Raw genomic sequence first — 57,671 nt, forward strand, 5'->3', positions numbered from 1 at the left:
ATAAGATAAACAAAGGCGTTTCACTTAGCAAAGAAAGACTAATGGAAAAATAAAGGATTCAAACGTGAAAAAATATTCTTTTATATATTATAAAAAAACACGTTCCTTAGGAGTGCAGGATTTTGCTTTTATATATTGTTCTGTCTGTGATTTGCTTTTTGGAGGATTTGTGTTTTAGGTGGCGCTCCGAAGGAGCTTTGATTCTAAATTCATATGCTTGACTACAAAGGTGGCGCTCCGATGGAGCGCTATCTTTATTAGTATTTAATGGAATAGCTCAGTTAATTCAAATGGGGATTAATATATGTTGTATAAATATGGTGTTATACTTGAAATTTAAACTCTAATCATTAAATAAATCAAAAGTTCTTATTGCAGACTTTCGTTTTAGCCCCGATCGCAGCATTTGTTTGAGCTCATTTTATTTTGAAAAAATAAAATAGCGAGTGCGGAGAGCGGGAAATAGCTCACAAAAAAAATACCTCCGAAAATATTCAGAGGTAAAAATATGTTTTTCAAGTTTTTTATAATAGAATCAGAGGAAACGTTTGGCGAGTACTTTATATATATAGTATCCGATTAGGCAGCCAATGGTGTCGGCAACGATATCGAGTGTTTCCATTGATCTGCCGAGTTTCATTTCTTCCTGCAGAATTTCTGTGAGGAATGCATAAATCAACATGATCTGAAAGAAATAAGAAAATCTGATTTTTGGAAAGGCAGCGATAAAGCAAAAACCCAAAGCTGCAAATATGCTTAAGTGCAAAACCTTGTCGATACCGTCGAACATAAAGAAGTATTCGTGGTTCTCGACACCGGGACGCAAAAGCATATAAGTAAGAAATGCCCAATAAATGGGCAGTATCTTAATAAATATGTTTGAAATTTTATCCAATGATTGCTTTATATTCTTCTGCTGAAAGCAATTCTGAATGATCTGCTCCTTCTGCAATTTCAAGCTTAATGATCCATCCGTTTCCATAAGGATCTGTATTTAACAATTCTGGCTGATCTTCCAAAGCAGAATTAAATTCTGTAACTTTTCCTGAAATAGGCAAGAATAAATCTGAAACCGTTTTTACAGCTTCTACACTTCCGAAAACATCTCCTCCATTCACATCATCATCTACTGTATCTACATCTACATAAACGATATCTCCCAACTCTCCTTGCGCAAAGTCTGTGATACCAATTGTAGCAACGTTACCTTCGATCTTTACCCACTCGTGGTCTTTAGTGTACTTTAATTCTGACGGTGTATTCATTTTATTTTTTTTATGTTGACAAATTTATTCAAAATAGAGATATACTCAAAGAAAATTTTAAACAAGTTACAGGCTTAAACAATTTATCCAGATTATTCTTCTTAGTTTCTATGAGATTTCAATCTAACTTTATTAAAGATTTTAAACTTTGATAAAGTAGTTAATGATTTTTCAAATTTAAAAAAACAAAAGACACACAATACTGCGCATCTTTTATTCTTATTTAAATTAATTATTATTACCTACCAAAGATAATGATTGAAAACTTATCATCCAATAGCTGTGATATAAAAAATCCCTTTCTTTTTACAGAAAAGGATTTTTTATTTGTTTTATTTATAAACCTCCGGAATCACCAAAAGTGAATGTCGCAGAAATCCCGGCTCTAATTGTTGACAACGGGAAAGCTGTTGAGATTTTATATTTTGAAGTCATCTGTTCGTAGAATAATCTCAGATTCAGATTTTCAGAAACATTGTAATCTGCGGAAAGCTTGATGTTCATTAATTTTTGTCCGCCCGTAATTTGAGAATCATTCAATAAGATATTCATAATACTTGTCTGACTGTCTCTCAAGGAAATATCGCCACGTATATTTAAATCTGATCCTTTTGCTCTTGCTCCTCTCTGATTATTGGTTCCCAAACGGAAGTTTCTTACAATATATCCTAATCTTATAACATATTCTGTGTACGCATCTTCGGTAAGAGAGTGATTAACCAAACCAAGAATCATACTTCTTGTTTTGTTGTACTGCACCCCAAACTGCATATTGTTTCTCATCGTAACATCTACTCCGATCAATGGTGAGAAAGATTCTGTATAACTTACCTGAGAGAATGTATAAGGATTGATGTAATTATCATTAACATCTCTCTGAGAACTTGTTTTGTCTATTCGGCTGTTGAAGTAATCAATATTTGATTGTACTCCAGTTGCTGTATACGTTGCAGTATAACTGTGAAGAATGTCAAATTTGGTAAACTGGCCGTTAATGATCGGAATATTTCTAAGACCTGAATAGATAATTCTCCAGTTCGGAATCGGCAGTCCTGCTTTTTTTGCATTTCCTAAACGCTCAGGATTTTTGCCTTCCATTGCAGCACGGAATGCAGGAATTAAAACATAAGCATTAGAAATACCGTGTCCTTCTGTATATCCATTCGGATTTAAAACTCCGCCCATTTGTTGTGAAATCAGCTGAGCATTGGCTCTGATCGCATCATAAATCACAGTACTTTCTTTAAATGATGAGTTTAAAAGAACCACCGTATTAGAATACGATACCATATCACTTGCAAACGTAAGGTTCGGATTTGCATTTCCAAAATCATCTACATAGTTGAATCCTGTGTGCGAGAAATTTCGGTTATAAGTTTGCAAAACATTAAAACTTATATTAAAATCATTCACCGGAGCAACCTGTAAATCGGCCCTAAATTCTCGGGTAGACATCTTCATATAAGGGTCAATCATAAATGGTGAATCACTTACCCAGCCTCTTTCCATTGATAATCGTCTGATGTCTGCCTGCGAACCAAAAAGGAAACCTAAAGAAGGACCACCTAAAGTCTGACCATAACCATATCCGTTTGGAGCAGACAATAAACCTGGAAGTACAGTTCCGTTATTTTCGGTATAAGTTACATTTAACTGCTTCATAGAAGTAAGTATAAATGCTGCGCTCTGTAAAATAGAAAGCTTGTTTTTAAACTTATATCTTTTGTACGCATATCTGTTTTTCTCCCAAGCCTGATTAACTGCATTATTTAATGAATCTTGTTCCTGCTTACGTTTTTGAAGTGTTGTCGACATCCTTTTAAAATAACTAAACTGCCCAAAGAACTTCGGAAGATCTGCCGTAGCATTCGCCGAAATAACATTGGTGTTCTGCCCTATCGACCCTAAACTTCCTTCAGGACTTGCAAGAAGTGCCGTAGATCTCGCATTCCAGTTATATGTAAATCCGTAACCTACTTCTGCATCAATAAAATCAAGATACGGAAGATATTGGAATGGCAATTTATAATTTAACTGAACTCTGTGATTATACAAAACAGGTCTCCCTGATCTGAACACATTTCCAAAGATTGAAGAATTGTCCATCGTATTTACATCAACCTGATCATTTAATGTTCTTGTTGCGGAATTGATTTCTAATTTCAACGATTTAGTAAAATTAAATCCTAAACCATATTGCCAACCGAAGTAGAAGTTTCTGTTCTTCAAAGCAGCAAAATCATCATTAAGATTTCCGCTAAGAATGGCATCAATATTTCTAAATTCTAGTTCGTTATAATTTCTGTCTAATTCAGTTCTGAAAGATAATCTTGTAGGAACCGGATTGAAATTAAATTCTTTTATCCATCTCAGGTATTTTGTAGATTTTGCCGTATCGCTAATCATTTTATTAAATGGCTTTACTACCCAAGGTTTGAATGTATAATTGTAATCTAAATATCCTCTGAAATACTGTCTGTAGTTTTTCTTGGTATAAATATCACGGTAATGATCGTCGTTATAAACAGCAGTTAATGAAAGGTTTTCTACATCATAAAATTTAGGCTTACTATTTGGTTTTACCCTTTCTTTATGCATGTTGACAACCCCAATACTTCTTTGCTGAGTATACGTTCTTGCTACTTTTTTAAGTTCTTCCTTGTTTGCAGCTTTACTAAACTCAACATCGGTATCTAAAGGATTGTACTTCGGATCTTCGATGGTTTGAGAATAAGAATAGTTCACCGGAATTTTCATCCCTGTATTTTCAGGCAAGAATTTATCTACGTTTACTGCGGTATTAATACTAAAAGCCGATTGTGTAGCCTGACTTCTTTCTGCCGGTTTAGAATCTATATTTCCGAAACCTACAGATGAATAAGAAGCACTCGTATTAACTGTTGCAAAATCTCCCAGGTTGAAATTTAAGCTTGCGTTTCCTGCATAACCGCCATCGTTTTCAATTTCAGAAAGACGAATTTCGTTTACCCAAAGAACTCTACTAATAGAATTTCCTCCTGATTGCTCGGCATTTCTTACTCCAATCATAATGGTTGTTACGTTTCCTAAGCTAGGGCGGCCTTTAATATAGATTTTTTTTGATGTATCTCCTCCACCAAATTGAGCATCTTCAATTCTTTCCACAAGCTTATTCGGAAAGTTTCTGTCACGTCTTATTTTGGCATCTACAAAATCCTGAATATTAAAATCAACATCATTCTCAAATGGCCAAATATCCATTGGTGCAGTTGCACTTTTCGGAGTAATCTTTAGAGAAGATTCATATTCGTAATAGTTATCTGTAGCATCACTACCAAAACGAATGAAAAACTTAGTTTCTTCGTCTATTCCGGTTGCACGATTTGTAGGATCTTGTGCATGTACAAAAAGTCTTAATTTTTTGTATCTTCTCATGTCAAGACTTGTATTTTTGAATACCCCTCTCGCTTCATTAGCTGCTAAATTAGTAGCTTTTAGATACAATGATGATTCATTTTGTCTTTGTGCTCCTGCATTTCCACTTAGAACTTGTCTGTCAATTCCCGGAGGAAGTACATAGGGTGGTTGGTTTAAAGCATTCTCTTCAATATTTACACTTCCAACTTCAAAATTGTCTATATTTTGTAACGTTGAGCCCTCATCAGTTGCAGGATCTGGAACCGTGCCTCCATCTGCATATTTAGCAATATTTTTGCTGTATCTTCTCCAATCCGATCTAATCAAATCCATTGTACCAAATCTCAAAGTTGAAGTTTGATCAAATCCTGTTAATAATAATCTGGCAAATCTTACATTGTTAAGTATAGCTACACTATTTGGATCATTACCTTTAGCAACCGGGATTCTAAATAAATACCATTTTACATCATCCGTTTGCCCATTTTGGAACGTAGCTGTTACCGTTTTCTGATCGATGATATAATTATTTGTTCCTAATCCTAAACTTGCCTGATCTAAATTAACAACATATTCATTATAGTTTTCAGTTTGATCCAAATTATAATCTTTATTGATATCTTCTGCATCCGGAGTCTGTGAAGAAACTTCTAACGAACCGCTTCTTGAATTTCCTTCAGGACCTCTGAAATATTTGTATCGCTGCACGATAGATGCTGCCTGACTTCCTGTAAATTTATCTGACAAATAAAATACAAAATCATCAACTGCAGGGTCGGAAAGATTGGTTACTGGATTTACAAAAGTATTACCAAACCTCATCGCCTCTTGGTCTGAGCTTAATCCATCATATCCTAAATCCTGTGCGGTTCTATCTGCACCTTCACTTGAAAATGCATATAAAATCGGAGGCTGTTTTGGCTGTATTCCCCAGTTGGAAGTGGTCGTAGTTGATGGACTTCCTCCGGTAGGCAAACCATTTTCGTACTGCATTAAACCATCTTTAAGAACATCTTCAGAGACATTACCTAATTGTAATAAAAGTTTAGGATTTGTACCTAAAGTATTTCCGTCTGCATAAGGATCCATCATCCAGAATTCTACAAATTCAATATTCGAATTCACAAAGTTAGTAACACTTATCGGACGCATAATTCCAGCCCATCTCTGCTGTGTCGTTTCAGTAGCCGGATTGGCATTGTAAGGTCCCTTTTCCTGAGGAAAATAAGAAATATCAAAAGTATTGGTAAAAGTCTGCTCTCCCGCTACAAAATCTCTGTTATTAAAAATTTCTGAGAATTGCACCCTTCTTGAAGCATGGTTGGAAACCGATGCAGGAGTAATTCCCTGTGGAGCTCTACCTCCCACTCCCCAAAATCTCGGGTCAATATTATACCATGTAAGTAAACCTCTTCCATATCCATTCGTCAAATTATCATTAGCGCCTGCTCCGGCAAAAAGTGGATTTCCTTGACTTTTCTCTGGTTTAGAAGCCAAGCTCCAAGCGGTAGGTTCTTTTAATGAAATTTTTGAAGTGGTTTGTTCAAAATCATCAATGTATGATTGATCATTTGTTCCTTTATTAATTCCCGGAATTAAATAGGCACCTTCCATTTTAAAGTTTAAGTTAGAAGGAGCTTCAGTGTTGATTCCAGGAATTTTATCTGTTAATCTTGTCAGGAATGGCAACTGATTGTTGTACATCATATTCACTCCCGCCATTGTGTTGTTTACAGCTTCCTGGCCGTAATTTACTTTTTGGGTAAGTGGAGATTCAGAATAATTAACAACAGTTCCACCAAAAATAAAGTTTTCACTGACTCTTCTTTCTAAATTTAAACCTAAAAATCTTTTTCTCTGAGTATTGAAAGTCAACTGATTTTCTAATGAAATATTAATCGCCTGACCTGATTGTTTTACCGTTTCATTAATGATGGTAACTGTTCCCAACATATAATCTACCGTATAATCAATACCTTCTGTAAGCTGTACTCCATTTGCAGAAACTTTTACAGAACCTTGAGGTACGTTTACGGCACCCAAAGAAATTCCTTGCCCTTGAGCTCCTTTATAACGACCTTCCATCGTATATCGTAATGCAAGATTACTTTGGCTTGCCTGCTGTTTCTGTTGCGTATAAAGATCTGAAAATACATATTGAGGATTACTACTGCCTAAAACCTGCGTCATATAACTTCCGAAAGGCTGTACCTTAGTAAACATAATCCGTCCTTGTTCTTTTTTGATCGTAATTCCTTCTACAAAATCAAAAACACCATCACCTAAAACTCCATTATTAGACTGTAAGTCGCCATTCACGTTAAGCCTATCCCAGTTGAAAAGTTTAAGCAAATTGGTACCTTCAACGGAAGTACCGGGTAAGTAATTTACCTTCCCTCCTGTTTTAGCGTCACGATAATATACATTTAAAATAAAACCGTCTCTGTCTACCTGTGCTGCATCTAAAGAATAAAAGTTCTTCATCATTAGATTCCACATTGGTGAATCAACTCTTGTATTACTGTTTGATCTTAATAATTTAGTGACCAAAACCGGACTTTCTTCTGAAAATTCCCCGACTTTGTAAACTTGGTTAGTCCCGTTTACGGTATATGAATATGAAACCGCCAAAAGCTGATTGTCATTCAGTTTTTGATTTAACGAGATATATCCTAATTGCGGATGAAAGGTATATTCATTCGCATCCATCCTTCTTGCTTTGGTACTCAAAACAAAATGTTCCCCATTTTCATAAGGTTGGGCACTTCCTGGAAACGTTTGTCCCTGAAAGTTTGTCAGATAGTTTTTCCCTTGTTCTCTAGGACTTCCAATGGCGTTATTAACCTGATTGTATAATCCGTTTTGAGAGTTATCCGGCGTTCCTGAAGCTCCTTCTCCTAAATCTCTGATCCCGATAATACTTTTCTGATAGGCTAAATTTGAATTCCCTTGATCTAAAACCCAAACTTCCATTCTGGAAATACTGATTCTGGAATTGATCTGAGGATAATTAAGCAAAGCATTATCATAACTATTTAAGAAATATTGTCCGATAAAATAATGCTGGTTATCTTCATAATCTATAGCATTTATTTTAAAGTTATTCATCGTTCCACCACCTTGTACTACGATATTCCTTGCTTCACCTTGTTGTTGTGAAAGTACCACCGTTCCGAAAGTTTTACCCAACTGAAATTCAGATTTCACCCCAAATAAAGATTCAGAACCACGAATCAGACTTGTTGAAAGCGGCATATTCACATTTCCAAACTCAATTCTTTTGATAATTTTGTCTTCACCTCCTGCATTGGGTTTATTTACATCATTCAAACCTTTTGTCTGAAGATCTTTCCAGGTACCTTTTGACTGCCAAACCAAATTCATTCTGTTCTCAAAAGCAAAACCACTTTGAGTATCATAATTGGCTTTAAGCTGTAAGTTTTCACCAACCTTTCCAATCAATCCTAACTGAATTCTTTGATCGATATCAAATGTAAAACTCGTTCTGTTTTGTGGTAAAATTAAAGGGTTATCGATTTTTTGATATAGGCCTCCAAAATCAAATGAAGCATATCCTGAAGGAATAATTTCAATTTTATTGCTTCCGAAAATAGATTCAAAAAGTCGGTTATTAATCGTTAAAGAAGGGATAAGACCTTTCCTTGCCGCATCAGATTTATCCTTTCTGAACATTAGGTTGTAGCTGTCAGATTTATCTCTATAAAAAGCTTTAGACTGCTCTGCAAGCATAAACTCTTTATAATCTTCCGGCGACATGGCAACAGGTGGTCCGGTAATTGTATTACCAATCTTAGGATACACGTAGTACATTCCGATTTTTACATCGTAATATGCTTCATAGTAAGTTGGGTCGGTAACTTCGTAATTCTTTTTTATAGAAACACCTTGCTGATTTTGCACCTGCCCAAAAACATTCATTGAGCAGAATAAAAACGACAAGAGTATATAGATGCTGAGAAACTTATTATTTTTCACCAAATGTTAAATGTTTTTTAAAATTTGTTTTACCAATTCTTCTACAGTAATTTCCGGAACTTGTTTCAAAATTCGATCTGCAATTTTCTCACTTGTTCTTTTAGGAATACCTAGAACTTCTAATGCAGATAACGATTCTTCCTTCACTTTATTATTCTCAAACGAAGAAATATTACCTTCAATATTCCCGAATTTTTGAACCTTATCTTTCAAATCGACAATAATTCTTTCGGCAGTTTTTGCCCCGATTCCCTTGGCTTTCTGAATCACAGCTCCGTTTCCGGAAAGTATTGCCGATGCAATTTCTTCAAGGCTTAAAGTTGATAATAAAATGAGTGCTGAAACTGCACCTACACCGTTTACGCTTATTAAGAGATTAAACATTTCTTTTTCCAAACGGGTATGAAACCCAAAAAGCAGATGCGCATCTTCACGGATGATCTGCTGAATGAATAAAAATGTTTCTTTATTTAAAGTCAGTCTTTGAGAAGTCATGAGGCTGATTCCGACATAATATCCTACACCATTTACGTTGATTACAGCGTAAGTTGGGGTAAGCTCCTGAACGATGCCTTGTAAAGAAAATATCATTATTAAATTTTATAACTTCCAAATATAGTAATTTAAACTAAGTAATGTTTTCATTTCAAACAAGAATGATTTTTAACTTAATTTTAAATAGCAAATACAATAAAAAGAGCTTTTAAACGAATAAATTCCAAAATAAGTTTTTTCATATTGTAAATTAAAATTATTTCAATTCTTGTTTTAAATTTTGACGTCCATTTTCTTTCTTAAAATCACTATTTTTTTTCATTAAAATGTTCAAAACTGAGCATTTAATTTTCCGAAAAGTTGAAATTATCTAATCTCTCTATCATTTTTGGGGATTTTTATTATTAAGAAATCGATGGTTTTTTAGACAAAGAAAAGTCCCACAATAAAAAAACACTTGAAATTCTATCGATTCACTCATTCTATAATCTCATTTTGAGACTGAGTCAAAATAATATTGAAAGGTGATTAATCGGTTTCACATATCAATAAAGATAGTGTTTGATTTGTAATGAAGCATTTACGTGACAAAAGTCAGGTTGATTTTTCCATAAATAATAATTTATATTTACCTCATTATTTTTAATTATTCTAAATAAATGAAAAAGCGATACGCACTTTCAATTCTTTTATTGGCAACTTTAGCCTCTAATACCTCAGCTCAAAACCTGCAAGACAGTTTAAAAACCAAAAATATCAACGAAGTAATTATGGTTTCTTCTCGTTCACCAAAACAAATCAGCGATATTCCGGGAACAGTTTGGGTAATCGGCCAAAAGGAACTTCAGACTCAAATTCGAGGTGGAGCCTTATTAAAAGAAGTATTAGGAAATATGATTCCGGGATTTGATTTTGGAAATCAGGGTCGAACAAACTATGCTCAAAACATGCGTGGAAGAAATGTTTTGGTAATGATTAACGGGATTTCTATAAGCAGCACAAGAGCAACCAGCCGACAATTTGATGCGATTGATCCTTTTAACATTGAAAGAATTGAAGTCCTTTCTGGGGCATCTTCTATTTACGGGGGAGATTCTACAGGGGGAATCATCAACATTATTACAAAGAAACCAACGTCCAACAAACTGGCTTTTGAAACTTCAGTAGGTTTAAAATCAGGTTTTCACAAAGATGATTTAGATAAAAGGATTGCTCAGTCTGTAGAAGGCGGAACCGATAAAGTGAAATTCAGATTGGGAGCAGCTTTTACACAAAACGAAGGTGCTTTTGATGCGAATGGTGACCAAATAATCACCGATGTAAAACAGGCAGATTTTCAATATAACAGATCGATCGATCTTTTGGGAGGAATTAGTGCTAAACTGGCTCCAAACCAAGACCTGAATGTAGATTTACAATATTACAATTCAAAAGTAAGAAACAAAAAGTGGCTTTCTTTCGGACAGAATTTTGTTGGGTTCACCACAAAAAACCCTGATTTGATTAACGTTTTAGACGGAGCCGATTCTGATCTTGTTCCAAGAACGGAACGTTTTATGGCCAACCTCAATTACAATGTGCGAAATATTTGGGGTGGACAAGATTTAATTTTACAAGCTTACGGAAGACGCGAAGAAGTAGATTTCGGAGCATCGTTTGCAGAAGTTCCGAAACCACCAGCTGGAGTTGTACTTCCGGTTTTTCTTTCATCCGCAAGAGGAAATACGAATGCTTACGGAGCAAAATTGGTTTTAAATAAAAAATGGAACGCTTTCAATTTCACTTACGGAGTTGATGTGGATCTCGAAAACTTTACAGGTGACCAGGCAATTTTTAATCCACAAAAAAGTGCAGAATCAGGAGGTTTGGTGAATCAGACCGATGCTTTTGTAGGAAGATATCCCGATACAAAAACATCTGCTCTTTCAGGTTTTATTCAGGCAGATTGGAATATTACAGAAAAATTAACTTTTTCAGGAGGTGTTCGTCAACAGTTGATCAATGTAAAACTGGATGATTTTGTAGGATTTAAAGAGCAGGTTTATATGCATTTCGGTTATGGAAATTCTGCAGATGCCGTGAAAGGAGGTAAAAATAATTACGACGTTACTTTATTGAACGCCAGTTTACTGTATAAATTCAATCCTTCCTGGCAAACCTGGTTAAATTTTTCTCAGGGATTTGCCGTTCCTGATGCTGCAAAATCTTATGGTTTCGGAAAATATCAATTGAACAATAATCATTGGAATCTACTCAACAGCATGAATATTGCCGAACAACCTTTAAGCGGAATTAAAACTGATCAGATGGAGCTTGGTTTCAGACACAACAGAACTTCCGAAGAAGGACTTTCTGCTCAAGGATCAGTTTTCTACGCACTTTCCAACAAAACTTTGAAGATCGACAATGCAGCTTTCACCATTTCTTTGCTTGATCAAAAATTACGAAACTATGGTTTTGAAGGGGCTTTAAGCTACAGATTTGCTCAAGGTTTAGAATTGGGAGGAAACGTTTTATTGATGCAGTCTGAAACAGAAATCGTTGATAAAGGTTGGCAAAACCAATCGGTTTACACTACAAACCCATCAAAATTTATGGTTTTTTCAGGCTGGAATGCAAAAAGTTTTTCATTAAGGCTACAAATGCAGAATTCTATGAATTACACCGATCTATCAGATATGAAAATCAATGGATACACCTTATTTGATTTAGTTGGAGATGTGAAATTAAACAAAGGAGTCATCAATTTTGGAGTACAAAATATTTTCAATAAACAGTACACTACCATTTGGGGGCAACGTTCTGTATTTTTCTACGGAGCACCTCAAAAAGCATTTGCTTATCAGGGACGAGGAACTACATTTTCTGTAGGATATACAATAAATTATTAATTATATCTGAAAGTTTTTAACCATTAAGATTTTATTAAGATGTTAAGTTTAATTAAGATTAAATCATACTGATTTTACATAAGCGAAGCTGCCTTAATATTCTTAACTCCTTAATAAATCTTAATGGTTCAATTAAAAAAAATCCTAGAAATATTAATTAAAAAGTAAAAGAAACACCAATTCAAAATTTTTATGAACACAGTTATTACCGAACAATTGGTTTCGGAAAAGGAAAGTCTTTTCCCAAATCTGGAGAACTTATTTTGTGATATCAACATTCACGAATATCAAAATGTAATGCAAAAAGCACAGGAAAGTGTCATTGCATTTCTAGAAGACAACTGCCAACCTTTCAGCGGAGTTTCTCCAAAAGACTTGAGAAAACAATTTGAAAAAATTGATCTCAACAGTTATCCACAAAGTTATGAAGAGGTTTTCGAAGAAGTCAGAACGCTTTATACACAACACGCCATTGCTTTTCATCATCCAAAATATGTTGCCCACCTCAATTGTCCGGTAGTTATTCCGGCGGTTGCTGCGGAAATGTTAATAAGTTCGATCAACTCTTCTCTTGATACTTGGGATCAAAGTGCAGGTGGAACTTTAATGGAGCAAAAACTAATCGAATGGACCTGCAACGAAATCGGTTACGGAAAAAACTCAGATGGAATTTTTACAAGTGGAGGTTCTCAAAGTAACTTGATGGGAATGCTTTTGGCGAGAGATCATTATTCGATCAAACATTTTAATCACAACATTAAAAAAGACGGATTACCCAAAAACGCTCATCGTTTCAGGATCTTTGTTTCGGAAGCAGCCCATTTCAGTATTCAGAAAAGTGCTTCTATTTTAGGATTGGGCGAACAAGCCGTTATTAAAATTAAAACCGACCGGTCCTTTAAAATGAACAGTATTTTGTTGGAAGATGCCATTCAAAAAGAGATAGAAAACGGAAATATTCCTATCGCCGTAGTTGCAACAGCAGGAACCACAGATTTTGGAAACATTGATCCATTGGTGAATATTTCAGCCATTGCAAAAAAATACGGAATGTGGTTTCACGTAGATGCAGCTTATGGTTGCGGATTACTTTTAACCGAAAAATACCGCCATTTAATTAATGGAATTGAAAATGCAGATTCTGTAACCGTTGATTATCACAAATCCTTCTTTCAGCCTGTAAGCAGCAGCGGATTTTTGGTGAAAGACAGAAACTATTTTACATTAATTACCCATTATGCCGATTATTTGAATCCAAAAGATCACGATGAAAATGAAATTCCGAATCAGGTTAATAAATCGATTCAGACGACAAGAAGATTCGATGCGTTGAAACTTTGGTTTACTTTAAGAATTATCGGAAAAAAAGGTCTCGGAAATTATATTGAAAGAATTATTTCCACAGCAAAAGAAACCGCAATTCTTCTTGAAAATGATCCACATTTTGAATTGTTGAACCGTTCTGATATTTCGGCTTTGGTTTTCCGATATTCGGCAAATCCTTTCAAAACTTTTGATCTGAGCAGAATCAATACGTACATCAAATCACAACTTTATAAAAACGGAAACGCTCTCGTTGCAGGAACAAAAGTAAACGGACAGTTTTACTTAAAATTTACTATTCTCAATCCTTTAACAACGGTTGAAGACATCAAATCAATCTTAATCACAATAAAAAAATACGGAAATGAATACATTGAAGTTAACTAATCAACAATACGCAGAAAAGATCAATTACACGGCTCTCATCAATTGCTACATGAGAGAATTTACCAACTGGAGCCGTTATTTGGGAATCCCGAAATATGACATTGCCGTTGCTCAAAACATAAGAAAAACGCCAACAGATCTACACATCAGAATCGATTTTTCTTCGATAGGATGTGACGTTTATATTCCTGTTACTTATTTTTCTGAGACAGGAAGACATCTTTTTGATTTTCCGGTTTTGAGAAGAGTTTTAGAAACAGACGAAGTTTCAGAAATTGACATTTACGGTTTTATGACGCTTATCGCAGAATATTCAAGAGGAATTCACTCAGATATTGATGCTTCTACGGTTTTGAAAAGATTAAATAATAGTATTGAAAATCTTACGACTTATTTAGATCATTTAGTTGAAAATAATAAGTCGGTAAATGATTTGGAAATGTCATTCATCGAGGCTGAACAGTCACTCGTCTTAGGACATATTTTACATCCCGTTCCAAAATCGAAGCAAGGTTTTAACCAGGAAGATTTGTTGAAATATTCTCCGGAAACTTCAGGACAGTTTCAGTTGTTTTACTTTTTGATCAACCCTGAAAATGTGATTGAAAAAAATGCAGACGGAAAGTTAGTAACTAAAGAATTAGGTGAAAAAATATATCCGCTTTTAAATTCTGAACATAAAAAATTATGGGATGAGTTTCCGGATTATCAAATTGTTCCGATGCATCCTTGGGAAGCCGAATATTTGCTGGTTCAGGAAGATGTTCAGATCATGCAGGAGCAGGGAATTTTGTTTGCTTTAGGTCATTATGGAGAATTTTTCACTCCTACTTCATCGGTAAGAACAGTTTACAGCGAGAACAGTAAATGGATGTATAAATTTTCTCTTCACGTAAAAATTACTAACTCTGAAAGAATTAATCTTTACCCTGAACTTCATCGTGGTCACGACATTAGTCAGTTATTAAAAACAGATTGGGGGAAAAATCTACAAAAAGATTATCCTGAGATTGATTTTATGGTTGATCCAGCTTTTATTGCGGTAAAATTTAACGATAAAGTCATTAATGGTTTTAATATCAGCATAAGAAGAAATCCGTTTCAGGGTGAAGATAAAACTAAAAATGTAACCCTTTTGGCAGCTCTTTGTCAGGACGGAATCTTTGGTCAACCTTCAAGATTGCAAAATATTATTGTCAACACCGCAAGAAATCTTGATTTATCTGTAGAACAAGTCGCTTTAGATTGGTTCAAACAATATCTTCACATCTGTGTAAGACCGATTGTCGGGATTTTGAATAAATATGGTTTAGCATGTGAATTCCACCAGCAAAACGTAATGATAGAAATTGATAAGAAAGGTTTCCCAGCAAAAATTTATTTCAGAGACAACCAAGGATTTTTCTTTAGAGAAGGCAGAAAAGAATTGGTTTCAAATGCACTTCCGGGAATTGCCGATGAAAGCCAGTCGATTATTGATGAAGAATCTTTAGCTCCGAAATACACGTATTATTTGGTAACGAATAATATTTTAGGAGTGGTGAATGCTTTAGGTTGTAACCAATTAGCGGATGAAAGAAAACTGATCGATCTGGTTTATAAATCATTTAAAGAACTTGAAAATGAAGACGAAACAGGATTGGTAGATTACATCATCAACAAAAGAAGTTGGTACACGAAAGGAAATTTAATTACAAGTTTACAAAATATCAACGAAGCAGACGAAAATCTTGAATACCCAGCTGTTTTTCTTGATACACCAAACCCTTTAAACAAATATTTCTTTTCGAATAAATTAATCAAGCCTGAAACTAAAGAGGTCGTTTATTCAAGATATTTTGAAGAAGAAAATGTAAACATAAGCATTCGTCCTTTCGATATTGAAAATGATTTTGAAATGATTCACGAATGGTTCAATAGGGAACATGCAAAACCTTTCTGGAAAATGGATGGTCCGAAAAGAGATTTAGAACTTTGGTTCAGAACTATTCTTCCAAGTGACGAGCAACACAGTTTTATCGGTTACGTAAATGATGTTCCGCAATTCAGCTTTGAGCCTTATTGGCCGATGCGAGATGTTGTGGGAGCTTATTATGACGCTCATCCTACAGATTATGGAACGCACTTTTTTGTTGCGGAAACTCAGAAAGATAAAAAGTTTTCTTTCCAATCTTTTCAGGTTGCTTTAGATTATATTTTCATGCTTCCTGAAGTTGGGAAATGTATCGGTGAAGCTTCTGTTGACGCAGTTCCGACAGATAGAATTATTACAAAATTGGGCTACACTCGTGAAGGTGTGATTGAAATGCCTCATAAAACCGCTTACCTGACTTTCTGTACGCGTGAAGGATATTGGGAAAAATGCCCGGAAAGTAGACTGGAAGCGAAAAATGTATAAAATATAAACAGCTAGTTTGTTATTGACTACGTCGAATCTTCGATTTCTGAAAAGAATCTAAACAATATATTTAATTCGAGTTGAGATTCCTACGGAATGACAAATATTGCTTAATTAAAATTTCAACCATTAAGATTTTATTAAGATGTTAAGATTATTAAGAGATTTCTCCTTCGTCGAAATGACATGCGCACTGTCATTCTGAATGGAGCAAAGCGAAATGAAGAATCTAACTTAAATTCCTTAACTCCTTAATAGAAACTTAATGGTTCAATAAAATAATTTCAAAAAACAAAAACATTGGAAAACAACAAAATATACGACATCATCGGGATCGGAATTGGTCCTTTTAATCTTGGATTGGCAGCACTTTTAGAACCTGTGGAATCTATCGATTCACTTTTTTTAGATCAGGCAAAAGGCTTCGATTGGCATCCCGGTTTGATGCTTGACAATGCTACTTTACAAGTCCCTTTTATGGCAGATTTGGTGACGATGGCAGATCCGAAAAGCAAATATAGCTTTCTGAATTTCTTAAAGGAAACTGACCGTTTGTACAAATTTTTCATTAGAGAAGATTTCTTTATTTTAAGAAAAGAATACAATCTGTATTGTCAATGGGCAGCCAATCAATTGGAAAATTGCCTTTTCGGAAAAAAAGTTGAAAACATTACATTTGACGAAACTCAGAAAATTTATATCATTGAAGTTTTAGATTTAAAAAATAATGATGTCACAAAATATTATACAACCAAACTCTCTTTAGGAACAGGAACTCAGCCCAAGTTACCTGAATTTATGAAAGATAAAAACTATCCGAACGTTATTCATACTTCAGAATATTTGAATCACAAAGAAGAAATTTTAAATTCAAAATCGGTTTCTATTATCGGTTCCGGGCAAAGTGCTGCTGAAATTTTTCAGCATCTTCTTCCGGAAACAGATGATAATTTATTCATGAGTTGGTTTACAAGACCTGACCGTTTTTTCCCGATGGAATATTCGAAACTGACATTGGAATTGACTTCGCCGGAATATGTTGACCATTTTTATCAGATGCCTTCCAATCAGCGGAAAAATATTTTAGCGAAACAACATCCGCTTTACAAGGGAATTAATTTTGACCTCATCAACGATATTTTTGATACGATGTACGAAATGAGTGTTGGAAATGTTCCTCTACATGTAGAATTAAAACCAAGTTGCCAACTGGATAATATTTCTCCTGAAGGAAATTCTTATGTCTTAAATTTCACTCATATTCAGGATGAGGCCACTTTCACTCACAATTCAGATTATGTGATCTTGGCAACAGGATATACCTATAACGAACCGAAATTCTTGAAAGGAATCGAAAATCAAATTCAAAGAAACGAAGATGGTTTGTTTGATGTAAGTCGATATTACACCATCGATAATGAAGAAAACATTTTTGTACAAAATGCAGAGCTTCACACGCACGGTTTCGTCACTCCGGATTTGGGAATGTGTGCTTACAGAAATGCGATTATCATTAATTCTATCGCCGGAAAAGAAATTTATAAAGTTGAAAAACGCATTGCCTTTCAGCAATTCAATACATCGAAAGAATGGATCGCAAAACATTCATCTTAAAAGGTGACTTAAAAAAGGTCATGTGGGAAACTTCATGGCCTGCCGTTGCAGCGATCGTTTTATACGGGATCAATAATTTCCTGGACGCTATTTTCGTTGGATATTTAATTAATACAAAAGCTCTTGCTGCCGTAGGAATGGCTTTTCCGTTGTCGCAAATTGTTTTAGGGTTTGGAAGATTGGTAGGAATTGGCGCAGGTGCAGCAGTAAGTATTTGGATTGGCGAAAACAGACAGGATAAATTATATAAACTGTTTGGAAGCTTCAATTTTCTATGTATATTTTTCTCATTAATTTGTACAGTTCCGGCTTATATTTTTGCGAATGAACTGATGGCAATGATGGGTGCAAAAGGAGAGTTACAAGCTATTGCAGTTGAATATTTTCGAGTTACGCTGATTGGAACTATTTTCTGGATCTACGGTTTAGCTTTAAATATGTTAATTCGGGCAGAAGGAAAAATGAAAACCGCTGCTGTGATGATTGCAATCGGATTAGTCATCGATATTATTTTAAAACCAATTTTTATTTCAACTTTCGGGATGGGCGTTTCCGGCGCAGCTTGGGCAACCAATTGCGGAATGCTGATTTATTCGTTACTTGGATTTTATTATTACGCTAAAGGAAAAAGTTCTTTCAAGACCAATTGGAAATCGGTTTCTTATCATCCTGAAATTGGAAAAAGGATTTTAAAATTAGGACTTCCCGAAATGATTTTATCCGTAATGGGAGTTGTACAGAGTATTATTATTTTTAATGCGATTGCTTCTTACGGAACGGAAGATGACATTTCTTTCTTCACCGTTTTGAATCGGTTTTTCCTGTTTTTATTAACTCCTTTATTTGGATTGATGCGAGGTTTACAGCCTGTTGTAGGAATTAATTTCGGAGCCGGACAATTTGAAAGAGCAAGGCAATTTTTAAAAACCTATATTTTAGCAGGAGTTGCGATACTTTCGCCTTTCTTTTTGATGGCAATGATTTTTCCGGAACAATTAATCGGATTAATGCTTCCGGGATATATAGTAAACACAAGTCAGATTCAGGATTTCAGATTGTTTTTCTCTGTACTTCCGCTATTACCAATTACTGTTTTGGCACTATCCTATTATCCTGCAGTAAACGATAGTAAAAAAGCAAGTTTCCTTGTTTTTTTACGACAGTTGATTCTTTATATTCCATTAATGCTTATTCTTCCTTATTATTTTGGAGTGAAAAGTATTTATTGGGGAAGCGCTTTGATAGAAGTAATTGTGGGAGTGACTACGTTTATTATATTAAGGAAAGGTATTGCTAAACCAAAGATGCAACTTACGTAAAAACAAAAGTTGGGCAGAATTCTACGAATTCTGCCCAACTTTTTATTGATTTACATTTTTGATGGATAGGATTTTATCCTATCCTTTATTAAGTCGTCCCTTAGGGACTTCAATCAAAAACTATTTTTTAACCTCTCTTCTCTGTGCATCCAAAACTGCAACCGTTGCCAAGTTAACAATCTCATCAACACTTGAACGCATTTGTAAAACGTGAACCGGTTGTTTCAGTCCCATCAAGATTGGTCCGATTACTTGCGCAACCTTCATTCCTCTGATAATTTTGTAAGATAAGTTTGCAGATTCTAGATTCGGGAAGATGAATGTGTTTGCCGGAGTTGTTCCTAATTTTGAGAACGGATAATCACTTAAATGATCAGAGTTCATTGCAAAATCAGGCTGAATTTCTCCATCCACAATCATTTTCGGGAATTTCTCATGAAGAATATTTACTGCTTTCGCCACTTTTTTGGAAGTATCAGAAATGGCAGAAAAGTTTTCGAAACCTAACATTGCAATTCTCGGCTCGATAGCGAATGATTTCACGGTGTGTTCTGCCATCTTAGCAATATTCACCAAATCTTCAGCTGTAGGATTTTGGTTGATCGAAGTATCAGCGAAGAAAATAGGTTTCTTTTCAGATAAGATCATCATCATTGCAGCTACTTTATCAACCCCTTTATCTTTTTCGATAACTTCTAAAACAGGTCTTAAAGTAGAAACATAATTTTTAGAAAAACCAATAATCAATCCGTCTGTATCACCATGTTTTAGCATCAAAGGACCAAAATAATCTCTCTGGCGAACGTATCTTTTTGCCTTGTACTCGTTCATCCCTTTTCTCTGACGAAGTTTCCAAAGGGTTTCTCTGTATTTTTTTCTGTTTTCTTTCTGATCGTCGTCACTTGGATCGATAATCGGAACATCAATGTTGATTCCGAAACGTTCCATTTGCTCTTTCACATATTTTTTGTCTCCTAAAAGAATAGGATGAGCAATTCCTTCTTCATATAAAATCTGTGCAGCTTTCAGAACATTATATTCTTCAGCATTTCCTAAAGTGATTCTTTTCGGATTAGCTTTTGCACGGTTTTGCATCATTCTTACCAATTTCTCATCTCTTCCCATTCTGTCGAGAAGCTGAGTTTCGTATTCGTCAAAATCTGCAATAGTTTTTCTTGCAACTCCGCTTTCAATAGCTGCTTTTGCAACTGCGCTTGATACTTTGGTAATTAATCTGTTATCAAATGGTTTCGGAATAAAATATTCTCTACCAAACTGTAAATTCTTAACGTTATAAGCTAAAATTACGGCTTCAGGAACCGGTTCTTTAGCCAAATCAGCAATCGCATGAACTGCTGCCAATTTCATTTCTTCATTAATGCCTTTTGCCTGAACATCTAATGCACCACGGAAAATATATGGGAAACCAAGAACATTGTTTACCTGATTAGGATAATCACTTCTTCCCGTCGCCATGATAACGTCTTTTCTTGTAGAAAGCGCCAAATCGTAAGCAATTTCAGGATCCGGATTTGCCAATGCAAAAACGATTGGATTTTCGTTCATGCTGCTCAACATTTCTGGTGTCATCACATTTCCTTTAGACAAACCAATGAAAACATCTGAACCTTTTACTGCATCTTCTAAAGTTTCAAGATCTGTTTGAGCAATGAAATCTAATTTTTCAGGAGTAAGATTTTCTCTTTTATGGTTGATAACACCTTTACTGTCGCACATCAATACATTTTCTCTTTTTAAACCAAGAGAAATATAAAGATTGGTACAAGCAATTGCTGCAGCTCCTGCTCCATTTACCACCATTTTCACTTCTTCGATATTCTTATTGGCAATCTGAAGAGAGTTGATCAATGCTGCTGCAGAAATAATCGCCGTTCCGTGCTGATCATCGTGCATCAACGGAATATCTAATTCTTCTTTTAATTTTTGCTCTATATAAAAAGCTTCCGGAGCTTTGATATCTTCAAGGTTGATTCCTCCAAAAGTTGGAGCAATTCCTTTTACAATCTGGATAAATTTATCCGGATCTTTTTCGTCGATTTCAATATCAAAAACGTTGATGTCTGCAAAAATCTTAAACAAAAGACCTTTTCCTTCCATTACCGGTTTTGAAGCTTCAGCTCCAATGTCTCCCAAACCAAGAACTGCTGTTCCGTTTGAAATAACCGCCACCAAATTTCCTTTTCCTGTATAATCATAAACCGTTTCCGGATTTTTTTCAATTTCCAGACAAGGAATAGCCACTCCCGGAGAATATGCCAAAGACAAATCTCTCTGCGATGAGTGTGGCTTTGAAGGAATTACCTCAATCTTTCCTTTGGGTTCTGCTTTATGATAATCTAACGCTGCCTGACTAAAGTTTTTTTCGTCGCGGTGAGTTTTACTTGACATATAATTTTCTGTTTTTTAAAGTATGTATTTAATGTGGTAATCAACCAAGCTTTCGATTGGTTTCTGTACAATGTGCCCCACATTCAAATTGAGTTCTGACGCTGCAGAACGTAAAATATTTTCGTAATAATAAGCAATAGAGCCGATAAAATTGATCTCGGCATCCTGAGATTCTTCATACGGAAGAACCTGATAATCGAAAAAGTTTTTCATCTCTTCCAAAACCATTTCCTGGAAGTAAGGATGATCTTTTCTTTCGACAACAAATTTATTGAAATTGGCTAAGTATGCATTGGGTCTGGTTGTATGATACATGTTTTTCAATGCTTCATCAATCGTTAATCCATACATTTCTTTGAACTCAAGATGTAAATCCTGAGGAAGTTTCTGCATAAAGAATCTGCGCACCAACTGTTTTCCGATGGCGCTTCCGCTTCCTTCGTCACCCATAAGATAACCTAATGAAGGAAGTTTTATCTTTAAATTTTCTCCGTCAAAATAACATGAGTTCGAACCCGTTCCCAAAATACAGACAATTGTTGGTTTCCCGTTATAAGCTGCATAAGCTGCTGCATACAAATCTTCTTTTACAATAATCTCTGCATTGGTAAAAACCTTTCCTACTTCTTCTTCTATTGTCTGGCAATTTTTTCTAACGCCACAACCAGAACCGTAGAAAAAGATTTTGGTAATTGAATTTTTTACAGATAATAAGCTGTTATTTTTTTCAATTTCGGGTACAATAAGCTCTTTGCTGATAAAATTGGGGTTGAAACCAATGGTTTCGGTCTTTAAGAAAACATTTTTGAAGTCATCCAAGATTACCCAGTCAGATTTAGTAGAACCACTATCAACAATAGCAACCATATTTCTAATTTTAAGGGGCTAAATTATGAATTTATCTTTAATTAGCCCTCAAAAACAGACACAGATACTTCCATTTATGATTAAGTTCAGTTTTTGATTTCGCTTTTATTTTGGTTATACTGTATTAGCCAGTCTTCTATCTCTTCTTCAAGATAAGTAGCCTGCATTACCATCGCGTTGATAAAATCGTCGGGTACAGGATCGCCATTAGAATTTTCAAGATTCCAAAGATCATCCGACATATTTTCGTACTCTGAGTACACCCTTTTGAAGCGGGTATTTTCTTTTTCCAAAACTTCAATATTTTTTTGTTGAAGCTGAAATTTTCTGTATTTGTTTTGAGATTTCATACAAATATTTAGGTTAAAGTAGTTCGTAAAACTTGTGTAAATTCTTTTCATCATGCATTACAAGATAGAAAGACCATCAACAGAAAAAGTTGAAAATGAATTTTTTATCAGGTACAGTTTCTTTTGTTCTGAAAATTAAAATTAGAAATTATTTTAACACGAAAAAAAAAATTAACAACTTTTTTCACTGTTTAACATATAGTTATAAATTTGCGTATTATTAAAATAGATGAGAGCATTACTACTACGCCACAAACAGGTATTATTATTTATTATTGCAGGCGGCCTCAGTGCGATTGTGGAAATCGGGAGTTTCAAAATCTTCAGTACCTATCTTCCACAAGCCATTTCTCAGGAACAAAATTTTCACGGAATTCATTATCCGTTAAGTAATATCTTATCGACAAGCTGCGGAATTTTATTTAATTATTTTCTGAGCATCTGGTTTGTTTTTGAGCGTGGAAAGCATTCTAAACGAAAAGAATTTGCTTACTTTATGGTAGTTTCTTTTATTTCGACCATTTTAAGTTTAAGTTTCTTCCAAATCTTTTATAGTTTTATATTTAAAGATAATATTGATTTAATTTTTTATACCTTGAGTCCGGAAATGACGAGTAAGATTGCTGCTATTTTATTGGTTTCTATTCTTAATTATTCTGTAAAGAAAAAAGTAATATTTAACGGTTGATTTGTGACTACAATTTTAAATTACCTCTGGAGATTCTGGCTGATTATATTGGCATTTGTTCTGACTATTATTCTGGGATTACCGGTATACATTCTGTCTTTAAAGAAAAGCACATTCAAATATGCTCATGTTTTAATAAGAATTTGGTGCTACGGAATGTTTTTCGGAATGGGTTTACGATATAAACTCATTAATCTTACCGATAAAAAAATCGACAAAAACACACAATACGTTATCATTTCAAACCATACTTCGATTATGGATATTATGCTCCCCTGCATTTTGTTTCCCAATCATCAGCTTTGTTATGTTGGAAAAAAAGAATTAGAAAAAATTCCGATTTTCGGAACCATCTACAAAAGAATCTGCGTAATGGTTGACCGAAGCAGCGCCAGAAGCCGTGCCGATGTCTACAGAAGATGTGCTGAAAAAATGGAGGAAGGCAACAGTATTGTTCTTTTTCCTGAAGGTGGAGTTCCCGATGACACCTCAATTGTTTTAGATGAATTTAAAGATGGAGCTTTTACACTTTCTTCGAAACACCACTCTCCTATTGCCGTTTTTACTTTTATAGGTTTGAAGGAAATGTTTCCATTTGATAACTCTAAAGGCTATCCCGGAAAAGTAAAAGTATTTTTCAACGATATTCTGGAACCAACAAACTCTCCAAGAGATTTAAAACTGTCAGCTTTTGAGACAATAAAAAAAACATTAACAGAACACAGTTAATCACATAAAAAATATATATTTGTTATTAAGAATCTATTTTTAACAAATATGTCAAAAACAACTACTCAACCTACTAATTACCCCGCACTTTATACACTGATTTTAGTGTTTTTCTTTTGGGGTTTTATTGCAGCAGGAAACAGCATTTTTATTCCTTTCTGTAAAAATTATTTCTCACTCGATCAGTTCCAGTCGCAGCTTATCGATTTTGCGTTCTATACTGCATACTTTTTGGGAGCATTATTGCTTTTCATATTTAGTACAATCAAAGGTATAGATATCATTGGTAAATGGGGCTACAAAAAAAGTATTGTTTACGGTCTCCTCCTCTCCGCAATTGGAGCAGCTATTATGATCGTTGCGGTGAAAGCAAATGTTTACTACGGAATGCTAATCGGATTATTCGTTGTAGCACTGGGTTTTTCTATTCAGCAGACTGCAGCCAATCCTTTCGCTGTTTTGTTGGGAGATCCTAAAACAGGAACAAGCCGACAGAATCTTGCAGGTGGAGTCAACTCTTTTGGTACATCAATCGGACCTATCATTGTAGGTTTAGCTCTTTTCGGAACTACTGCAACGGTAGATGATGATCAGATTAAACATTTAGCTTTAGACAAAGTAATTTTATTGTATACCGCTGTTGGAGCATTGTTTTTAATTGCTGCCGGAATTTTTCATTTTTCTAAAAAATTACCTGCCGGAATTTCTACAGAACCCATGGAAAAAGCAGGCAAAGCAAGAAAGAATCTGATTGCAATGACTGTTTTAGTAATCCTTTGTTTCATCCCTGTATTTGCAAGTTATAATTCTGATGCTGCTAAAAAGATAGAAACTTTTAATGAGGAAATTACTGTTTTAGAAAACAGCAAAAAATCTGAAACCAATGTTGCTACGATAGAAAATATCCAACAAAACATTGACACTAAAAAAGCTGAATTGCTGGAAGTAAAACATCCTTTAGAAAAAACAAGAATGTACTATTTAGGTGGTGCTTTATTAGCCGTAGTTCTATGTCTTGTTTATGCAAATACAAGCTCTAAGAAAAATCCGGAAGGATGGGGAGCTATGAAATATCCACAACTTGTTTTGGGAATGCTTGCCATTCTTGCTTATGTAGGAGTGGAAGTAGCCATTGGTAGTAATTTGGGTGAACTTTTAAGTTTACCGGAATTTGGAGGACATCAGTCTTCAGATTTAGCACCTTATATTTCGATGTATTGGGGAAGTTTAATGATCGGAAGATGGACCGGTGCAATTACTGTTTTCAACCTTAACAAACAACAACAGATGATTGCCACTATTGTAGTTCCATTTGTTGCCTTTTTGGTGATTATAGGAATTAATGTTATTGCACAGAAAGATATGTCTAATCTGTATTTTTATGCAATCTGTATCGTTATTCAGGTGATATTATTCTTGGTGAGTAAAAATAAACCGGCTTTAACGCTTATTATTTTTGGTCTTTTTGGTGTTATTGCAATGATTGTAGGTTTAATGACCACCGGAAATTTTGCTATTTACGCTTTCTTATCTGGAGGTCTTGCTTGTAGCATTATGTGGCCATCAATTTTTACTTTGGCGATTACAGGATTAGGAAAATATACCGCTCAAGGTTCTGCATTTTTGGTAATGATGATTTTGGGAGGTGGAATTATCCCTCCATTACAAGGAAAACTTTCTGATATTATCGGAATTCACAGCTCTTATATAATCCCGGTACTTTGCTTTGCTTATATTACCCTATTTGCTTATCTTGCAAAGAAGACCTTAAGCAAACAAGGAATTGATGTTGACGTTTTAGAATCTGAAGGTGCACATTAATACTACAAAAACATATAAAAAAAAGAGATTTTGGGCGGGTATTTTACTTGCCCAATTTCTTTTGTTCTATACTTTTTCAAAACTGCAAATTGTGGTTTCTTTTTTTGAAAAAGTATTTGAATTTCAGAAAAAAATCCATCAGCTATTATTCGCATGGATTCCTTTTTCATTTGGAGATGTACTGTATATTTTATTGGGAATTTTATTGATTTATTTAATCATCAAACTCTTTAAAAAGAAAACAAGAAGCAATGCTGTATTTAAAATATTAATTGTTTTAAATATTACTTATTTCACTTATCAGGTATTTTGGGGAATGCTTTATTTTCAGACACCGATTATCGCAAAACTTCCAAAAACAGAAGTTACACTGGAAGTAAGAAAAGCATTGGCATTAGAATATCTTGAAAAATCGAAAGCAACCAGAAAGCTCGTTAAAGAAGATAAAAACGGAGTTTTTGTCATTAAAGATTTAAATGCAATTCAACAAGAAATATTAGATCGACAAAAAACGCTTCCTAATTTTATAAGTCAAAAAGAAAGCACTACAACCAATTCATTTAAATCCAGTTTATTTGGAAAAACAATGAGTTTTACAGGTATTTTAGGGTATTACAATCCTTTCACTGCAGAAGCTCAATTCAACGCTGAATTGCCATCTTCTTATCTTCCATTCACTCTTTCTCATGAAAGTTCTCATCAATTGGGATTTGCAAGAGAACAGGAAGCAAATTTTGTAGGTTATCTGATTGGTGTACATTCAAAAAATCCTGAGCTCAGATACAGCACGGAATATTTTACTTTAAAGAGCTTATTAAATTCTATCGTTAATGAAGATGAAAAGTTTGTAAAAACGGCTTTAGAAAACTATTCTGAAGGAATGAAGAGAGACCGATTGAATGAAAGGAAATTTATAGCAGAACATCAAGGCTATCTGAATGACTTTTTTGGGTTTACCAATAATCTTTTTCTTAAAAGCAATCAGCAGGAAGGCGCGATTACTTATTCTTATTTCATTGACCTTTTAGTACACTACAAAAGCATCTTTACTCCATAAAAAAAGAATCGTATCAGGCGATACGATTCTAAAAACACAAATGATGAAAAAAAATTTATTACCTTGACTTGTTCCCTCATTCAAGGCACTGTAAAAGTACGATTTTTTTTTAAAATTCAAAATATCACCCCACATTTTATTTAAGTTTTATGAAAATTTTATGATTTGAAACTTCTTAAATTTTATTTCTCTCACAATTATGATTTACATATACATCATGTACAATCGATTACAAAAGTATTTTAATAAAAAAAGTTTAAAAAAAATAAAAAATAATTTAAAAACAAGTAAATAATATTAACGTTTAAATTTTAACTATTTTTCACATAATTCTGTGTTCTTCAATAATGAATTATATTAAAAAAAGATACTAAAGTTAACTTTTCCTGAATCTATGTTTCCAAAAGAAACATAATTATCACCCAAAACATATATCATGTAGAAAAAAGGAAAAGAATCTTCTAAAAATTTCACATAAAAAAGACCTAAATTACTTTAGGTCTAATGGAATATGGCATCGTAAATTTTAATTTTCAATAACAGATTGAAATCAGTCTATTATTAAATTTTGTAAATTATTAATAATTATACAGTTACCAATATTATCTATTTTTCAATTATTTTTTAATGAATTTAATTGCTTTTTCCTCTCCCTTTAATTTCAAAATATATTGACCTTTCACAAGCTCGTTTACCACAATTTCGCCTGATTTCATTTCACCTGATTTTACCACTTGTCCTACAGCATTATAAATAACAAAATTAGAATTATCAGCGCCATCTAAATGAATAACATCAGTAGCAGGGTTTGGATATAATGTAACCGATTTAGTTTTTACAATATCACTCGTTCCTAATGATGCAGCAGGAAGTACAAGACTTTGCGCATAAGTGAATGGATTTGCATTAGTACCAGTTTTTTCCTCCTTAAATACAATTACACTTCGGTTATTAAAAGGTTTTAGAACAGTAACATAGCTTTTAGGCCTAGATAAAGTAGCCATTGGAATATATTGTTGAGGCCATGCAAAGTTTCCATTATCATCCAGCAAAACAGCATTTAAAGACGTTGAAATCGGTGCAGAACCATTTATTTTCTCTACTACAAAATAAGGTTTTCCATCAACTAAATGTAAGTCACTTGTGTGCATCATAAAGTCAGCTGATATAGGAAAAACCTGCTTTGCGTTGTTAGTAAAAAGCCTGTTACCAGTAACTTTATCAAACTTCTGTACATATTCTCCCCCACTTCCTTGTGAAGTTCCTGTATAGTTTGCAATTGCCCATATATTTTGTGAACCAGGAGCAAAAGCCACTTTTATATTTTTCTCAAAGTTTGTTTGGTTTGTATCAAAATCTACTCCATTTACTCCCCAAGGTAAACTACCATCTGAGTTTACTCTCTGCAAATATGAATCGAATCGGTTATTTTGTCCGCTTGTATAGCCGTAGTAAACATTGTTGCCATCTGAAAACCCAGAGTAAAAACCATTTGATACTGTCGTTTGTGTTGTTATTTGAGTAGGTCCGTCTGACCATTGAATATTTCCATTAGAATCTAACTTCTGAGCAAATAAATAACTAATCTGAGACGTAGCCAATTTGTGGAAAATAATTTCTATTTCATTATTTGCCAACTCATAAATATCAGCAGGAGAAGTTCTTTTGGCAGGGTCATTAGAAACGATGTTCACAGGATTTGCCCAAACAGGCTGCCCTGCAGGATTATATCTCTGTACCATCATGTGTAATTGGCTATTAGGACTATGACCAACAACAATATCACCATTCGACAATGGGCGAATTACAGGAAGAAAACCCTGCCCTATGTTGATCCCATTTGGCCAGACTGAAGTACCTTGCGGATTAATTTTAAATAAATAAATAAATAGGATTTCCAGATGTCGTTCCGCTCACTCCTATGTAAACGTTATTAGCTGAATCTACTGCTGTTTTTTCAAATACAGTATAGGTTGCCATAGGAATTGTATTACTTAGCATAATACCATTAGCTCCTAATTGCTTATTACCATTTTCATCTAAAATCTGAAGCCATAGCTCGTAATTTGCCGGAGCTGCTACTTGCTTCCAATATCCGATAAATGTTCTTCCATCATTAGTTATTGTAGAAAATGATGCACCGTTTCCGGAATCAGCTATAAATAAATTTTGGTCTGTATTAGGATTCCATTGTGCAGATGCTGCAGAAATCATGAATCCTGTACATAATAATGTAATTAATTTTTTCATATCCTCTATTATTTCTTGTCTGGAACAAAGGAATAAAGTATTCTGAAAGTACAATTAAAAAACATTACATAGTTACCACCTATACACTAAAAACTGTCCACATACACACCACACACCAAAACGTAAACAATTGAAAAACAAAAACTTAAAAATCATCAAGATATTTAGACAAATCCTCTTTTGTATTGGTAAGATCTAATTTTTTCCGAAGTCTTGTCCGTGAATTCTCTATAGTTTTAGGAGTAACATTCAATAAATTTGAAATTTCTTTAGTAGATAATCGAAGTTTCAACATTGCCGCCAACCTTTTATCGTAATTGGTAAGACTCGGATGTCTCTGTTCTAAATTTTTATAAAAAGATTCATGAATTTGCAGGAAGTGATATTCAAAATCTTCCCAGGTATTTGGTTTTACACTTATTTTAATTTCATTAATAATTTCTGAAATTTCTTCTGCATGCTGATATTTTGTTTTGAGAGCATTTACCTTTTCCAGAATAGATTTAAAGATAGAATCTACTTTTTGCTGCTCCATTGATTGGTAAACAAGGAGCTTTTCTTTCATATGATTATCAAATTCCAATTCTTTTTCTCTCGCTTCAATCAGTTTTTTCTCAAGATTCAGTGCTTCTGTTTTATTTCTATAGTTTATTGTATATAAAATACAGATAACAACGATTAATAGAAAAACCACCAATATGACAATGTAAATCAGATTTCTTTTTTCTTGCTTTAAGCTGTTTAATTTTTGTTTTAATTCATATTCATGCTGAGCTTTTATTCGCTCTACATTTACCGCTTTCTCCTCGATATTCAGCATATCTCGTATAGAGTCATATTTTTTAAAGGTATGAGCCGCATTTTTGTAATCATCATTTAGAAGATAAGCATTGTACAGATTATCCAAGTATCTGATATTGCTAAAATCTACAGAGTTTTTTTGAGTAAAATCACCAGTTTTTTGAGCGTAAAGTAGTGCTTTTACTGGATCTCGACGATTAATATAGAAGCTTGCAAGATTATAATTTACACTATAATTGACTTCTGGGCTTTTGATATTATTTTTTGCTAAAATATTTTCTGCTTCAAGCAAATAGTCCTCAGATTGGGTGTATTGTTTTTTGCTAAAGAAGAGCTTACCAAGATTTGACGTCACAAACGCTTTTAAACTAGGATTATCATAATCTTTAAAAATAACCTCGCATTTTTGAAAATAATATTGAGAAGAATCGTATTTTGACATTGCGAAATAAGCATTTCCCAAATTATTCAAACCTTTGATCATCCCCTCTTTATCATTTTTCTTTTGATAGAAGCCTAATGTTATTTTATAGTACTTTATAGCTCTTTGTGGATCATTGAGCTGTGCATAAATGAAAGCGAAAAAACTATTAACCTTTGCCAGTTTCCCAAGATCATTTTTTTCAGTAAATACATTATGAGCTTGAGTACAATATTCTAATGCCTCATCAAAATGATTGATATCAATATAAATCTGGATAGCTTTAAGGTAAAAATCCTCCAAATCTTTTTCGGAAACAACTTTTTCTGCCTTTTGAATAAATTGGGTGGTCTTTTCTACGTCTTTATATTTTGTTGCATTTGCAGAATCTATGAAAGCTGCATACTGATTTCTATCTTGCGCAACACAAAAATTGATAAGATTAAAAAATATAAAAACAAAAAATAACTTTCTTTTCATCATTTATTATAAAAATAATCCCAATTGGGACTGAAATAACTAATTCTTATCTAAATTTATAAAATATTTTTTAATCAAAGTCACAAATTGTAGGTTAAAAAAAATTAAGAATATGATCTTCATATTTAATCATATATACCTTCTTCTCTTACTGGCCTATTAAGCAGAATTTATATTCAAAAAAACAGAGTACGGAAATCTTCTGAGCTATGAAGTTATCAACTACCTTCGAGTATTATTTACGGATTGTGCACAAATAAAAAACCGCAATCAATGATTGCGGTTTTTTATTGTAGCGAAGACGGGAATTGAACCCGTGACCTCAGGGTTATGAATCCTGCGCTCTAACCAACTGAGCTACCTCGCCGTTTTGGTGGTGCAAATATAGAAAATATTTACTAACCTCCAAAATTATTTTAGCTTAAAATATTCTAAAACATCACCAACATGATTGGGCTTACTGATAATCTTATTGTTAGCATCCAAAATAAAATACGTTGGTGTTGCATGAATATTATAAATTTCAGCAAAAGAACTGTTCCATCCTCTCAATTCTGAATCATTGATCCAAGGAAATGCAGCAATTTTAGTTGTATAAGCATTTTTATCAGTATCCAGCGACATTCCGATTATCTGAATATTTTTTGCTTGTAAATCTTTGTATTTAGTTAAAAGCTGTGGCAATTCATTTTCACAATGTGAGCATGTTGAAGACCAAAAAACAATCACTTTTTTATCAGCTTTTACATCGGCAATCGACTTAGCATTGGTATTTACAGCAGAATGAAATTTATAAGCCGGAAAAACAGCTCCAATATCTGTAGCTGCATTAGATTTTAAGGTTGAAGCCAAACGGTCATTAATCGTACATTTTAAACCTTTTGCCAATGCAAGATATTTCGTTTTAAAATCATTCATGTCATACACATCAAAGATATCAATCAGCTCAGAAAGCACAGTTTGCCCTCTTGGTGTTTCAACATTTAATTTATTAATCAAAGTATCTACAGAAGCATTGACATTGGTGTTTCCACCCACATTAAGATAAGACACAAGAATTGGACGTAAAAGAGACGAGCTCTCCAACATATCGCTTGATTTGTCTATAAAATTGACAATCTCTTCCTGGGTAACTTTTTTTGCAGGGTTATTGGAAAGGAATTTATTATAATTGGTATTATAATAATAAACAAACGGATGCTTCGTCTGATCGATACTACTTGCTCCTGAGAGTTTACCCATCTCACTGATTAATGCTTTCCCAAACTCTGTATTATCTTTATAATATTCTTTAATCTGAACTAATGCAGGAAGAATGATTTCTTTTTTCTGAGAAGATTCCTGAATAGCATTCATCAGTTCATTCGATTCATCCTGATAAATTACATTCTGTATTTTATTTGCTTTTGTCTCAAGTTGAATGTTAATATTTTTGTTTTCAGAAATAAAACTCACAGAATTATTGGTATTAGGAAAATACACTTTCATCATTCCAGAATAATTTTTTGGATATTTGAAAGTCCAGACATTTCCTTTACTTTTTTCTTTGGTAACAATAATATCTTTAGAACCGTTTAATGTATACAAAACAGCTTCTTGCTCATTAAAATCCGGTTGCGACTGAATATTTACAGAAAACTGCGCTTTAATAGAAAATGCCAACAGCATTCCTGATAATACAAGTATCTTTTTCATAATGTAAAAATAAAAAAACTCTCCGACTAATCAGAGAGTTTCAAATATTTTAATATAATTTTTATATTTTTTGAGTTTTGTATTTTTTTGCAAAATAAGCAATCCCAATAATTGCAACAATTGCTAATACATACACATACATATCTATTGGCGAAGTAGCTTGAGCACCAAAACCATTCCCTTCAACTTGTGGGTCGGGAGGATTATTGGGTCCTACTATTGGTTCCGAACTTTGAGCAAACATAGATATGTAAGAGACAAACAATGCTATTAGTATAATTAATTTGTTTTTCATAAATATGTTTTTATCTCATTATTTTTGTGTTATACACTTGCCCGTTATCAGCTTTAATGGTAATCAAATAACCATTATTTATCTGTTTAGGAATATTTAAAGTATGATTAGATGCCGTATTAACTCTTTTTTCAGAATTAATTAATTTACCACTCATATCGTAAATGATAATATCAGCATTTTTCCAGGATTTATCAAATATAACTACAAAATTGTTTGAAGATTTTTCATAGGTCACAATTGTACTACTCTTTTTCGTCAAATCTGAAGTTCCTAAAACAGTTTCAGGTTCTGGCTCTCCATAATATAGACCTGCGACAGATACTGATCCTGCATTTATAACCTGATCCTGAGACAGCATTACATTGTTTCCATTAATTTTTATCCAAAAGCTTTCACCTGCGCTTAATGCAGATTGGTTTGTCGGAATTAATGCTGCATTCTCTCTAATCTCAAATTTTAATTTACTTATCGTACTCGAATTAAGTTTTAATGGTATTTTTTTATGTAAAAAGTTTACCTCATTAGCTTCATTAATATACAAATTATATTGAGAGGCATAAGTAGGATCTTCACCTCCTGTAATATACTCTTCATTCGTATAAATAGCACCGCTTGCAGGTGTATTATTACTATTATACCCTAAATTAGCCTGTAAAGTGGCAGCCGAACTATAGCCGGTTGTAGCACCATCATGAACAACATAATAAGTTCTATAAATTTCTTTATCTTGATTATCCAAAGCAATAACGCCTAACTGTTTAACAGTTGATGAAGGATTGTTTTTTGCCGCAGTCACAGAGTAAGAAGTGCTTGCTGTTCTTGCGGTAGATGCAAATCGTCTTAGAGTATTAAAATTTAAAGTTCTTGAATATAAACCCGGATTAGCTGTTTCAAAAGCAGGATTCAACTTTATATATACAGTACCCATTGGTTTTATTATCAACTTATCTACATCTCCAGCCGAAGCTACAGATCCTGAAGAAGTATTACTAAAAGTCACTGTATTCTCAAGTTGTGTACTAGTACCCGTTGTTGAAGAATAACTTATTCCAGTCTGAGAATATCTTACTCCTTGAACTGGCAGAACATTACCGTCTTTTACAGTTCCTGTTTCCAAAAGCTCAGTTCCAATTCTGCTTAAATCTAGATTGGTTAAGTAAGGATTTCCGTATTGATAAAGCTCTTTACCATAAGTATCTGTCCATCTTGTATCAAATGGATCATTTAAATATGTATTATATCTTTCACCAAAAACATTTATATATTGCCCTGAAGAACCATAATTTAATGAATTACCACCAGGTTTACCTCCGTTTGTTAAACTTACAGCATTTGTAGAAGTAGAAGTATCAGAATATGGTATCCCTTTTAAAGTAAGCACTGCCGAACCTGCTGGATTAGGAACCCATCCAGTAGTTCCCACTGCAAAATATGTTGTAGGCCCATATAACGCTGTTGAATTCCCCGGATCTGTTGATGTAGAAGGATTTACCACTCTCATAACAGTATTGGTATTATCCCAATACGCTAAAGCTGTTGTAGTCCTGTTATTCGTGAAGTTAGAACCTTTCAATAAATTTTGAGAAAAAGATAGAACTGTCTTATTAGAAAAAGGCAATGCCATTTGCTGAAAACTGCCTTGATTAGCGTCCTTATATTCTTTGTCTACAATAGCAGTAATTCTGTCTTGGGATATATTGCTTATATACAATTGACCATATGTGGAATTTACATAACCTGCTGTTGAGGGATCATTTAATCGTAAAATAATATTTGCACCATCCGTTCTAGGTCCAGGAGTTACATTTGTATCAATTGTCCTAAAAACATCAGTACCATTTCCACCTACAATCATCATATTCCCATGAAGGTCAATGTTGCCATCACCTCTGGTCTGTACTCCTCCACCGTTATACACGAGGGTTCCGTTACTCACATACATTTTAGCCGTATTGTCTACATGTAGTAGAACTGTCTGCGCCTGAACAGACAAACCAATCGATAAAACACCGAGTGTTAATAAATTTTTTTTCATTGTATCTATAGTTTTTGTGTTAGTACTATATTTAGTACAAAGATATAATTTTTTTCTAAAAAAAAATTAAAATCACTTAATAATCAAAATATTATCTTTTGTGAGTACAATTTCATCATGCTCTCCCACCGTAAACATATAGTCTTCTAGGACTTTTTCTGTAGTTCCACGTAAGCCTCTAGCGCCCAAACCCTTCTCCATAGTTTCGTCAACAATCATTTCTATAGCTTCGTCCGTGAATACTAATTTCGTTCCGTCCATCTTAAAAAGTTCCACAAATTGGTTGATAATAGAATTTTTTGGTTCTTTCATGATTCTTATCATCGTCTCTTTAGTTAACTTTTCGAGGTAAGTAATAATTGGAAATCTTCCTAAAAGTTCAGGAATTAATCCGAATGAACGAAGATCGATTGCATTAATATTTGTTAAAACATATTCATCTTCTTCTACTTTATTGATCTTCTCAGCACTAAAACCAATCGCCTGCTTATTCATTCTTCTTTCAATGATTTCTTTAATTCCATCAAAAGCACCACCTGCGATAAATAATATATTTTGAGTATTTACCTGAATATATTTTTGATCAGGATGTTTTCTTCCTCCTTGTGGCGGAACATTCACAATACTTCCTTCAAGAAGCTTTAATAAACCTTGCTGTACTCCTTCCCCAGAAACATCTCTTGTTATACTCGGATTATCAGATTTTCTGGCTATTTTATCAATTTCATCAATAAAAACAATTCCTTTTTCTGCTTTTTCTACATCGTAGTCTGCAACCATCAAAAGTCTTGAAAGAATACTTTCAACATCTTCACCTACATACCCTGCTTCGGTTAAAATCGTTGCATCTACAATACAAAAAGGAACATTCAGCTCTTTAGCAATAGTTTTTGCCAAAAGTGTTTTTCCTGTTCCTGTTTCACCAATCATGATGATGTTTGATTTCTCAAGCTCTACTTCTCTGTTTTCGTCTTTTGCATGCAGCAATCTTTTATAATGATTATATACTGCAATTGAAAGTTGTTTTTTTGCCTGATCTTGTCCGATCACGTATTGATTTAGAAATTCTTTAATTTCTTTTGGCTTTTTAAGTTCGTCAATAGACTCAGCCGGTGAAAATCCCGCTGGTGAAACCGTATCTTTTACAATTGAATGCGCCTGCTCAATGCAGTTTTCACAAATAAAACCATTCTGCCCAGAAATCAGCATTTGTACTTCATTTCTTTTCTTACCACAGAAAGAACATTGGTTTGAATTCATCTCTATATAAAGTATATTATTAAAGAAAATCGTAAAAAATTTCTTTTTTACGACCTTCTATTATTGTTAAGAATTAATTATTGAATTTTGAATTTCGGAATATTCTTCCGCAGAAAGTTTCAGTCTTTCGTTTCTGAAATTCATATCCTCCATTTTATTCAATGGAATCAAATGAATATGAGCATGAGGAACTTCTAGCCCCACAACTGCAACACCCACTCTTATACAAGGGATTGCATTTTTCACTTTTTTGGCAACTGTTTGTGCAAAAGCCCAAAGATTTTTGTACTCTTCGCTTTCCATATCAAAAATAAGATCTACTTCTTTTTTAGGAATAACCAAAGTGTGACCTTTTACCAAAGGCATTGCATCTAAGAATGCTACGAAGTTTTCATCTTCTGCAATTTTATAGGCAGAAATTTCTCCGTTGATGATTTTTGTGAAAATTGAACTCATATTTAAAATTTAAATTCAGTTTACAAAGTTATGTCTAAAACCTGAAAAGACAATTTATTACCGTTTGGAAGAACAATCTCTGCAGTTTCGCCCACTACTTTACCTAGTAAACCTTTTGCAATAGGTGTGTTTACAGAAATCTTTCCAGACTTCAAGTCACTTTCATTATCGGGAACCAAAGTGAAAACCTGCTCTTTTTTCGTATCGTTATTCAAAAGTTTTATTGTTGTAAGAATTGACACTTTAGAAGTATCCAATTGAGTTTCATCAATTATTTTAGAAGTAGTCACAACATCTTTCAGTTTAGAAATTCTCATTTCCAACATTCCTTGTGCCTCTTTGGCTGCATCATATTCTGCATTTTCAGACAAGTCGCCTTTATCTCTTGCTTCTGCAATCTGTTGAGTGATTTTTGGTCTCTCAATTTTTTCCAATTGTTCAAGCTCGGCTTTCATTTTATCTAAACCTTCCTTGGTTACATAGCTTGCCATAATATTTTATTTTAGTTTTAGTATAAAAAAAATTATCCGACATTTGCCGGACAATGTTTTTGTTTATTAATCGTTATTGTTTTACAAATATATAAAAATTTATATTCAAATGAAAAAAACTTTTTCAACCCTTACAATTCTCACCTTTCTGATATTCAGTTTTTTAAATATAAATTCTTGCAGCAACCGTGAAGATACCGTAAGTTGTTTTCCTAATTCTACAATCAATGTAAACTTAAATCTGAACCTTGCTGCTTATAACAATCTTAATTTTGTGGGACAGCCAATTTACATCGACGAACAGCAATCTGGAACAAGAGGATTAATTGTTGTGAGAACCGTCGACAATCCGGCTACGTTTAAAGTTTATGATAGAAATGCACCTCATCTTTGTCCTGATACCAACACTACTTTAGAAATAAAAAACGGCACCAGTATTTTTTGCCCAAAAGATAATGCAACATGGATTCTAATAACCGGACAGCCAACTGCTGTAGCCAATCTTCCTCCTAAAACTTATTTTTGGAACTATGACGCCGCAACAAAAAATTTAAGTTTATATAATTAATGAAAGCAGTAATACAAAGAGTTTCTGAAGCCTCTGTAAAAGTAGACGGAAATGTTGTTGGAAAAATAAACACCGGCTTTATGCTTTTGATCGGGATAGACGAAAACGATGAAAAGACAGATGCTGACTGGCTTGTACAGAAAATATTAAACCTTAGAATTTTTGGTGACGAAAACGACAAACTCAATTTATCTATTAAAGATATTAATGGAGAGATTTTGTGCATCAGTCAATTTACTTTAATTGCTGATTACAAAAAAGGGAATCGCCCATCATTTATAAAAGCAGCAAAACCTGATAAAGCCATTCCTCTTTTCGAGTATTTTAAGGAAGAACTTTCCAAATCAGATTTACGAATTGAAAGTGGAATTTTCGGAGCAGATATGAAAGTTTCGTTAACGAACGATGGTCCTGTAACGATTGTAATGGACAGTCTTACAAAACAATAACGATTTTTAGCCGTATATAATCGTCTCTTACTAATGGATTCACATGATCCAATAGAGGAGGTCTATAAAATTCGCAATAAAACCGTAGATAAACCCATAAAAACACCCGTATAAATACGGATTGTTTAAAAATTAACATTAAAACTTATTTTTTTTTGAATTCATAGTATTTTTTTTATTTACCTTTATGTAACCAAAACTAAATAACTATGAAAAACTGCTATCTACTTGTAGTCCTTTTTATAATGGGTTACAATATAAATGCACAAGTGGGTATTAATACAAATAATCCCAAGTCGACATTGCATGTTCAAAAGAGAACCGAGCTCACTTTTCCAGACGGAATTATTCCGCCAAGAATTTCCGGAGATTCCCTCAGACTAAAAGAAGCAGCTTACACCGCAGCTCAAAATGGAGCGATTGTTTATGTAACAAGTCCAGCAACAACTACAGGCCCCAAAACGAATGGTGTTACAAGTGATGGTTTATTTATTTACGATGCCGTTATTAATAATTCAAGTGGAAACCCAGGTCTATGGTTTAAATTACCAACTACAGCAAGTAGCGGTACTACAGGTGACGGAGCATTTTCCGCAAAATTCACAAGTACCTTAAGTCTTTTAGGACTAGGAGTTGGGGGTGGAATTCTAAATCTGAATATTGGTGGAAGTTCAGGAGGAACTACTACCATACAAGTTCCATCAACAAGTATGAGTAATGGAGTATACACAGTTCCATCAACAGGTTTATACCAAATTAATTTCAGCTATAAAGAAGGAACGGGTGCAAGTGTTTCTCTACTTACCAATTCAGGAATTATTATTAACAGAACACCTGTCGGCTCTAGTACTGCAACAACTTTAGACTCTAAAGGATTTGGAGGAGTAAGTGTTCTTGCTGTTCTAACAGTCAGTATAACTCAAACAACAATTAATCACATTTATAGCCTTACTGCAGGAGATAAAATACAGTTTGGAATTAGCAGACAAGGTATCGCCACTTTGGATCTTGCAAATGCTTCCGAAGCAGATATTTCAATTTACAAAATCAGGTAACACAAATTCTTTATATGACAAAAGCTTTCTTACAATCTAAGAAAGCTTTTGATGTTTATGGTAAAAACGTTTATCTTACCGGAACGCTGCTAAAGTTTAATGCAACTTTCAGATTCATATCAGAGCTTGTCTGATTTTTAAGTTCGTAAACCGTTCTTACTGTTAAGCCTGAACTTTTTACTACAGAATCAAGAAAACCTGTATCATTATTTAAATCTAAATTTAAACTTGATGAATTGGTGTCAATAGCCGATCTTGAAGCAACTAATTTTTCCCCTGTTCCGTTTGAGGAGATATAGATTTTTATAGATTTCAAAGCGCTTAGATTGCCGCCACTTGGTGAAGCTACAGAAATTTTAGCATCTGAAATTCTTACATCTTTAATCTGCGCATTGTTGTTTCCGCCCACCCAAGTCTGCACATTGGATGCAGTGGCAGTAGAAGAAACTTCTTTATCTGCAGGAACTCCTGTAGATACCAAAACATTGGTTGTATACGGAAATGTATTTTGTACAATCGACTGTACCGCACCACAACTCGTCAAAGCGATGGATGATACTATTGCTAATGAAAATATATTTTTCATAATATTAAAATTTGAAAATTACATTTGCATAAACTATACCAATTTATTCTATTCTTACAGAAAAACGACCGACATTATCACCTTCTGCCATTAGATTTTTCCCGATGATAAGCCAAACTTCACCTTTACCTGAAATTTTATAAGAAATTTCTCTTCCAAAAGGTCCGTCGTATTTTCCGTCGGGTGTTTTAATTTGATTAAAACGAATATTCATATTATTATTTTCAGGAATAATGTTCGCTTTCAGTTGATCTTTCTTGTAGTTTGCAATTCTCACAACTACTTTTTGAATTTTATCTGTAAATTCACATTCTAAAGTACTTGGAAGTTTTTCGCCATCAACCAATTTTACGGTTTCGCCATTTTGCTTGCTTACATTTTCTTCCGATTTTGTATTTACTGATTGTAAGGTGTCATTATTTACTTTCGCATTAGTAGAATCTACTTGTAAAGCATTTGAAGACTGCTCTGAAACAATCACCGAATCTGCTTTATTTTCCTGTGAAGGAACTGCTTTTTTACATGATACAATCAATAAAAGACCTGCTAATAAAACTGAATTTTTCATAACAATTTATTTTTGAATGGTTTCATAATAAAGGATTTTAGATAAAAACGTTCGCGAAATACCTAACTTAATTTTTTCTAAAACCTTTTTTTTAAGGTCAACATCTTTTTTCTCCTCAGCATATTTTAAAAGATATTTTTCATTAAAATTTATTGAGTTGATATGATAATCGACCACAAAATCGGAACGTTTCATATTTTGAGAAGTTATGATTCCGCCCCAATTGATAAAACTGCATACTAAAACCATTCCATAAAAACACCAGCTCATCGAGTTGAAAAGAAATGCGTTTGTTTTTTGAGTCTGAACTTTCACAAAAGTCAACGTCAATCCTATCAAAGATAATATTAGGAAAGCGTAAACGCCCAATCGCTTGTAAGTAAAGCCTAAATTAACAATATATTCTGTATTTTTTAATATTGCCGAAATTACCAGAACTGCATTCAAAACAATCCAGATTTTTACTAAATTTTTCATTAAACCAGCCTTCGGATCAAAGTTGAAATTTGACTTAAAATAAAACATAATCACCAAAATTGCCATTACAATAGACACGATTACCGCGCCTACTCTTTCGTGCGTTTCTTCAGAAAGCTGGCTCGGTGTTTTTACGGTTTCGTAAAACTGCTCATAATTAAATGTAATTATAAAAAACAGCAGCAAAATATTTAATGAAATGAAAGAAATCACACCGCTCATTCTTTCGGTGTTCAGGTCTAGAAAAGAATAAGTGGGCTTCTGAATTTTATGCTTATCCTGAAAATCATTATCTAGAATATGGTTTTGTTTATAAATCATTTTTTCTACATAATAATTCCAATAATTAAAGGCAATAAAAAATCCTAAAACAGAAATACAGAACAATTGCCAAACATTAATTTCAAGTTGAAAATCAGTAAAAAGCCTGGCAAAATGATCACTTCCCATGGAATAGACTCCAAAAAAAACTGAAATCAAAATTAGAGGAATTCCTACAAAAGCCAACGTTTTTTGCCAAATTCCAGACATATTTCTTTTCGGAAGCCAATCGTCAAAACTGAAAATTCGGCATATAAATGTAAAGCAATTGACTATAAAAACAGGAATCAGCAACAAGATTTTCAGACGTTTGTTTTTTGACCGGAAAGAAAGCAGCAAAAGTGAAACGATTAATGCCAGAAACGAGCTAAAATCTGCAAACCATGCAAAAGCAATGCTCGACGAAATTCCTGTCGCAAAAAGCAGAAAGAAAGTTTTGCTGCGGTTTCTTTCCGGGGTTTTAATAAGCGTTAAAACTGAGTACAAAACGCCTAAAATACCAAGATTAAGACCTACATTTTCGTTATAAAACAAAACAATAAATGCAATGGTGCTAAGAAATATATAGTGATGTGTTTTCATGAGTTTAAGATTAAGGTTAAGGTTGAGGTTGAGTCTAAGGTTAATAGAAAACAGGAGTTTCTTTTTGCTTGAAAAAATCCTGAATATTTTCAAAATTCTGCCACAATAAAGATTCAAAATCGATGTGGTGAAATGCTCTCATACTTCTTCCTTTTTGGTAAGCATTGCGATACATTTTATGATATTCCGGAAGGATAATGCTTCCTAAAACAACTGCTGCCAAAAGATGAGCATTGAGCTTTCCGTTTCCAAGAAGCAAAAACTGCATGGCGATTTCGTCTTCGAAATTGGTTCCGCAACCTGTTAATAAATGATGTACGTCGTGGTTTTCCATTTTAGGAATCATTGTAAAACCATGCTTTTTATAAAATTCACCGAGTTTTCTGCCTAAAGAATCTTTATGAAATTCCAGCAATTGTTTTTCATTAAACTGCCATTGTCTTTTTTTCTTTTTGAAATATTTTCTGTAGAGTTTTTGTGTTTTGTCGTAAACGAAAAGGAGGAATTGTACACGTAATTTTTTCATAGTTATTTATGTTATTATTAAAAGTATGTAGACAAGAAATAAAATTGGGAAATTGAAAAATAACATAACTGCCGAATTTTTAAATTCTATTCTATTTTCTGGAAATACATAATAGAAAACAAAGAGAAACAATATCGAAAAGAGATTTATAATTAAATTGAATGCGGATAAAAACAATAAGATATATGCAAGCTCATCCTGTGTTTCAAACACTTTCAATAAAATAATTATAATTCCGATCAACCAACTAATGCCGAAATAAATTAATGCTACATTATTTAGTTTAAACTTCTTCATCACGTTCAAGCTTAAAAACCGTTATTTCCGGACGCACCATAAATCTTACCTGATAAGAATGTCCTAAAGCCCGGTTGATGTACAACATTCTTCCGTCTTTTAAATCAATTTCTCCGGAAACATATTTTCTGTTTTCCACCGGAAGAATTGGCGTAATCACTCCCGGAATTCTACATTGTCCACCGTGAGTATGACCACTTAAAATCCAGCCTTGATAACCGTTCCAGACATCTTTGTCGCAAACATCGGGATTATGACAAAGTACAAGATTTGCTTTTTCAGGATTATAATCTTTCATCACTTTCATCGGATCAAAATTGGGCGACCACAAATCATCAAAACCGATAATATTTAAACCATGAGATTCTGTTTGCTCATTTTTAAGCATGGTAACCCCATTGTTTTCTAAAATTCGATAAATCTCTTCTGAAGAACCCAAATCTTTCCAGTTTTTTCCGTAATCGTGATTTCCAAGAATTCCGAAAGTCCCCAGTTTTCCATAAACCGCTTTTGCCATTACTTTTTCTAAATTTTTATGATCTTCTTCCGTACCATGATTCACATAATCTCCGGTGTACACCACAAAATCAGGATTGAAATCTTGCGCTTTTTCGAAAGATTCAATCAAAAAATTCTAGTCGAATCTGTTTCCAACGTGTAGATCCGAAATCTGCATCAAAATTTTTCCTTCTAATTCTTCAGGTAAATTTTTAATGGGAAGTTTCCGTTCTACAAATTCTACCCAAAACGGTTCAATCTGCCAAGAATAGAGAAAAGGTAAAGCTCCAACTGCTGAAAGCTGTAAAAGTCTTTTTAGAAATTTTTTCCTAGTCATTATTTCAAAAAATCAAAATTAACTTCCGGCAAAAGGTGTCCCGAAAAGTCCCACTGCAAGCTCTACCCAGGTAAGAATCAGGACAAACAAAACCACAACGCATAAGAGAATTTTATAGGTTCTGTTTTTTACAATCCTACGAATCAAATCGATGATAAGAGCTGTACCAAATAAAAGTATTCCTGCAATAAGAAAATCGGAGGAAGACCAACTGAATTCTTTAGAAAATAGATTTCCAAGTACCGCAACACCCATTATTAGAGCGGGTACAGAATAAATCATTGTTGTTTTTTGTTTTTGTGTCATCATACTATTTTTAATTTTTATTTATATAAAGTACTTTGTATTTCAAAGTATATTTTCAAAAAAATATAGACTTTATCTGCCTATTAATTTTTCTAATGCATCAAGATGTTCGGTAAATGCAATTCTTCCTGATTGCGTTACACGGTATGAAGTTTTAGGTTTTTTACCTACAAATTCTTTTTTCACCTCAATATAATTGGCTTTTTCTAATGCATTGCTGTGACTTGCCATATTTCCGTCTGTAATTTCAAGAAGGTTTTTCATTTCAGAAAAATCAACCCAATCGTTAACCATAAGAACGGACATAATGCCCAATCTTACACGGCTTTCGAATTCTTTGTTGAGTTGACTGATGTTAATCATAGCTTATAGTATCTTAGTTAAACAGTTATTTAGTTATTTAGTTATTTAGTTTTATTTATTTTGGTGATAATTTCTTATAGTTTTGATGTATCCATTCAATAACTTTCCAATTTCTTCACATGAATTAATAGCGCTTTCAAATGTTATGTTATTTATATAATTAAGGTCTTTTGCTAAGATTAAATAATACTTTACCTCTTGTAATGATCCTTCAGAATGAGAAATATAATTTAGTTTATTTGGTAAGGTTTTCTTAGTAAATCCTTCTGCAATATTAGCTGGAATTGAAACAGCCGCTCGTCTTAATTGGCTTGTCAAAGCATAAGTTTCCTCTTTTGGAAATGCTGAACTTATTCTATAAATCTCCAAAACAAATTCATGTGACTTTTGCCAAACAATCAAATCCCTAAATGAAATAATGTTTCCCATAATCTACTAACTAACTAACTAACTAACTAACTAACTAACTAACTAACTAACTAACTAACTAACTAACTAACTAACTATTTATACTTCTTATGCATAATCAAGCCATACACAATATGCAAAACCCCAAAACCAAATGTCCATGCTACTAATCCCCATCCTAAAAAAAACAAAGAAATAAGTCCTAAACCAATCTGACAATATCCTAAATATTTTATATCTGTTAAAGTATATCGTTCTGCATTTACCAACGCCAATCCGTAAAAAATCAAAGTAGCGGGAGCAACCAATGAAAAAAGATGATGGTACAACAAGCCCAAACAAACAAATCCACCCGTCACTAAAGGGATTGCAAAGGTAAACAAAAGTCTTTTAGTTGTTGCATCCCAGATTTTCAAACCTTTCTTTTTACTTTTACTGGCTGTAAAAAAATATCCACTTAAGACGGCAACCACCAAAATCACAGTTCCGGTAATGACCAATTCATTGATCATACTTTTACTGAAAGTGATTCTGTCACCATCAAAATAATTGAGCCCTTCCCTTTCAAAAACATAATAAACATAAGCAGCACCAAGTATTGCCGCTAAACCAGCAACAACTCCGGATAATCCACTTAATGAAATAAACCTTGAAGATCGTTCCATCATAGAACGAATGTGCGATAAGTCTTCGTGATAGTTTTTTGATTCCATATAAAAAGAACTTTGAATTACAAAGTTATGTTTAATTTTCAAATAACAAAACTTTTATTGAAATATTTTGTTCAAATTCTTAACTTTAAAAAAAAGTATTGTATGGATAAAGAAACTTTGCGCTCAGAAATATTCAGACATTTGGATGGTGTCGTTACAGCACCTATCGTAGCTTCATTGATGAAAAAAGAAATCATTGCTTTGGTTATCGAGCGACAAAAAATGTCTTTGAACAAACTTTCTGAAGAGTTGAAAGCCAACGAAGGGTATTTGAATGTTGCGATTCGGGCTTTGGCATCGCAAGGCTTTTTAGATTATGAGGTAGATAACGAGACTGATCGAATCCTATTTTCTGCTAATAACAAAACTCAGTTTCTGCAAAAATACAGTTTGCTTTACCTTAAAGTAATTTCTTTTTTAAAACATTCTACGGATATTAAAAATCAGATCAACGAAAATTCATTTATTGAAGAATTTACACGATTGAGCGATTCTGTGAAAGATCATTTTGGAATTCAGCTTTCTGATGATAATGAAGAAAAAGAAATTCAGAAACAGATTTTAAAACATATTGAAGGCTGTATCATCGGTCCTGTCATCGTATATCTCGGAATGACAGGAATGTTTCATAAATACTTTATGGAGACTTCATTTCAGGCGGCAGAGTTTCATAAAAATTCGGAAAATTTTGAAGTGATACTAGACTTCTTGGCTTATTTGGGCTGGTTTAAAAAGACTGGCGACAATTATAAATTTACCGAAACCGGAATTTATTTTGCCAAAAGAGCTCCGTCATACGGAGTTACGGTTTCTTACCTTCCGTTGCTCAATAAAATGAATGATCTTTTATTTGGTGATGCTTCAAAAATAAGAGAAATTTCAGATGGCGAAGACGAAATTCACGTTGACCGTGCAATGAATGTTTGGGGAAGTGGTGGTTCACATTCCAATTATTTTAAGGTGGCGAATGATTTTATTATTCAAATTTTCAATCAGCCTATCCATCTTCAGCCGAAAGGTGTTTTAGATATGGGTTGCGGAAATGGTGCTTTTATTCAACATATATTCGAAACCATAGAAAGATATACAATTCGTGGGAAAATGCTCGAAGAACATCCTTTGTTTTTGGTAGGTGCAGATTACAATCAAGCTGCTTTGAAAGTAACAAGAGCCAATCTCATCAACAACGATATTTGGGCAAAAGTAATTTGGGGTGACATTGGAAATCCGAAACAATTAGCCGATGATTTAAAAGAAAATTATGAAATTGATCTTTCAGATTTACTGAATATCAGAACATTTTTAGATCACAATAGAGTTTGGAAAACTCCGGAAAACAAAAATCCTACAAGAATCAGCACTTCAACAGGAGCATTTGCCTACCGAGGAAAAAGACTTCCAAATAATTTGGTGGAAGAAAGCCTGAAAGAACATTTGGAACTATGGCTTCCCTACATCAGAAAAAATGGACTTTTAATTATTGAGCTTCACGCTTTAGATTCTAAACTGACAAGCGAAAATTTAGGTAAAACTCCAGCAACAGCGTATGAAGCGACGCATGGTTTTTCTGACCAATATATTTTGGAAGTTGATGTTTTTAAAAAGATTTGCATAGAAACAGGATTGCAGATTGATAAAGAACTATTCAGAAAGTTCCCTAATTCTGAGTTGGCAACGGTTTCAATTAATTTATTGAAAAGCTAAATTTCAATACATCTCACGCAGATTTTTTTGATTAAGCAGATTTCATTTTACTGTTTTATATCTGCTAAATTTGCACAATCTGCGAGAAAATAATTATTTAAACGAAAAAAAATGACATTTGAAACGATAGAAACAGAACGTCTCCTAATTCAAAAACTGGACTCTGAAACAATGAATCAAATTTTTGAATTGAATAATGATGACGAAATCAAGAAAATACTAGGTATCACAACAGATGAAGATTTTGACCGACAGAAAAAAATCCATCAACAAGGTTATCAATCTTACAATCGAAAAATGTTGAACTTTCAGATTGTAGAAAAGCAAAGCTCAGTAATTATTGGGAATTGTGGTTTTCATACCTGGAATCCTCAACATCATCGTGCTGAAATTGGTTATGCATTAAATGCTGATGAATTTAAAAACAAAGGTTTTATGAAAGAAGCTGTTGAAAAAGTGCTTGAGTTTGGCTTTAAAGAAATGCAACTCAACAGAATTGAAGCTTTGATCGATGAAAACAATACCCCTTCAAAAAAACTTTTAGAGCATTTTGGTTTTACCAGAGAGGGAAACCTTCGTGGTCATTATCTGGTGGATGGAATATTTGAAGATTCAGTATTATATTCTTTATTACAATCTGAATACAAAAAATAAGCGTTGAAAAATTTCAACGCTCTTTTTTTATTTTGCTCTTAATCGTTCTTTAATTGCCTCAATATTTTTCTTAGCAGAATCTTCGAGAATTAAACTTGCACTCATATGAATTCTTGCAGGCATTAATTCATTAAAATGCTCTGTTCCTTCCCAAGAAACTTTTTTAATTAAAGCTAAAGCGTCTTCGCTTCTTGTAGCCAAAGTGTTTAAGAATTTATCTAATTTAGAATCCATCTCAGCAATGTTTTCAGAAACTGAGTGATAAATATTATGTTGCTCTGCCCAATCTGCCGATCTGAAATCTGCATCAATTGCCATAGCCGAAAACTGAGATTTTCCGATTTTTCTTTCTACGTAAGGCCCGATTACGAAAGGTCCGATTCCCAAATTAATTTCAGTTAAAGCTAAAGCAGAATCTTTGGTTGCAAAACAGTAATCTGCACCACAAGCCAATCCTACTCCACCACCGGTAGTTTTCCCCTGAACTCTTACCACTACAATTTTTCCGCAATTTCTCATTGCATTTAAAACTTTGGCAAAACCTCCGAAAAATTTGGTAGATGCTTCCAGTTCTTCAATTGCCAAAAGCTCATCAAAACTTGCACCAGCGCAGAATGCTTTTTCACCCTCACTTTTTACAAGAATTGCTTTTACTTCTTTTTTAGCCCCTTCTTCTAAAATTGTTTCCGCTAATTTTTCGAGAATTGCTCCAGGAAGAGCATTACTTTTTGCTGTTCCGAAAGTAATTTCGGCAATATTATTTTTAATTTCTGATGTTACAAAATCACTCATTTTTAGTCTATATTCGATTTATACAAAAGTACTAAATAAAGGACTTTTGAGAAAACTAATGTTCTAATTTTTAGTTCTAAAAATATTTAAATTAAAACTCCATCAGTAAAAATACCGATTTTTAAATACCGTATTTATACTCTATTTTGCTCTAACCGAAATCCGTTATTTTGTGATAGATAAAAAAGTTATCAAACTAATTCCCATGAAAGCTTTTATTATGCTATAAGCTTTCAACAAACGATTCTAGGCATAAATGAAATTCCCCGTTATTCGGGGAATTAATTTTTTCAGAAAAAGCTTCATTTATTTTTTCCGTAAAGCAGCATTCTTTTAAATGCGTAAATTGCAGGAAATGTTTCAAATTTTTCAGCAATACGCTTTTTATACTCGATGATAAATTTTTCTTTATTCTCTTCATTCAATCTTTCCAAATACGGAATCAACGCTGAACCCGAAATAAACTGGAATAGTTGTTCTGCATTATCAGCAATAATTGGATATACTTTTATAAAAATATTTAAATCTTTCAATCCGGCATCAAACATCATTTTAGCATATTCATCCAAACTTAAAACCGGAGAAACCCTGTTCCAATGTTGAAGTTGTGTCTTGTAAGGTTCTTCCGAAGCAAGCTGAAACAAAATTTGATTAAGTATATTCTCTGATTGAATCGGCATTTGAACAGCAAATTGCCCGTTCTCACTTAATAAAGAAAGCAGCTTGGAAAATAATTTTTTGTGATCATCGGACCATTGCAAAGCAGCATTGCTAAAAATCAAATCCCATTTTTCTTCTGAATCGTATAATTCTTCAACCACTGTTTGCTTAAAACTTAAATTTTCATTTTTAAATTCTAAAGATTTCTGAAGCATTTCCGCAGAAGAATCAATTCCTAAAAATTCAGCATCTTCAAATTTTTCTGAAAGTATATGAGTTTGTTCACCTGTTCCGCAACCAATATCGATTGCTTTCTTGAGATTATCAGACGAAATTAAATTCATCAAATCGAAAAAAGGTTGATAACGGATATTTTTAAATTGATTGTAAACTTCAGGATTCCAGGGCATATTTTTTATTTTTATTTGGTTGTAAGGGCGGATTCCGTAGGAATCCTATCTGTGTAGAAGTGGATGGTGTGATGAGGGCGCGTTCCGTAGGAACGCTATCTCTAATTTCTAATCGTAAAATTCAAACAAATATTGTTCCTGAAATTCAATTTCAAAAGCATTTAAAAATTCTATATACTCTTCTTTAAAAGTTTTCTTTTTATGATGTAATTCTTGGTTTAAAATATAATTTACAACTTGCTCTTTCTGACTTTTTGCGTAAGAAAATGCACCATAACCTTGTTGCCACCCAAAGTGATTTAGACATAGCTTTTTTTCATTGATAAAATTTGTTGATTCTGTTTTGACGGTTTTCACCAGATCTGAGATAGTAATTTGTAAATTTTTATAACTAAAAAAGATGTGAACATGATCCGGATTCGCATAAATAGCCAAAACTTTTTGCCCTTTATTATTGAAAATACCACAAATATATTTTTCAATTTCATCACGAACAGAATTTATAATTTTATTGTCTCTACCTTTTGTGGCAAAGACAAGTTGAATATAAACTTGTGTGTATGTGTTTGGCATTTTTCACTTTTTTAGATAGCGTTCCTACGGAACGCCACGTTGCTAACCACTTTGTTTTCTACACAGATTGCATTCCTACGGAATGCCTCTTCTGCAATAGAATCCCTAAAGAACGACGCTCGCTTCAAAGAAAATTCTTAGGATTTTAAATCAATAATTTATTTGTTCTTTAAAGCTAAAATATACTTATCAATATACAAATCTTTTTCTTTGGATTTGTACTGCTGAATATATCTCGGATGTTCTAAAACGGTCATTTTTTCAAACAGATGAGCTTCCTGATTTAGTTTTGAAATAAAATCGGCATTCTTTTTCCCTAAAATAAAAACTTCGGAAATATCAAGATTTAAACTGATGTGTTTTTTCAAAGAATCAATCATAAAATCTTTTACATCATTGAAAAGCTCTTTATCGTCGTAATAATTCGCATTAATCCAGTTTCCTTTTGATTTTCTTACAATCGCCAACGGAAATGGAGAATTGATATAAATATCTTTGTAAAATTCATCTGCTCCTCCATAAGCAGCAATCATATCATAAATAAAAACTGAAGAAATTTCATGCGTATAAGCAGATTCCATTTTAATTCCGCAGACATTTTCCAATCGTTTTGTATCGGTGAACGGAACTCCGGTAACTCCTGCTCCATGACGACTCGGGTTAATTCCAATTAAAAATTTTCTTTGATTTGAATCGTTGTAATATTTATGATAAAACTTTTCCATAACAACCATTGTTTCAGGGTTATCTAAATACGGATTCAAAACCTGAAAATCGTTCGGTAACTTTCCGGAATATTGTAAATTTCTATTAAACTCGATGACTTTATCAGCAAAAGTTGCATTCATTAGTTCAGAAAAACAAAATTTTGTGGCTGATCATCTTCGCCTTCCTCATCGTCATCATCACTTAAAGCCAATTCGATATCAATGAACTGAATGTATAAGCCACAGATTTCTCCATTTACATCGTAAGCAAAATATACAGGATAAGATCCGTCACCAAAACCGCTTGCAAACATAGGAATGTGATAATTTGTATTTGGAATTGTCCAGTTAATCCAATCTCCTGCATCTCTTTGATTGTTTGGATTTTCTTTATAGCTCTGAGCAAACAGTTTTGCAAAATAATCATCATAAATATTATCCACATTCAAATCAGCAATAAATTTATCAAATTCAGGAAGCGCTTCTGCATCTGCAATACTACCTAATCCTGCATCAACATGAAAACCGAAAAAGTCATCTTCTTTTACTCCATCCAAATTTTCATTTCCAATTAAAGCTTCCTGATAAATAACTGGTTTTTCATTAGTAAATTTCACCTTTACTGCAGCGTATCTATCACCCCAATCTTCAGATTTTACAACAGCAATCGTTACTGGAAAATTTCCTTTTGGAGTTTCAATAAAATACGGTTTTTGTTTTGAATTAAGAAAAACCAAAGGATCTCTCACCACAACTTTTCCGGAAGGCAACGAAACATTTCCTATTTCCATAACTTCCATTTTTTCACCTGCAATTTCGTCTAACGTGAAGTAAGATTCTAAATCTGTAGGACAAGTAAGAATATGTTTTGCTTCTGCATATTTCTGCATCCAGTTTTCTTCCATGATAAAATATTTTTTGAATTGATTTTAAGTTTGAAAATAATGAATAAAAATTAAGGCATGAAATCTGGAATGTGTTTTAACAAAAGATTATAAAAAAACAGTGTAACAAAAATTGCTACACTGTTAAATTGTTTTATTGTTAAATTTAAAATATTAAATCAATCCAAACTGCTCAAAATGGTGAGTAAAATGCTTCTTATGCATCAACTCCCACATTTCTTTGTTTAATTTTCCGAACACAAAATTCATATGTTCTGCTTGTGGATTTTCTTTATAATAAATAGAGAATCTCTTCAAATTATCTAAGAAAGACTGTTTTGCAGCATCAAGATTTTTATGCTTTAATTCTAATAAAGTTTCATCTTCAGCCAAGAAAGGTGCAGGGAAATCTTTTGGCATTTTTCTGTGATTATACAGAGAATCTTGCCATTTTTCCAGCTGTTCTTCAGGAGTGAAACATTTGTCAGCTTCCGGTTCACCTAAACTTACCAAAACGCCATGTTCCAAATGCTCAATCATTTGCTGAGGAGACATTTTCCCCCAAGCTGGCTGAGTATTTTCAGATAATCCGTTTACAATTTTCTGAACATTTTTAAGATCAATAAAAGGAGAATGTTTAGCCACCAAAGTTAAAATTGTCGCTACGCAAACTACCTCTTCTCTTTGGTTCACCACTTCCACCAACCATTTTACAACACCAGAAGGAATATTTCTTCCTTTTACTCCACGGTTGATCTTTTCTTTTGCCGTTAAATAAACCGTAATCGTGTCTCCTGCATAAACAGGTTTGAAGAAAGAACAGTTTTCTAATCCGTAATTCGCAATTACAGGACCTTTTTTACCAGAAACAAATAATCCAGCTGCTGCGGAAAGAATGAAGTATCCGTGAGCAACGGTTTTATCGAAAATAGTTCCTGTTAAACTTGTTGCGTCTGTGTGAGCATAGAAATGATCCCAAGAAACATTAGAGAAATTAACGATATCTGCATCAGTAACCGTTCTTCCTGCGGTTTCTAAAGAATCTCCAACTTCAACTTCTTCGAAATATTTTTGGAAAGGATGTTTGTCAGAATATTTTTTCTCAGCACCTTGCTGATAAACCTTTGTAATTGCAGTCAAAATATCTGGAGAACCTTGAATGGCTGTTTTCTGAAGAAAGAAATGAAGACCGTTCAAACCGCCCATTTCTTCACCACCACCTGCTCTTCCGGGGCCTCCATGCATCAAAGTAGGAAGTGGAGAACCGTGACCTGTACTTTCTTTTGCATTGTCTCTGTTCAACACGAAAATTCTACCGTGCTGAGAAGCCATTTTCCATGAAGTTTCGGCTACAAATTTTTCATCATGAGAAATGATAGAACCTACCAAACTTCCTTTTCCTCTTTTTGCCAACGTAGCAGCTTCTTCCGCATCTTTGTAAGGCATCAACGTAGAAACCGGTCCAAAAGCTTCGACATCGTGAGAGATATTTTTCGTGAATGGAGAATCGTTTAAGAACAATTTCGGACTCATAAATGCACCATTTTCATAGTTTGCATCTACCAATTCGTGTTTTCCGTCATAGACAAGTTCATTTTCAGTTTTTAGAATATCAACTTTTCTTAAAACCTCATCATACTGCTGTTTTCCAACCAAAGAACCCATTCTTGTTTCTCTGCTTAATGGATTTCCGATTTTTGTCTGATCTAAAGCTTTAGATAAAGCATTCTGAACGTCACCAATTAAGTTTTCAGGAACAATAATTCTTCTGATTGCCGTACATTTTTGTCCAGCTTTCGTCGTCATTTCTGTACGAACTTCTTTGATGAATAAATCAAATTCAGGAGTTCCCGGTTTTGCATCCAATCCAAGAATTGAACAGTTCAAAGAATCTGCTTCCATGTTGAAACGAACCGCATTTCCAGCTACAGAAGGTAAAGATTTTAATTTTCTACCTGTATTTGCAGAACCTGTAAACAATACAGAATCTCCGTCCTGAACGTAGTCTAAAATATTTCCCGGTTCACCACAAACCAATTGAAGTGCCCCTTCAGGAAGAACACCGCTTTCGATCATATCCTGAAAAACCGCATTCGTTAAGTAAGAACCAAACGGCGAAGGCTTCACAATTGAAGGAACACCTGCTAACAAAGATGTGGATAACTTTTCTAACATTCCCCAAACCGGGAAGTTATACGCATTAATTTGTACAGAAACTCCTTCACTAGGCGTTAAAATATGAGCTCCCAAGAAAGTTCCATTCGCAGAAATCTTCTGAGTTTCTCCATCTACCCAAAACGGAGTGTTCGGAAGCATTCTTTTCGCCAAACCTGAATAGGTAAAGAAAGTACCAAAACCACCTTCAATATCTACCCAAGAATCTGCGTGTGTTGCTCCTGTTTTATATGATAATTCGTAATATTTTTTCTTTCTTTCTAAAAGGTAAAGCGCTACTTTTTTCAACATTTCACCACGATCGTAGAATGTCATGGATGAAAGGTTTTTGTAACCTACTGTTCTTCCGTAGTCTAAAGCCTGTTCAAAATTCAGTCCTTCAGTATCCGAGACAGCAACCTGTTCTCCTGTTACAGCGTTGTACAAAGGAATTCCGTTTCCATTTCCTTCGACCCATTCGCCGTAGATATAGTTTTTTAACTTTTCCATAAAATATTTTATATTTTAATTTAACGATGTATCAATCTAGCAGTTTACCAATGAGATGCTTCGAAAATCTCAGTATGACATTATGCAATTGTTAGATTTTTACATTGGTATATTGTTACATTTATTTCGGTTCCTGGTACGGAAACAATTTCACTAAACCTTCATACAAACTTCTGTGAAGAATTGTTGCGTGATTGTCTGTTTCCATCATTTTATATTCTATCGTCCAGTTTTTCTTGTTTGATTTTTTCAGAACATCATAGAAAGCTTCAGCATCTTTTACCATTACCGGGTGTTCCCCTTTTCCAACAGAAACATAAACGAATTTTTTAGTATCTGGAATTTTAGCTAACAATTGAGGAGCCTGTTTCAAGAGACTTTGATCATCCCACCATAAACTCGGACTGATGATAAAATAATTATTAAACATTTCAGGTTTTTTCAACAAAATTTCTGTTGCTAAAAGTCCGCCTAAAGATTGTCCGAATAAATATTTATCAGTTGTCTTAAACTGACTTTCGATATAAGGTTTTAATTCTTTCTCCAAAAAACTAATGAATTTATCAGAATGTCCTGTTGTAGGATAATCTTTTTGTAAATCTTTTAAATCCGTATGAAAAGTAAAATCTTTCTTTCGGTCAATATTCGCAATTCCCACCACAATAGTTTCCGGCATCGAATACATTTGATTAAAGAATTGAATCAATCCTGTAACGTGAATGAAATCTTCGTTCATACTTCCATCCAAAAGATAGATGATCGGGTAAGATTTTGTTTTGTCGAAATTTTGTGGAAGATAAATGTTCAGAACTCTATCTTCATTTAAGATCTTAGACTTTATGGTTCTAATTTCTCCAATAGTCAATGGTTTTACATTTTTAGTCTGAGCGAAGGTCAGAGATTGAAATGCAAGCAGAATACTGCAGAAAATGAGAAGTTTTTTTAACATATTTAAATTTAAAGTGGGTTATTTCACATCATCCCAAATGCTGTAATCAACAACTTTTGTAGGAATCTGCTGAACATATTCTGTAAACGGTTCGCAAGGTAAAATCGCATCTTTTCCTTCTCTTGCCAATTCCTGATAAAGTTTTGTTCCTTCTGTTTTCCATTTGATCATTTCATCGGAAACATCACGGATAATTTTTGCAGGACTTCCAACAATTAATTTTCTTGCATCACATTTGAAATTCGCAGGAACAAAAGCCAAAGCACCGATAATGCATTCATCACCGATAACCGCTTTATCCATTACGACAGCATTCATTCCAACCAAACAGTTTCTACCGATATGTCCGGAATGAATAATCGCACCGTGACCGATGTGTGCAGATTCTTCCAAAATTGTTTCAATACCCGGAAAAACATGAAGCGTACAGTTTTCCTGAACATTCGCGCCGTCTTTAATGATAATTTTACCCCAATCGCCACGAATTACTGCATTGGGACCGATATAAACTTCTTCACCAATCTCTACATTTCCAATAATTACCGCCTGTGGATGAATATAAGCAGAAGGTTTGATGATGGGGCGAATACCGTGATATGAGTAAATGTTCATAAAATTTTTTGTTAAAAAATTAATGTAACAATGTATCAGTTTACCAATGTAACAATTGAAAACTGCGCGCTAATTGTTACACTGATACATTGTTATATTGGTAAATTATTGAAAAAGTTATACTTTTTCAATCACCATTGCATAACCTTGTCCGACACCGATACAAAGGGTACACAATGCATATTTTTTATTTTGCTTTTGAAGTTCAATAGCTGCAGAACCGATGATTCTCGCACCGGAAACTCCAAGTGGATGACCAATTGCAATCGCTCCACCGTTTGGATTTATTCTTGAATCGTCATCCTGTAAACCTAAACTTCTTGTTACTGCTAAAGATTGAGCAGCAAATGCTTCGTTTAGTTCGATTACATCCATATCATCTAATGAAAGATCTAATCTTTTCAATAGCTTCTGAGTTGCTTCAACAGGACCGATTCCCATGATTCTTGGTTCAACACCGGCAACAGATGAACCTAAAATCTTAGCTTTTGGTTTTAGACCATATTTTTTTACAGCTTCTTCACTTGCAAGAATTAAAGCAGCTGCTCCGTCATTCATTCCTGAAGCATTTCCTGCTGTTACTGTTCCGCCTTCTTTTCTGAAAGCTGGACGAAGTTTTCCTAATCCCTCCATTGAAGAAGTTGGCTTGATAAATTCGTCTGTATCGAAGATCTTTGGTTCGCCTTTTCTTTGTGGAATTTCAACTTTCACAATTTCTTCCGCCAATCTTCCGCTTTCTTGAGCTTTAGTTGCTTTTTGTTGAGACCAAAGCGCAAATTTGTCCTGGTCTTCACGGCTGATGTTGTGCATTTCTGCTAAATTTTCAGCAGTGTCGCCCATCGCATCTACGCCATACATTTCTTTCATTTTCGGATTGACAAATCTCCATCCGAAAGTGGTATCAAACATCTGACTATCTCTACCAAAAGCAGTACTAGGTTTTGACATCACATAAGGCGAACGCGTCATATGCTCAACTCCACCTGCGATGTAAATTTCACCTTCTCCAGAAGCAATCGAACGGAAAGCATTTGCCACTGCAGACATTCCTGAAGCGCACAATCTGTTTACTGTTTCACCTCCGATCTTATAAGGAAGACCAGCCAATAAAAGTCCCATCCTTGCTACGTTTCTGTTATCTTCACCTGCCTGATTAGCACATCCGAAAATAACGTCCTCAATTTCCTCAACAGGAACTTCAGGATTTCTTGCCACAATTTCTTGAATAACAATCGCCGCCAAATCGTCTGCACGAACTTCTGAAAGTCCTCCAGACAATTTTGAAATGGGTGTTCTTACATAATCTATGATATATACGTTGTTCATAATTTTTATTTGAAAAATTTAAGAATGAGAAATTCTGAAAATTACTATATTCTCTTTTTCTATTTATTTGTTTTTATTTCTTATTTCTAAAACCTGTTGTAAAGTATAAGGTTCGTATTTAAAGTCCTTCCCGAACATTCTTTCAGCATCTTCCTCAATAGTAGAATCAAATCCGGCCTCTTTTCTTCTTTTATTTACATTTTTAAGATCTTTAACAGGCCATACAAAATTGATAAAAACCTGTTTCCCATCTTTATCCTTTGTCATTTCTCCTTTTCCCTGTGTTCCGTAGATCTGTTCTTTGTTTTCATTCATCAGATATCTGTCTTCCATCATCGCAACCCATGTAAAAGGAATTTCTTTCTTTTTTCCAGCTTCCTTAATGAGAGGCAGATATTTTCCAATCTTTGTTGAATGTTGAATGACATACCATGCCGCCTGATTCGTAGGCTCTCCTACCAATGTTTTGCCTGGGTAGCCATATTGAGAA

Annotated in this window: 50 protein-coding genes and 1 tRNA gene (1 of these 51 running past the window's edge); 14 read left to right on the forward strand and 37 right to left on the reverse strand. The window is 33.8% G+C overall.

Annotated elements, in window-relative coordinates; all coding sequences use genetic code 11:
* Nucleotides 1-535: 535 nt before the first annotated feature.
* The 4 genes from BUR17_RS18160 to ruvA all read right to left on the reverse strand — a co-directional run bounded on the left by BUR17_RS18160 (nt 536) and on the right by ruvA (nt 9,248).
* Entirely contained in the window at nt 536-982 is a 447-nt protein-coding gene (locus tag BUR17_RS18160) for a VanZ family protein (protein WP_084550771.1), read from the reverse strand.
* Nucleotides 888-1,265 (reverse strand): glycine cleavage system protein GcvH, encoded by a 378-nt coding sequence (gene gcvH, locus BUR17_RS18165; RefSeq protein WP_074231928.1) that lies wholly within the window; start codon nt 1,263-1,265, stop codon nt 888-890. The genes BUR17_RS18160 and gcvH overlap by 95 nt, the downstream gene beginning before the upstream one ends.
* Before the next feature lie 336 nt (nt 1,266-1,601).
* A complete protein-coding gene (gene sov / locus BUR17_RS18170) occupies nt 1,602-8,600 on the reverse strand; it encodes a T9SS outer membrane translocon Sov/SprA (RefSeq protein ID WP_084550774.1) in 6,999 nt (2,332 codons plus the stop codon).
* 63 nt (nt 8,601-8,663) lie between these two features.
* Complete coding sequence (gene ruvA, locus BUR17_RS18175) at nt 8,664-9,248, reverse strand: Holliday junction branch migration protein RuvA (RefSeq protein ID WP_074231930.1); 585 nt, start codon at nt 9,246-9,248, stop codon at nt 8,664-8,666.
* Between the two features lie 563 nt (nt 9,249-9,811).
* On the opposite strand from ruvA, the gene BUR17_RS18180 reads away from it, so the two are divergent.
* The 5 genes from BUR17_RS18180 to BUR17_RS18200 all read left to right on the forward strand — a co-directional run bounded on the left by BUR17_RS18180 (nt 9,812) and on the right by BUR17_RS18200 (nt 19,084).
* Complete coding sequence (locus BUR17_RS18180) at nt 9,812-12,043, forward strand: TonB-dependent receptor (protein WP_074231931.1); 2,232 nt, start codon at nt 9,812-9,814, stop codon at nt 12,041-12,043.
* Between the two features lie 192 nt (nt 12,044-12,235).
* Nucleotides 12,236-13,753: a pyridoxal phosphate-dependent decarboxylase family protein gene (locus BUR17_RS18185; protein WP_074231932.1), complete on the forward strand. Its 1,518-nt coding sequence runs from the start codon at nt 12,236-12,238 to the stop codon at nt 13,751-13,753.
* The gene (locus BUR17_RS18190; RefSeq protein WP_074231933.1) at nt 13,731-16,151 is read left to right on the forward strand and encodes a GNAT family N-acetyltransferase; all 2,421 of its coding nucleotides are present in this window, start codon (nt 13,731-13,733) and stop codon (nt 16,149-16,151) included. The genes BUR17_RS18185 and BUR17_RS18190 overlap by 23 nt, the downstream gene beginning before the upstream one ends.
* Nucleotides 16,152-16,451: 300 nt before the next feature.
* Entirely contained in the window at nt 16,452-17,765 is a 1,314-nt protein-coding gene (locus BUR17_RS18195; RefSeq protein ID WP_074231934.1) for a lysine N(6)-hydroxylase/L-ornithine N(5)-oxygenase family protein, read from the forward strand.
* Nucleotides 17,741-19,084 (forward strand): MATE family efflux transporter, encoded by a 1,344-nt coding sequence (locus BUR17_RS18200; RefSeq protein ID WP_074231935.1) that lies wholly within the window; start codon nt 17,741-17,743, stop codon nt 19,082-19,084. Before BUR17_RS18195 ends, BUR17_RS18200 begins: the two co-directional genes overlap by 25 nt.
* Before the next feature lie 120 nt (nt 19,085-19,204).
* Here the strand turns inward: BUR17_RS18200 and BUR17_RS18205 are convergent, their stop codons facing one another.
* The 3 genes from BUR17_RS18205 to BUR17_RS18215 form a co-directional block, all read right to left on the reverse strand.
* A complete protein-coding gene (locus BUR17_RS18205) occupies nt 19,205-21,493 on the reverse strand; it encodes an NADP-dependent malic enzyme (RefSeq protein ID WP_074231936.1) in 2,289 nt (762 codons plus the stop codon).
* 15 nt (nt 21,494-21,508) lie between these two features.
* Nucleotides 21,509-22,360, reverse strand: coding sequence for an ATPase (locus BUR17_RS18210; RefSeq protein ID WP_074231937.1), 852 nt, complete (start codon nt 22,358-22,360; stop codon nt 21,509-21,511).
* 86 nt (nt 22,361-22,446) lie between these two features.
* Nucleotides 22,447-22,710 (reverse strand): hypothetical protein, encoded by a 264-nt coding sequence (locus BUR17_RS18215; RefSeq protein ID WP_074231938.1) that lies wholly within the window; start codon nt 22,708-22,710, stop codon nt 22,447-22,449.
* 229 nt (nt 22,711-22,939) lie between these two features.
* Between BUR17_RS18215 and BUR17_RS18220 the strand changes: the two genes are divergently transcribed.
* From BUR17_RS18220 to BUR17_RS18235, 4 genes are all read left to right on the forward strand, one after another.
* A complete protein-coding gene (locus BUR17_RS18220; protein WP_074231939.1) occupies nt 22,940-23,398 on the forward strand; it encodes a GtrA family protein in 459 nt (152 codons plus the stop codon).
* 3 nt (nt 23,399-23,401) lie between these two features.
* Nucleotides 23,402-24,127, forward strand: coding sequence for a lysophospholipid acyltransferase family protein (locus tag BUR17_RS18225; RefSeq protein WP_084550778.1), 726 nt, complete (start codon nt 23,402-23,404; stop codon nt 24,125-24,127).
* Between the two features lie 48 nt (nt 24,128-24,175).
* Nucleotides 24,176-25,948: an MFS transporter gene (locus tag BUR17_RS18230; protein WP_074231940.1), complete on the forward strand. Its 1,773-nt coding sequence runs from the start codon at nt 24,176-24,178 to the stop codon at nt 25,946-25,948.
* Between the two features lie 91 nt (nt 25,949-26,039).
* Complete coding sequence (locus BUR17_RS18235; RefSeq protein WP_228418849.1) at nt 26,040-27,005, forward strand: DUF3810 domain-containing protein; 966 nt, start codon at nt 26,040-26,042, stop codon at nt 27,003-27,005.
* A gap of 617 nt (nt 27,006-27,622) precedes the next feature.
* Here the strand turns inward: BUR17_RS18235 and BUR17_RS18240 are convergent.
* The 10 genes from BUR17_RS18240 to greA all read right to left on the reverse strand — a co-directional run bounded on the left by BUR17_RS18240 (nt 27,623) and on the right by greA (nt 37,192).
* Nucleotides 27,623-28,750 (reverse strand): T9SS type A sorting domain-containing protein, encoded by a 1,128-nt coding sequence (locus BUR17_RS18240; RefSeq protein WP_074231941.1) that lies wholly within the window; start codon nt 28,748-28,750, stop codon nt 27,623-27,625.
* 127 nt (nt 28,751-28,877) lie between these two features.
* Entirely contained in the window at nt 28,878-29,255 is a 378-nt protein-coding gene (locus tag BUR17_RS18245; RefSeq protein ID WP_074231942.1) for a hypothetical protein, read from the reverse strand.
* 145 nt (nt 29,256-29,400) lie between these two features.
* Nucleotides 29,401-30,957 carry a hypothetical protein gene (locus BUR17_RS18250; RefSeq protein WP_143747620.1) on the reverse strand — a complete coding sequence of 519 codons (1,557 nt, stop codon included), beginning with the start codon at nt 30,955-30,957 and terminating at the stop codon, nt 29,401-29,403.
* 293 nt (nt 30,958-31,250) lie between these two features.
* Nucleotides 31,251-31,324 (reverse strand) — tRNA-Met (locus BUR17_RS18255).
* A gap of 44 nt (nt 31,325-31,368) precedes the next feature.
* Nucleotides 31,369-32,652, reverse strand: a complete 1,284-nt coding sequence (locus BUR17_RS18260; protein ID WP_074231944.1) for a peroxiredoxin family protein — start codon at nt 32,650-32,652, stop codon at nt 31,369-31,371.
* Nucleotides 32,653-32,713: 61 nt separating this feature from the next.
* Nucleotides 32,714-32,947 (reverse strand): hypothetical protein, encoded by a 234-nt coding sequence (locus BUR17_RS18265; protein ID WP_074231945.1) that lies wholly within the window; start codon nt 32,945-32,947, stop codon nt 32,714-32,716.
* 10 nt (nt 32,948-32,957) lie between these two features.
* Nucleotides 32,958-34,985: a T9SS type A sorting domain-containing protein gene (locus tag BUR17_RS18270; protein WP_074231946.1), complete on the reverse strand. Its 2,028-nt coding sequence runs from the start codon at nt 34,983-34,985 to the stop codon at nt 32,958-32,960.
* Between the two features lie 72 nt (nt 34,986-35,057).
* Nucleotides 35,058-36,245: an ATP-dependent Clp protease ATP-binding subunit ClpX gene (clpX, locus tag BUR17_RS18275; protein ID WP_074231947.1), complete on the reverse strand. Its 1,188-nt coding sequence runs from the start codon at nt 36,243-36,245 to the stop codon at nt 35,058-35,060.
* Nucleotides 36,246-36,311: 66 nt separating this feature from the next.
* The gene (locus BUR17_RS18280) at nt 36,312-36,701 is read right to left on the reverse strand and encodes an HIT family protein (RefSeq protein WP_074231948.1); all 390 of its coding nucleotides are present in this window, start codon (nt 36,699-36,701) and stop codon (nt 36,312-36,314) included.
* Nucleotides 36,702-36,721: 20 nt separating this feature from the next.
* The gene (greA, locus tag BUR17_RS18285; protein WP_074231949.1) at nt 36,722-37,192 is read right to left on the reverse strand and encodes a transcription elongation factor GreA; all 471 of its coding nucleotides are present in this window, start codon (nt 37,190-37,192) and stop codon (nt 36,722-36,724) included.
* A gap of 109 nt (nt 37,193-37,301) precedes the next feature.
* Here greA and BUR17_RS18290 point away from each other — a divergent pair, with 109 nt between their 5' ends.
* The 3 genes from BUR17_RS18290 to BUR17_RS18300 all read left to right on the forward strand — a co-directional run bounded on the left by BUR17_RS18290 (nt 37,302) and on the right by BUR17_RS18300 (nt 39,264).
* The gene (locus BUR17_RS18290; protein WP_074232156.1) at nt 37,302-37,760 is read left to right on the forward strand and encodes a hypothetical protein; all 459 of its coding nucleotides are present in this window, start codon (nt 37,302-37,304) and stop codon (nt 37,758-37,760) included.
* Nucleotides 37,760-38,209, forward strand: a complete 450-nt coding sequence (dtd, locus tag BUR17_RS18295) for a D-aminoacyl-tRNA deacylase (RefSeq protein WP_074231950.1) — start codon at nt 37,760-37,762, stop codon at nt 38,207-38,209. Before BUR17_RS18290 ends, dtd begins: the two co-directional genes overlap by 1 nt.
* A gap of 209 nt (nt 38,210-38,418) precedes the next feature.
* The gene (locus BUR17_RS18300) at nt 38,419-39,264 is read left to right on the forward strand and encodes a hypothetical protein (RefSeq protein WP_143747621.1); all 846 of its coding nucleotides are present in this window, start codon (nt 38,419-38,421) and stop codon (nt 39,262-39,264) included.
* A gap of 70 nt (nt 39,265-39,334) precedes the next feature.
* On the opposite strand, the gene BUR17_RS18305 is transcribed toward BUR17_RS18300, so the two are convergent.
* The 10 genes from BUR17_RS18305 to BUR17_RS18350 form a co-directional block, all read right to left on the reverse strand.
* A complete protein-coding gene (locus BUR17_RS18305; protein ID WP_074231952.1) occupies nt 39,335-39,850 on the reverse strand; it encodes a hypothetical protein in 516 nt (171 codons plus the stop codon).
* Between the two features lie 43 nt (nt 39,851-39,893).
* Nucleotides 39,894-40,418, reverse strand: a complete 525-nt coding sequence (locus BUR17_RS18310; RefSeq protein WP_074231953.1) for a hypothetical protein — start codon at nt 40,416-40,418, stop codon at nt 39,894-39,896.
* Nucleotides 40,419-40,424: 6 nt separating this feature from the next.
* Nucleotides 40,425-41,798: a DUF4153 domain-containing protein gene (locus BUR17_RS18315; protein WP_074231954.1), complete on the reverse strand. Its 1,374-nt coding sequence runs from the start codon at nt 41,796-41,798 to the stop codon at nt 40,425-40,427.
* A gap of 40 nt (nt 41,799-41,838) precedes the next feature.
* Nucleotides 41,839-42,324, reverse strand: a complete 486-nt coding sequence (locus BUR17_RS18320) for a Coq4 family protein (RefSeq protein ID WP_074231955.1) — start codon at nt 42,322-42,324, stop codon at nt 41,839-41,841.
* A 283-nt stretch (nt 42,325-42,607) separates the two neighbouring features.
* On the reverse strand, nt 42,608-43,249 hold the full coding sequence (locus BUR17_RS18330; protein ID WP_317043319.1) for a metallophosphoesterase: 642 nt from the start codon (nt 43,247-43,249) through the stop codon (nt 42,608-42,610).
* 6 nt (nt 43,250-43,255) lie between these two features.
* Nucleotides 43,256-43,456, reverse strand: a complete 201-nt coding sequence (locus tag BUR17_RS21200; RefSeq protein ID WP_317043320.1) for a hypothetical protein — start codon at nt 43,454-43,456, stop codon at nt 43,256-43,258.
* Nucleotides 43,457-43,474: 18 nt separating this feature from the next.
* On the reverse strand, nt 43,475-43,762 hold the full coding sequence (locus BUR17_RS18335; protein WP_074231957.1) for a hypothetical protein: 288 nt from the start codon (nt 43,760-43,762) through the stop codon (nt 43,475-43,477).
* A 72-nt stretch (nt 43,763-43,834) separates the two neighbouring features.
* Complete coding sequence (locus BUR17_RS18340; protein ID WP_066675991.1) at nt 43,835-44,125, reverse strand: winged helix-turn-helix domain-containing protein; 291 nt, start codon at nt 44,123-44,125, stop codon at nt 43,835-43,837.
* A gap of 51 nt (nt 44,126-44,176) precedes the next feature.
* Complete coding sequence (locus BUR17_RS18345; RefSeq protein WP_185116697.1) at nt 44,177-44,554, reverse strand: four helix bundle protein; 378 nt, start codon at nt 44,552-44,554, stop codon at nt 44,177-44,179.
* 74 nt (nt 44,555-44,628) lie between these two features.
* On the reverse strand, nt 44,629-45,246 hold the full coding sequence (locus BUR17_RS18350; RefSeq protein WP_074232158.1) for a hypothetical protein: 618 nt from the start codon (nt 45,244-45,246) through the stop codon (nt 44,629-44,631).
* Between the two features lie 102 nt (nt 45,247-45,348).
* On the opposite strand from BUR17_RS18350, the gene BUR17_RS18355 reads away from it, so the two are divergent.
* Both BUR17_RS18355 and BUR17_RS18360 read left to right on the forward strand, forming a co-directional pair.
* Nucleotides 45,349-46,950 carry a class I SAM-dependent methyltransferase gene (locus BUR17_RS18355; RefSeq protein WP_074232159.1) on the forward strand — a complete coding sequence of 534 codons (1,602 nt, stop codon included), beginning with the start codon at nt 45,349-45,351 and terminating at the stop codon, nt 46,948-46,950.
* 111 nt (nt 46,951-47,061) lie between these two features.
* Nucleotides 47,062-47,604, forward strand: a complete 543-nt coding sequence (locus BUR17_RS18360; RefSeq protein ID WP_074231958.1) for a GNAT family N-acetyltransferase — start codon at nt 47,062-47,064, stop codon at nt 47,602-47,604.
* A gap of 27 nt (nt 47,605-47,631) precedes the next feature.
* Here the strand turns inward: BUR17_RS18360 and BUR17_RS18365 are convergent, their stop codons facing one another.
* From BUR17_RS18365 to BUR17_RS18410, 10 genes are all read right to left on the reverse strand, one after another.
* Nucleotides 47,632-48,396 carry an enoyl-CoA hydratase/isomerase family protein gene (locus BUR17_RS18365; protein WP_074231959.1) on the reverse strand — a complete coding sequence of 255 codons (765 nt, stop codon included), beginning with the start codon at nt 48,394-48,396 and terminating at the stop codon, nt 47,632-47,634.
* A gap of 302 nt (nt 48,397-48,698) precedes the next feature.
* Nucleotides 48,699-49,466 carry a methyltransferase domain-containing protein gene (locus BUR17_RS18370; RefSeq protein WP_074231960.1) on the reverse strand — a complete coding sequence of 256 codons (768 nt, stop codon included), beginning with the start codon at nt 49,464-49,466 and terminating at the stop codon, nt 48,699-48,701.
* Nucleotides 49,467-49,574: 108 nt separating this feature from the next.
* Nucleotides 49,575-50,039 (reverse strand): IS200/IS605 family transposase, encoded by a 465-nt coding sequence (tnpA, locus tag BUR17_RS18375; protein WP_074231961.1) that lies wholly within the window; start codon nt 50,037-50,039, stop codon nt 49,575-49,577.
* A 158-nt stretch (nt 50,040-50,197) separates the two neighbouring features.
* The gene (locus BUR17_RS18380) at nt 50,198-50,887 is read right to left on the reverse strand and encodes an SMUG2 DNA glycosylase family protein (RefSeq protein WP_074231962.1); all 690 of its coding nucleotides are present in this window, start codon (nt 50,885-50,887) and stop codon (nt 50,198-50,200) included.
* A complete protein-coding gene (locus BUR17_RS18385) occupies nt 50,887-51,651 on the reverse strand; it encodes a DUF4241 domain-containing protein (protein ID WP_074231963.1) in 765 nt (254 codons plus the stop codon). The genes BUR17_RS18380 and BUR17_RS18385 overlap by 1 nt, the downstream gene beginning before the upstream one ends.
* Nucleotides 51,652-51,804: 153 nt before the next feature.
* Entirely contained in the window at nt 51,805-54,294 is a 2,490-nt protein-coding gene (paaZ, locus tag BUR17_RS18390) for a phenylacetic acid degradation bifunctional protein PaaZ (RefSeq protein ID WP_074231964.1), read from the reverse strand.
* A 121-nt stretch (nt 54,295-54,415) separates the two neighbouring features.
* Complete coding sequence (locus BUR17_RS18395; protein WP_074231965.1) at nt 54,416-55,243, reverse strand: alpha/beta hydrolase; 828 nt, start codon at nt 55,241-55,243, stop codon at nt 54,416-54,418.
* Nucleotides 55,244-55,261: 18 nt separating this feature from the next.
* Nucleotides 55,262-55,855: an acyltransferase gene (locus BUR17_RS18400; RefSeq protein WP_074231966.1), complete on the reverse strand. Its 594-nt coding sequence runs from the start codon at nt 55,853-55,855 to the stop codon at nt 55,262-55,264.
* A 117-nt stretch (nt 55,856-55,972) separates the two neighbouring features.
* Nucleotides 55,973-57,181, reverse strand: a complete 1,209-nt coding sequence (pcaF, locus tag BUR17_RS18405; protein WP_074231967.1) for a 3-oxoadipyl-CoA thiolase — start codon at nt 57,179-57,181, stop codon at nt 55,973-55,975.
* A gap of 63 nt (nt 57,182-57,244) precedes the next feature.
* Nucleotides 57,245-57,671, reverse strand: the 3' portion of a protein-coding gene (locus BUR17_RS18410; protein WP_074231968.1) for a DUF6624 domain-containing protein. The gene runs 269 nt beyond the window's last position; 427 of the gene's 696 nt are visible here — the last part of the coding sequence; the start codon falls outside the window, past its right edge; it ends in the stop codon at nt 57,245-57,247.

Source organism: Chryseobacterium scophthalmum (genome assembly GCF_900143185.1).
GTDB classification, from domain to species: domain Bacteria; phylum Bacteroidota; class Bacteroidia; order Flavobacteriales; family Weeksellaceae; genus Chryseobacterium; species Chryseobacterium scophthalmum.

Coding starts and splice junctions, on each gene's coding strand:
- BUR17_RS18160 (WP_084550771.1), bottom strand. CDS start 982: ATGGAAACGGATGGATCATTAAGCTTGAAATTGCAGAAGGAGCAGATC.
- gcvH (WP_074231928.1), bottom strand. CDS start 1,265: ATGAATACACCGTCAGAATTAAAGTACACTAAAGACCACGAGTGGGTA.
- sov (WP_084550774.1), bottom strand. CDS start 8,600: ATGAATGTTTTTGGGCAGGTGCAAAATCAGCAAGGTGTTTCTATAAAA.
- ruvA (WP_074231930.1), bottom strand. CDS start 9,248: ATGATATTTTCTTTACAAGGCATCGTTCAGGAGCTTACCCCAACTTAC.
- BUR17_RS18180 (WP_074231931.1), top strand. CDS start 9,812: ATGAAAAAGCGATACGCACTTTCAATTCTTTTATTGGCAACTTTAGCC.
- BUR17_RS18185 (WP_074231932.1), top strand. CDS start 12,236: ATGAACACAGTTATTACCGAACAATTGGTTTCGGAAAAGGAAAGTCTT.
- BUR17_RS18190 (WP_074231933.1), top strand. CDS start 13,731: ATGAATACATTGAAGTTAACTAATCAACAATACGCAGAAAAGATCAAT.
- BUR17_RS18200 (WP_074231935.1), top strand. CDS start 17,741: ATGGATCGCAAAACATTCATCTTAAAAGGTGACTTAAAAAAGGTCATG.
- BUR17_RS18205 (WP_074231936.1), bottom strand. CDS start 21,493: ATGTCAAGTAAAACTCACCGCGACGAAAAAAACTTTAGTCAGGCAGCG.
- BUR17_RS18210 (WP_074231937.1), bottom strand. CDS start 22,360: ATGGTTGCTATTGTTGATAGTGGTTCTACTAAATCTGACTGGGTAATC.
- BUR17_RS18215 (WP_074231938.1), bottom strand. CDS start 22,710: ATGAAATCTCAAAACAAATACAGAAAATTTCAGCTTCAACAAAAAAAT.
- BUR17_RS18220 (WP_074231939.1), top strand. CDS start 22,940: ATGAGAGCATTACTACTACGCCACAAACAGGTATTATTATTTATTATT.
- BUR17_RS18230 (WP_074231940.1), top strand. CDS start 24,176: ATGTCAAAAACAACTACTCAACCTACTAATTACCCCGCACTTTATACA.
- BUR17_RS18240 (WP_074231941.1), bottom strand. CDS start 28,750: ATGATGGTACAGAGATATAATCCTGCAGGGCAGCCTGTTTGGGCAAAT.
- BUR17_RS18245 (WP_074231942.1), bottom strand. CDS start 29,255: ATGAAAAAATTAATTACATTATTATGTACAGGATTCATGATTTCTGCA.
- BUR17_RS18250 (WP_143747620.1), bottom strand. CDS start 30,957: ATGAAAAGAAAGTTATTTTTTGTTTTTATATTTTTTAATCTTATCAAT.
- BUR17_RS18260 (WP_074231944.1), bottom strand. CDS start 32,652: ATGAAAAAGATACTTGTATTATCAGGAATGCTGTTGGCATTTTCTATT.
- BUR17_RS18265 (WP_074231945.1), bottom strand. CDS start 32,947: ATGAAAAACAAATTAATTATACTAATAGCATTGTTTGTCTCTTACATA.
- BUR17_RS18270 (WP_074231946.1), bottom strand. CDS start 34,985: ATGAAAAAAAATTTATTAACACTCGGTGTTTTATCGATTGGTTTGTCT.
- clpX (WP_074231947.1), bottom strand. CDS start 36,245: ATGAATTCAAACCAATGTTCTTTCTGTGGTAAGAAAAGAAATGAAGTA.
- BUR17_RS18280 (WP_074231948.1), bottom strand. CDS start 36,701: ATGAGTTCAATTTTCACAAAAATCATCAACGGAGAAATTTCTGCCTAT.
- greA (WP_074231949.1), bottom strand. CDS start 37,192: ATGGCAAGCTATGTAACCAAGGAAGGTTTAGATAAAATGAAAGCCGAG.
- BUR17_RS18290 (WP_074232156.1), top strand. CDS start 37,302: ATGAAAAAAACTTTTTCAACCCTTACAATTCTCACCTTTCTGATATTC.
- dtd (WP_074231950.1), top strand. CDS start 37,760: ATGAAAGCAGTAATACAAAGAGTTTCTGAAGCCTCTGTAAAAGTAGAC.
- BUR17_RS18300 (WP_143747621.1), top strand. CDS start 38,419: ATGAAAAACTGCTATCTACTTGTAGTCCTTTTTATAATGGGTTACAAT.
- BUR17_RS18305 (WP_074231952.1), bottom strand. CDS start 39,850: ATGAAAAATATATTTTCATTAGCAATAGTATCATCCATCGCTTTGACG.
- BUR17_RS18310 (WP_074231953.1), bottom strand. CDS start 40,418: ATGAAAAATTCAGTTTTATTAGCAGGTCTTTTATTGATTGTATCATGT.
- BUR17_RS18315 (WP_074231954.1), bottom strand. CDS start 41,798: ATGAAAACACATCACTATATATTTCTTAGCACCATTGCATTTATTGTT.
- BUR17_RS18320 (WP_074231955.1), bottom strand. CDS start 42,324: ATGAAAAAATTACGTGTACAATTCCTCCTTTTCGTTTACGACAAAACA.
- BUR17_RS21200 (WP_317043320.1), bottom strand. CDS start 43,456: ATGACTAGGAAAAAATTTCTAAAAAGACTTTTACAGCTTTCAGCAGTT.
- BUR17_RS18335 (WP_074231957.1), bottom strand. CDS start 43,762: ATGACACAAAAACAAAAAACAACAATGATTTATTCTGTACCCGCTCTA.
- BUR17_RS18340 (WP_066675991.1), bottom strand. CDS start 44,125: ATGATTAACATCAGTCAACTCAACAAAGAATTCGAAAGCCGTGTAAGA.
- BUR17_RS18345 (WP_185116697.1), bottom strand. CDS start 44,554: ATGGGAAACATTATTTCATTTAGGGATTTGATTGTTTGGCAAAAGTCA.
- BUR17_RS18350 (WP_074232158.1), bottom strand. CDS start 45,246: ATGGAATCAAAAAACTATCACGAAGACTTATCGCACATTCGTTCTATG.
- BUR17_RS18355 (WP_074232159.1), top strand. CDS start 45,349: ATGGATAAAGAAACTTTGCGCTCAGAAATATTCAGACATTTGGATGGT.
- BUR17_RS18360 (WP_074231958.1), top strand. CDS start 47,062: ATGACATTTGAAACGATAGAAACAGAACGTCTCCTAATTCAAAAACTG.
- BUR17_RS18365 (WP_074231959.1), bottom strand. CDS start 48,396: ATGAGTGATTTTGTAACATCAGAAATTAAAAATAATATTGCCGAAATT.
- BUR17_RS18370 (WP_074231960.1), bottom strand. CDS start 49,466: ATGCCCTGGAATCCTGAAGTTTACAATCAATTTAAAAATATCCGTTAT.
- tnpA (WP_074231961.1), bottom strand. CDS start 50,039: ATGCCAAACACATACACACAAGTTTATATTCAACTTGTCTTTGCCACA.
- BUR17_RS18380 (WP_074231962.1), bottom strand. CDS start 50,887: ATGAATGCAACTTTTGCTGATAAAGTCATCGAGTTTAATAGAAATTTA.
- BUR17_RS18385 (WP_074231963.1), bottom strand. CDS start 51,651: ATGGAAGAAAACTGGATGCAGAAATATGCAGAAGCAAAACATATTCTT.
- paaZ (WP_074231964.1), bottom strand. CDS start 54,294: ATGGAAAAGTTAAAAAACTATATCTACGGCGAATGGGTCGAAGGAAAT.
- BUR17_RS18395 (WP_074231965.1), bottom strand. CDS start 55,243: ATGTTAAAAAAACTTCTCATTTTCTGCAGTATTCTGCTTGCATTTCAA.
- BUR17_RS18400 (WP_074231966.1), bottom strand. CDS start 55,855: ATGAACATTTACTCATATCACGGTATTCGCCCCATCATCAAACCTTCT.
- pcaF (WP_074231967.1), bottom strand. CDS start 57,181: ATGAACAACGTATATATCATAGATTATGTAAGAACACCCATTTCAAAA.